The following is a 56,469-nucleotide window of genomic DNA, read 5'->3' as shown; positions in this document are numbered from 1 at the left end:
AGCCCATCGCGCCGAGCCGCCAGACGGTGGGGGTGCGGTGCGTGCCGGGCCGGCGGTAGAGGGTGAGGCGCAGCCGGTACGACGACAGGCGCAGCCCGGTGCTCGCGTCGTCGATGGAGAAGGTGTCGGTCCAGATGGTGCTCTTGCCGTCGGTCTGGTCGTCCACCGAGGTCCGCTTGATGTCCTGGTCGCCGGCCGCCCAGCGGCCCATCACGTACCAGGGGGTGTCGGTGCCGTCGGAGTACGTGCCCCCCAGCTCGACCTGGAGCCAGGTGCCGTCGGGGGTGTGCGCGTTCCAGGAGGCGACGACCTCGGTCGCGGGCACGGTGAGCCGGTGCTCCGGGGAGGTCCAGGTGGCGTACTCCCAGGTGGCGGTGGTGCCGGTGTGCGGGTCGGTGTAGTCGGTGCGGCCGGCGGGGGCGCCGATCACGACGCCGGGGCGCCGGCCGGAGACGGCCCGGGCGCCCTCGGCGGTGCCGCAGCGCCAGTCGCGGTACGTGGTCCAGGCGTGGTGGTCGATCGGGCGGGCCTGCGGCCGGCCGGGGTCGTCGGCGGCGGATTCCGGTGCGGCGGCGGCCGTGGCGGCCGAGGTGCCGGTCACCGCGGCGGCGACGGCCACGGCAAGGACGGTTCTGCGGGACGGCTGTTGGGCTCTGCTCATGGGCGCGATGACCCCCAGGGTGTCCGAGTCGGGCTGGTCCGGTGCGCCAACTATGGAGCAGGGGGGATCCGCCTGCCAGCACTTCGGGGCATGCCGCGGCACGAATATTGGTCTGGGCCACTGGCGGGGCGTGGCCGGGGGTGGGCGTCACTTGCCCGCGGCGGCGGGGCTGTGAAGCCGCCGCCACTGCGACGCCCTGGGGGCGCGGGGAACTGCGCGGCCAGCCCCCACACGCCCGCACCCGGACACGGTCAGACGAGATCCATCGCCGCGACCTCGTCGGGGCGGCCGTAGCTGACCGGACCCTGGAAGCGGCGGCGGGCCGTGGCGAACCACCACACCGTGGCCACCAGCAGGACGGCGGCGAGCGCGATCGGCGCGTAGTTGAAGGAGTCGACGGTGATCGGCGAGGCCTGCGGCAGCATGAACAGGACGCTGCTGAGCAGGATCCAGGTCACCGCGAGCCACCCGATCGGCCTGCCCCACCGGCCCAGGTGCCAGGGGCCGGGCTGGAACGCGTCACCGAGCCGCAGCCGCAGGAAGATCGGTACGGCGTAGGCGAGGAAGAGGCCGACCACGTTGACGCTGACGATGGCGGTGAACGCCGTGTGCGACCACCAGCCCGGCACCACCAGGGCCAGCGAGCAGGCGACCGCGAGCCACACCGCCTTCACCGGGGTACGGGTGCGCGGCGAGACCGAGTGCCACCAGCGGGAGCCGGGCATGGCGCCGTCCCGGGAGAAGGCGAAGATCTGCCGGGTGTTGCTGGTGAGGTTGGCGAGACCGCAGAAGAGCATCGCGCCGATGACGATGAGGAGCATCACCTTGGCGGTGCGCAGGCCGAGGCCGTCGATGAGGATCTGGACGGGCGGGGCGGCCGCGCCGGCCACCTCGGCGTAGTCGCCGATGCTGTAGACCAGTGCCAGCATCAGGATCAGGCCCGTGACCGCCGAATAGCCGATGGCACGCATGATGCCCTTCGGGGCGCTGACCGTCGCGCGGACCGTTTCCTCGGACATGTGGAAGCTGCCGTCGAACCCGGTGAAGGTCCAGCTGGTGACCAGCAGGCCGAGCATGCCGCCGTAAAGCCCGCTAGTGAAGCCGGTGTTGTTCTCGAAATGCGTGATGAAGGACGCCGACTGATGCTGGTCGGGCATCACTATGAGTGCACCCACGATCACGACGAGTCCGATCAGCAGCCACCACACGGAAATGCGGTTCAGTACGGCGACGAGCTGGACGGTGTACGTGTTCGCGAGGCCCTGCAGCACGATGATCAGAGCCGTGATCAGGACCGTCTGGTGCACGGTCGGCCGGTACGAGGGCCACTGCAGCTGCACGAACACCTGGATGAAGGTGGCGGCGGCGTATCCGGTGGCGGCGGTGCCGCCGATCTGGCCCACGAAGTTCAGCCAGCCCGTGAACCACGACCAGGCGCCCTTGTGCCGTTTGGCGAGTTTGCCGGCGGAGAAATAGAGGGCGCCGCTCGTCGGATAGGCGGAGGCGACTTCCGCCATGGCCGCGCCGATGAGGAGCACCATCACCGAGACACCGATCCAGCCGAACACGAGAATGCGGGGCCCGCCCGCGTTCATACCGAATCCGAAGGACGAGAAAATGCCCGAGAGGATATTGATGATGGTGAAGGAGATCGCGAAATTGTCGAACGCCTGGAAGCGTCGGGTGAGCTTGCGCGGATAACCCATCGCGTGCAGGGTGGCGTCGTCGTCGAGCACGACGGTGTCCGCCGCGCGGGCGCGCGCCCGGGGAGTCGACATCCGTTCCGACACAGATCGGCCTTTCTCTCGATGGGGGGATGAGGGGGGACGAGGGTGGTCAGCCGGGTCCGGGGACGGGCAGACCGCAGGCGCGCCGGGCCCGGGAGAGCTGCTCGGCGGGGTCGCCGAAGGCGCTCCAGGGCATGCGCGAGGCGTACGGGCCCATCGCCGTGAAGACCGCCCGGGCCTCGAACTCGCGCTGGGCCATGACCAGCGCGTGCGCGAGGTAGGCGAGATCGAGCACCGGGGTGAAGCGGTATCCGGCCACCGCGGGCAGCCAGTTCTGGTAGATCGCCAGCGCGGTGGACCGCCACTGGGGCTGCTCCCAGACCCGGTCGGCGAGCAACTGGGTGGGGTTGTAGCTCTCCACCAGGGCCACCAGGGGCAGCAGCCGGAGGGCGGAGTCGGCGGGCGCCCGCTGGCTGAGGAAGGCGGCCACGTCCCAGGCCGCGGTGACCGAGCCGCCGTACCGGGTGAAGAAGCAGGACAGGAAGCGGTGATGGGCCTCGCGGTGCCAGGGGTCCAGGGACAGGACGTGCGCGAACAGCCGCCAGGGGCCGGGCGGGGCGGTGAGCAGACCCTGCGGGGCGGGGTCGCGCAGCCGGTGCAGCCGGGCCATGGCGAGCCGGGCCACCCAGGGGGTGGGGTCGGCGGGGGCGGCCTCGGCGGCCCGGTCGCAGGCGGTCAGCGCGATCCGCTCCAGCGCCTCGGCCCGGTCGTCGCGCGCGTCGGCGGCGTGCAGGGCGCGCTGTACCGCGACCCGGGCCCACATCAGCGCGGCCTCGGGCGTCGGCTCCTCGGCGAGCCAGCGTTCCACCAGATCGGTGCCGGCCGCCTCGGAGGCGAGCACCAGCGAGCGGTGGGCGCGCAGGGCGAAGTCGGAACGGGTCTCGGCGAGCGCCTCGGAGGCGTATCGATAACGTCCGGCGCGCACATCGACGCATACGCTCGCCAGGACGCGGTCGTCGGCCGCCGGATGCCATACGTAGTGCCCTTCGAATAACTCCGCGGCCATGTCCCCCCTGCCGGTCCCCGCTCGACGCATCACGTTGCGCAGGAGGCACCTTACTCAGCGTCGGGCACACCGGAAACGCCGAATTCGACATATCGGTCAGGGATTCGGAATGTTTTATCGACGCCATTGACTGGCCGCCAGCCGGTGGTTCAACATGCGACTTTTGCCGCGCCCACCGACGCCCGCCCGACCCGTCGCCACGGGCCGCCACTAGACTGTTTCCCGGAAATCGCCCCACATCGCACCACACCTCGGGAATCGCCATTCACGACCTCGCCGCCCGGCTGCGCGGGCTCCCCCCTTCACTGGGACCGGTCCGGCTGATCGGCGTCGACGGGCACGCCGGCTCCGGGAAGTCCACCTTCGCCGGGCGGCTGGCGGACGCGCTGGGCGGGGCCCCGGTGCTCCATCTCGACGACATCGCCAGCCATGAGCAGCTCTTCGCCTGGACCGGCCGGCTCATCACCCAGGTGATCGAACCCCTGGCGCGCGGCGAGAGCGCGCACTACACCCCCTACGACTGGCGGGCCCGCGCCTTCGGCGCCCCCCGCCCGCTGCCCGCCGCGCCCGTCGTCCTGGTCGAGGGCGTCGGCGCCGGCCGCCGGGCGCTGCGACCGCATCTCGCCCGGCTGCTGTGGATGGAGGTGCCCAGGGCGGAGTCCTGGGCGTGCGGCCGGCTGCGGGACGGGGTGGAGCAACAGGAGTTCTGGGACGGCTGGGTCGCGGCGGAGCGCGCGCACTTCGCCGCCGATCCTTCGCGCCCCCATGCCGATCTCCTGGTGCTGCGGCGGCGTGAGGGGTACGAGGTACTGCCGGGACCGGGCGCGGCTCGTGAAGCCGGGCCGCATGTGACGCTGAGTGATGGACCGTCCGCGATGTGGTGAAGTTGTGAAGAGCCTTGCCGGACAACTTCTTCGAGTGCCCCAACTCCGCTTGACCCGGGGGCCGTACAGGACTTACGTTCTCAATGTGCGGCTTTCGGAGCCGCCCACCGACGCGAAGCCCCCGGTTGTTCCCCCGTGACCGGGGGCTTCGTTCTGCCCGCACGCCGGTTTTCCGGCGGCCCCGCGCACCGGTTCTCTCACCCTCGGTCACGAAACCCCGTGCGCCCCGTCTGCTCCCACCTCGTCGAACGCCCCGTGCGGCACCCTTCGGCAGGCACACGTACCGCGGGTACGATGCCCTCGGTGCGACCTTCGGGCGGCTGCCTCGCGCACCGGCAACTCCGGTCCGCGGCACAGCGGTTCGACCGCGGCGGCCGTCGGGCGACTGCCCGGTGGTGAACCACGGGGACACGGTCTGTGGGGGGACGTGATGGACTTCGGCACGCAGGGCCCCGAGGCCCCGGCCGACCTCGCCTGGCTGCGGGGGGTGGACGCCTACACGATGGGTGCCTATCCGCAGGCGGAGGAGGAGTTCCGCACCGCGGTGCGGATGGACCCGGGCATGGCGGACGCCTGGCTCGGGCTGCACGCGCTCCGGGTCGACACCACCACCGCGCTGCTGCGGATGTTCCGGCACCGCGAGCGCTTCGGCGAACAGCGCACCCGGCACCGCCGCCCCCTCAACTCCTGGTACTGGCTGGGCTGGTGGGTGCAGCCGGTGCTGGAGAGCCCGCGCGATCTGCTGCTGGCGCACGCCTCCCACTGGCTGGACGGCCGGCACGTGCCCGAGCTGGACCGCGCCCTCGCCGGGCTCCCCCCGGTGGACGCCGACGCCCAGGTCCGCTTCCTGCACTCCTGCCGCGCCTATCTGGTCAAGGACTGGGAGCAGCTGGTCCGGCACACCGACCCGCTGCTGGACGATCCCATGCTGGGCATCGAGGCCGGCCTGTTCGGCGGCATGGCCCGGGTCCGGCTGGAGATGTACGGCCAGGCCGAACCGCTGCTGTCGGCGGCGCTGATGCGGTGCCGCAGCGAGCAGCCGCAGCGCAAGGAGCTGCGGTACTGGCTGGCCCGGGCCCATGAGGGCACCGGCCGCAGCGCCGCCGCGCTCCCCCTGTACCGGGCGGTGCACCGGGTCGACCCGGCCTTCATGGACACCTCCGCCCGGCTCGCCGCGATCGCCGCGGGCGACGGGTACGACGACACGGCCGACCTCGCCTCGATCACGCTGACCGGCGCGGGGCAGGACACCGTGGACGGGCCGGACGGGTTCGATCCGCTGTTCGGGACGGAGGGCCGGGATCTGCGGCTGCCGGAGCCCGATCTGCCGACCGGGCCCCTGCCGTCGGTGACCGATCCCTCGGTGCGGACGAAGACCGGCGTGTCCGGGGTGTCCGCCTCGCCGATCCCGGCCGGGCCGACCGACCCCGCCCTGCTGGAGGAGGCGCTCGCCGAGCTGGAGCGCATGGTGGGGCTCGAACCGGTGAAGCGCCAGGTCAAGGCGTTGTCCGCGCAGTTGAACATGGCGCGGCTGCGGGCCGGGCAGGGCCTGCCGGTGCAGCCGCCCAAGCGGCACTTCGTCTTCTCCGGCCCGTCCGGCACGGGCAAGACCACGGTCGCGCGCATCCTGGGCCGGGTGTTCTACGCCCTGGGCCTGCTCGGCGGCGACCACCTCGTGGAGGCCCAGCGCGCCGACCTGGTCGGCGAGTACCTCGGGCAGACGGCCGTGAAGGCCAACGAGCTGATCGACTCCGCGATCGGCGGGGTGCTGTTCGTGGACGAGGCGTACTCGCTGTCCAACTCCGGGTACGGCAAGGGGGACGCGTACGGCGACGAGGCACTTCAGGTGCTGCTGAAGCGGGCCGAGGACAACCGGGACCACCTGGTGGTGATCCTGGCCGGCTACCCGGAGGGCATGGACCGGCTGCTCGCCGCGAACCCCGGCCTGTCGTCCCGGTTCACGACCCGGGTGGACTTCCCGTCCTACCGGCCGCTGGAACTCACCGAGATCGGCAAGGTCCTCGCGGCGGAGAACGGGGACCGGTGGGACGAGGAGGCGCTGGAGGAACTGCGGTCCATCGCCGGGCACGTGGTCGATCAGGGGTGGATCGACGAGCTGGGCAACGGGCGGTTCCTGCGGACGCTGTACGAGAAGAGCTGCGCGTACCGGGATCTGCGGTTGTCGACGTACGCGGGGGCCCTGTCCCGGGACGACCTGGCGACGCTGCGGTTGCCGGATCTGATGCAGGCGTACGGGGAAGTGCTGTCGGGCCGGGGTCCGCAGGATCCGTCGGCCATGTAGCGCCGCCGGCCGGGGCGGGGGTGGGGTCGGGCGCTGCGTCTGGATCAGCCCGGGTCCGAGCTGATCCAGACGAAACCCCCTACGCCATGGCCTCCTCCGGCTCCCCGCTCGCCCTCGGTTCGGCCAGCTTGACCTCGGGAGTCTGCCGGTGTGCCGGGTCCCGGACCTCGCCGACGAGGAGTTCCAGTACGTCCTCCAGCGCGACCAGGCCGAGCACCTTGCCGGAGGCGTCGGCCACCTGGGCCAGGTGGGTGGCGGCCCGGCGCATGACGGTGAGGGCGTCGTCGAGCGGCAGCTCGGCGCGGAGCGTGGCCATGGGGCGCCACACCTGCTGCGGGACGGCCCGGTCGGAGTCCTCCAGGTCGAGGACGTCCTTCACGTGGACGTAGCCCATGAAGGGCCCCTTCTCCGTGGCCGAGACGGGGAAGCGGGAGTAGCCGGTGCGGGCCGTCAGCTCCACGATCTCGCCCGGGGTGATGGACGGGGTCACCGTGACCAGGGACTCCCGGCGCAGCAGGACGTCCGTCACCGGGCGGGAGCCCAGCTCCAGGGCGTCCTCCAGGCGCTCCTGCTCCTCGGGGGCGAGGAGGCCCGCCTGACCGGAGTCCTCCAGCAGGCGGTTGAGCTGCTCGGTGGTGACGACCGCCTCCACCTCGTCCTTCGGCTCGACCCGGAACAGCCGCAGGATGCCCTGGGCGCAGGCGCCGAGGGCCACCGTGATCGGCCGGCAGAGGCGGGCGAACCAGACCAGTCCCGGGCTCAGCCAGAGGGCCGCCTTCTCGGGCGCCGCCATGGCGAGGTTCTTCGGCACCATCTCGCCGATGACCAGGTGGAAGAAGACCACGGCGGCCAGGGCGATGACATAGCCCAGCGGGTGGATCACGCCGTGCGGGAGGCGGATCCACTCGAACAGCGGCTCCAGCAGCCGCGCCACCGTCGGCTCGGCCACCGCGCCCAGCGTCAGGGAGCAGACGGTGATGCCGAACTGGGCGGCGGCCATCATCTGCGGCAGCCGCTCCAGGCCGTACAGGACCTGGCGGGCCCGGGCGGTGCCGAGCGGTTCGATCTGGCTGCGGCGGACGGAGACCAGCGCGAACTCGGCGCCGACGAAGAAGCCGTTGGCGAGCACGAGCAGCGCGGCGAAGACCAGTTGGAGGACGCTCATCGGGCGGCCTCCATCACGTTGACCGCCGGGGCCGTCCTGACCAGGCGGACCCGTTCGGCGCGGTAGTGGCCGACCTGACGGACCGAGAGCCGCCAGCCGGGCAGCTCGGCCTTGTCACCGGGGGCCGGGATCCGGCCGAGCAGATCGGCGACCAGGCCGGCGACGGTCTCGTAGGGCCCCTCGGGCACGTCGAGGCCTATGCGCAGCAGGATGTCGACGCGGCAGCTGCCGTCGGCGTCCCAGGCGGGCCTGCCGTCCTCGGGCGGGGCGGGGGCCAGCTCGGGCATGTCCTTGGCGTCGTGCTCGTCGCGGACCTCGCCGACCAGTTCCTCGACGATGTCCTCCAGGGTGACCACGCCGGCCGTGCCGCCGTACTCGTCCACGACGACCGCGATGGGCTGCTCGCTGCGCAGCCGCGCCAGCAGCGGCTGGACGGGCAGGGTCTCGGGGACCAGGAGCGCCTTGCGGGCGATACGGCCGACCGGGGTGCGCAGCCGGTCGTGGACCGGGACGGCCAGCGCGTCCTTGAGGTGGGCCATGCCGACGATCTCGTCGATCTTCTCCCGGTAGACGGGGAAGCGGGACAGGCCGGTGGCCCGGGTGAGGTTCACCACGTCCTCGGCGGTGGCCGAGGCCTGCAGGGCGCTCACCTTCACGCGCGGGGTCATGACGTGCTGTGCGGTCAGCTCGCCCAGGGACAGGGTGCGGACGAACAGATCGGCCGTGTCCTGCTCCAGGGCGCCGGCCTGGGCGGAGTGCCGAGCCAGGGAGACGAGTTCGCCCGGGGTGCGGGCGGAGGCCAGCTCCTCGGCGGGTTCGACGCCGAGGGCCCGGACCAGCCGGTTGGCGACCGTGTTCAGCGCGGAGATCACCGGGCGGAACAGGCGGGCGAAACGGTGCTGCGGGCCGGCTACGAAGCGCGCGACCTGCAAGGGCCGGGAGACCGCCCAGTTCTTGGGCACGAGTTCACCGATCACCATCTGGATCGCGGAGGCCAGCAGCATGCCGACGACCACGGCGACGCCGGAGGCGGCACCCTCGGGGATGCCGAGCGCGGCGAACGGGGCGTGCAGCAGCCCGGCCAGGGCCGGTTCGGCGAGCATGCCGACGACCAGGGAGGTGATGGTGATGCCGAGCTGGGTGCCGGAGAGCTGGAAGGACAGCTCCTTCAGCGACTCCACGACCGTGCGGGCGCGGGCGTCGCCGTCGGCGGCGGCCTTCTCGGCCTCGGGCCGCTCGACGGTCACCAGGCCGAACTCCGCCGCCACGAAGAATCCGTTGGCGAGAATCAGCAGGAACGCCGCTCCGAGGAGCAGCAGTGAGATGGTCACGCTGCCACCGCCTTCCCGTTATGTCGGGCAGGGGTGGCGCAGGTACTACAGGACGATCCGTCCATCGCCGGAGGGAGTCACTCCTCGGGTAGCAGGAACCCCTGTGCACCGGGCGGCACGCAGGGGCGGAGGCGCAGCGAAAGGCCTCCGCCCACCAGATTAATCAAGATCTGGGCTCGTGCGGCAGGGCTGACGTGCCGGAGTGGGCCTCGGCGAGTGCACGGAGGGCCTGTGCGTCGGCTATGGCCCGCCGCTTGGCGATGCCCGGCTGGATGCCGAGCGCGGGCAGGCTGGTGCCGTCGCTGAGGTTGAGGAACACCCAGGGGTCGCCCGGCCGGAGGTTCACCTGGACGATCTCCGCCCAGGCCAGGCGCCGCTTGCTGGCGATGTTGACCACGGTGACGCCGGAGTCGTCGGCGACCACCTTCACCCGGGCCAGCTGGGCGAGGACCCAGAAGATGAGCGCCCCGGTGATGACGAAGCTGAGCTTCGATCCCGGGCCGAGGTGCTCCAGCAGCATCGCGATCCCGGATATCACCAGGAATATCACGACACCGGCGGTGAGCAGGACGGCCCGGGTGTGGCCCGGCCGGAAGGTGACCGGGAGCTCGGGAAGGGGGGTCTGTTCGGTCATCGGTCGGCGTACCCCTCTACAGGCGGCAGGCGTGGATGGCCGTGGTCAGGATGGCGCGGGCGCCGATGGCGTAGAGGTCGTCCATGATCCGCTGGGCCTCCTTGGCGGGGACCATGGCACGGACCGCGACCCAGCCCTCGTTGTGCAGCGGGGAGACGGTCGGGGACTCCAGGCCGGGGGTGAGCGCGACGGCCTTCTCCAGCTGCTCGACCCGGCAGTCGTAGTCCATCATCACGTACGTCCGGGCGACCAGGACGCCCTGGAGGCGACGCAGGAACTGCTGGACCTTCGGCTCCTCGGCGTCGGCGCCGGTGCGGCGGATGACGATCGCCTCGGACTTCATGATCGGCTCGCCGAAGACCTCCAGGCCCGCGTTGCGCAGGCTGGTGCCGGTCTCCACGACGTCGGCGATGACCTCGGCGACGCCCAGCTCGATGGCGGTCTCGACGGCGCCGTCCAGGTGGACGACGGAGGCGTCGACGCCGCTGTCGGCCAGGTGCCCCGCGACGATCCCCTCGTACGAGGTGGCGACCGTCTTGCCCTTGAGGTCCTCGATGCCGTCCGCCGTGCCGGGCTTGGCGGCGAAGCGGAAGGTGGAGCGGGCGAAGCCGAGCGGCAGGATCTCCTCGGCGTCGGCGCCGGAGTCGATCAGCAGGTCGCGGCCGGTGATGCCGATGTCGAGCATGCCGGAGGAGACGTAGATCGCGATGTCGCGGGGGCGGAGGTAGAAGAACTCGACCTCGTTCTCCGGGTCGACGATGCGCAGCTCTTTGGACTCGCGGCGCTGCTGGTAGCCGGCCTCATGCAGCATCTCCGCCGCAGGGCCGGACAGTGAACCCTTGTTGGGGACGGCGATGCGCAGCATGAGGTCGGCTTCCTTTGCGTGAAGGGGTTTCTACGGCTGGTGCAGCAGGCGGGTTACAGGTGGGCGTAGACGTCGTCGAGGGAGATCCCGCGGGCGACCATCATCACCTGGACGTGGTACAGCAGCTGCGAGATCTCCTCGGCGGCCGCCTCCTTGCCCTCGTACTCGGCGGCCATCCAGACCTCGGCGGCCTCTTCGACGACCTTCTTGCCGATGGCATGGACGCCCTTGCCGACCAGCTCTGCGGTACGGGAGGTGGCGGGGTCGCCGGCTGCGGCCTTGTGCTGGAGCTCGGTGAAGAGCTCCTCGAACGTCTTCTTGGACATGGTGCTGCCCACCCTACGCGGTGTGCGCCACTCCTCAGTGCCAGGGTTCAGATACTGAGCGGAGCGTGGCCGCCGTCGCCACGGCGGCCGTCACGGCCTCGTGTCCCTTGTCCTCGTTGGAGCCCTCGATGCCGGCCCGGTCCAGGGCCTGCTCCTCGGTGTCACAGGTGAGCACGCCGAACCCGACGGGGACGCCGGTCTCGACGGCCACCTGGGTGAGGCCCTGGGTGACGCCCTGGCACACGTAGTCGAAGTGGGGCGTGCCGCCCCGGATGACGACACCGAGGGCGACGACCGCGTCGTAGCCGCGGCCCGCGAGGACCTTGGCGGCGACCGGCAGCTCGAACGTGCCGGGGACCCGGATCAGGGTCGGCTCGTCGATGCCCAGTTCGTGCAGGGCGCGCAGGGCGCCGTCGACCAGACCGTCCATCACCTTCTCGTGCCACTGCGCCGCGATGACGGCGACCCTGAGGTCGCTCACGTTGCGTACGGACAGTTCCGGTGCACCCTTGCCGCTCACGTCTCTCCTTCGTGCTCTGTTACTGGTTGCTGCAGGCCGACACGGCGGGGGTGTCGAGCCAGGGCAGGTCGTGCCCCATCCGGTCCCGCTTGGTGCGCAGGTAGCGGAGGTTGTGCTCGCCGGCCTGGACGGGCATCGGCTCGCGGCCGGTGACCTTCAGACCGTGACGCAGCAGGGCGTCGGTCTTGTCGGGATTGTTGGTCATGAGCCGGACGCCGCGCACGCCGAGGTCGGCGAGGATCTGCGCGCCCGCGCCGTAGTCGCGGGCGTCGGCGGGCAGGCCGAGTTCGAGGTTGGCGTCCAGGGTGTCGTGGCCCTGCTCCTGGAGTTCGTAGGCCCGGAGCTTGGACAGCAGACCGATGCCGCGTCCCTCGTGTCCGCGCAGGTAGACGACGACTCCCCGGCCCTCCTCCTGGATGCGCTCCAGGGCGGTGTCCAGCTGGGGGCCGCAGTCGCAGCGCAGGGAGCCGAAGACATCGCCGGTGAGGCATTCGGAGTGGACGCGGACCAGGACGTCCTCGCCGTCGCCGATCTCGCCGTGGACGAGGGCGACGTGCTCGACGCCGTCGACGGTGGACCGGTAGCCGTAGGCGGTGAAGGTGCCGTGCCGGGTGGGCAGGCGGGTCTCGGCCTCGCGGCGGACGGTGGGCTCGCTGTCGCGGCGGTAGGCGATCAGGTCCTCGATGGAGATGATCGTCAGGCCGTGCTTGCGGGCGAACGGGATCAGCTCGGGCAGCCGCAGCATGCGGCCGTCCTCGCCGGCGATCTCCACGATGGCGCCGGCCGGGCGCAGGCCCGCGAGCCGGGCGAGGTCGACGGCGGCCTCGGTGTGGCCGTTGCGGACCAGGACACCGCCGGGCCGGGCGCGCAGCGGGAAGATGTGACCGGGGCGTACGAAGTCCGCCGGCTCGGCCGTACCGCTCGCGAGCAGCTGAAGCGTCGTCGCACGGTCGGCGGCCGAGATGCCGGTGCTCACCCCGTGGGCGGCGGAGGCGTCCACGGAGACGGTGAACGCGGTCTTCATGGACTCGGTGTTGTCCTGGACCATCTGCGGGAGCTGGAGCCGGTCGAGCTCCTCGGGCTCCATGGGCGCGCAGATGAGTCCCCGGCACTCGCTCATCATGAACGCGACGATCTCGGGGGTCGCGTGTTCGGCGGCGATGACGAGGTCGCCCTCGTTCTCCCGGTCCTCGTCGTCGACGACGACCACCGGGCGGCCGGCGGCGATGTCGGCGATGGCCTGCTCGACCGGGTCGAGCGTGAGGTTCTCGATGTCTTCGGTGTCGTACAGCAGCGGTGCCGCGGTCATGCCGGCGCTCCTTCCAGTGCGGGCTGCGGGCTCCTGCGGGAGCGCAGCCACCAGTCGCGCATGCCCCACAGGACGAGTGCGCCGTAGATGACGTAGACGAAGCCGGAGAAGGCGTAGCCGTTGGCGAAGTTGAGGGGCACGCCGACGAGGTCGACGAGCAGCCAGGCGAACCAGAACTCGACCATGCCCTTGGCCTGGGCGTACATGGCGACGATGGTGCCGACGAAGATGTAGGCGTCGGGCCAGGGGTCCCAGGACAGCTTCGGGTAGGCGGTGAAGAGCAGGGCGACGGCGACGGTGCCGGCGGCTGCCGCGGCGAGCATGGCCAGGCGCTCGCGCCCGGTGGCGAAGCGTACGGTGATCCGGCCGTCGTCGGCCGTGCCCTTGCCGCGCTGCCACTGCCACCAGCCGTACAGCGCGACGGCCATGACGACGACCTGCTTGCCGGCGCTGCCGGTGAGGTGGCCGTAGAAGGCGGCGAAGAGGACGAGGCCGGACAGGAACTGCACGGGCCAGGTCCACAGGGAGCGGCGCCAGCCGAGGGCGAGGGTGATGAGGCCGAGGATGTTGCCGACCATGTCCGACCAGATGATGTGCTGGCCGAAGAGGGTGAACGCCTCGGAGTTCAGCCAGTTCACCGGCCGGCCTCCCGCCCGTTCGCGAGCAGCCGCTCGACGTACTTGGCGATGACGTCCACTTCGAGGTTGACCGGGTCGCCGGGCTGCTTCACGCCGAGCGTGGTGAGGGCGAGGGTGGTCGGGATGAGGCTGACGGTGAAGTGGTCGGTGCCCGCGTCCACGACGGTGAGGCTGATGCCGTCGACCGTGATGGAGCCCTTCTCCACGACGTAGCGGGAGAGTTCGGCGGGCAGGGAGATCTTCACGATCTCCCAGTTCTCGGAGGGCGTGCGCGCCAGGACCTCGCCGGTGCCGTCCACGTGCCCCTGCACGATGTGGCCGCCGAGGCGGGCGCCGACGGCGGTGGGGCGCTCCAGGTTGACGCGGGAGCCGACGGTGAGCGCGCCCAGGCTGGAGCGCTTCAGGGTCTCGGCCATGACGTCGGCGGTGAACTCGTCACCCTCGTGCTCGACGACGGTGAGACAGACCCCGTTCACGGCGATGGAGTCGCCGTGCTGCGCGCCCTCGGTCACGACGGGGCCACGGAGCCGGAAACGGGAGGCGTCGCCGAGGTTCTCGACGGCGGTGACCTCACCCAGCTCTTCGACGATTCCGGTGAACACTTCCCGGGTCCTCCTGCCTCTTCGGGCACGGACTCCGGGGCCTGTCGATGACGACAGCTGATACGGATGAGCACACACCGCAGGCGTCGCCGGAAACGGACCCGCCCGCATACGGACGAGCCCAGATACGGCGGCGCGCACACGGAACACGCATGCCCGCCCGCCGCGCACTGCCTCCCATCCGGACTTTAACCGTCGGTCCAGGAATTTCACCTGGTCAACCGGCCGCTGGAAGCGACCGGGTCGCGGACTGTAACCGCCGGTTCGGACTTTCACCGACCCCGGAGTGCGCTGCTTCTGGTACAGGGCCAGTGTGCCACGCCCGGCACTCGTCCATACGGGTGAAGGGTGTGGGCTCGCTCACAGTACGTGTCGTCGGTTTCGCGCCATGCGGTCACCTCGGCCAACCGGCCGGTTCCGGGGCCGGGTTGAGCTTGGTCCGGACCCATTGACCGCACTGGTCTAGTCCTTTTAGGGTGCGGGCGGGCCCGGTGGCGGTGACGACGGCCCTTGCCCGCCGCCGGGCCGCCAGGGCTCTGGCAGGGTGAGCGCATGGAGATCGCCCTGCCCGTCGACGCGTTCGAGGCCCATCGCCCCCGCCTGTTCGGCCTGGCCTACCGGCTGCTCGGCTCCGCCCAGGAGGCGGAGGACACGGTGCAGGACGCGTATCTGCGGTTCAGCGGCGCCGACCGGGAGGCGATCGAACATCTGGGGGCCTGGCTCGCCAGGACCGTCACCAACCTCTGTCTGAACCGGCTGGCCTCGGCCCGGGCGCGGCGCGAGAGGTACGTCGGGACCTGGCTGCCGGAGCCGGTCGTCACCTCCGACGGCACGCTCGGCCCGATGGAGTCGGCCGAGCGGCGCGACCAGGTCTCGATGGCTCTGCTGGTGCTGCTGGAGCGGCTGACGCCGGCCGAAAGGGCGGTGTACGTGCTGCGTGAGGCGTTCGGCTACGCCCACCGGGAGATCGCGGACGTCCTGGAGCTGAGCGAGGCCAACTGCCGGCAGCTGTACCGGCGGGCGGCGCGGCGGGTGGCCGAGCCGGAGGGCGGTCGCTTCGAGGCGGCTCCGGAGCGGCGCGAGGAACTGGTCGCGTCGTTCGTCACGGCCGCCCGGGAGGGTGACCTCGCCGGTCTGGAACGGCTCCTCGCCGCGGACGTGACCTGGTGGAGCGACGGGGGCGGCAAGGTCACGGCGGCGCTGCGGCCGATCGAGGGCCGGGAGAAGGTCATGCGCTTCCTGGCGGGCATCAGCCGGAAGTTCCTCACGGGCGTGGACTTCACGGCGGTCGAGGTCAACGGGGCGGGCGCGCTGGCGGCTTGGGCGGGCGGCACGCTGGTGGGGGTGGCCGTGTTCGAGCTGCGGGACGGGCTGATCGCACAGGTGCGAGGGGTGGTCAACCCGGACAAGCTGGAGTTCGCGCGCCGGCAGCTGGGCCGGCCGTGAGAGGGGTTCGCCGCCGCGAGAAGAACTCCGCCGGGGGTTGTCACATTTCCGGGTGGCTGTCCGGTCCAGGTTGACGAAGGGTGCTCCAGCGGGGAGCGCCCGGGTGTCCGAAGGGACGGAGAACGGCATGACCACGATCCTGGTGACCGGCGGAACCGGAACCCTCGGCCGGCTCGTGACGGAGCGGCTGCGGGCGGGCGGGCACGAGGTCCGGGTGCTCAGCCGGCGAACCCAGCCGTACGCCGTCGACCTGCGCGTCGGCGGGGCCGGCCTGGACGCGGCCCTGGCCGGCGTGGAGACGGTCGTGCACTGCGCGACCACGCCCAAGGGCGGGGACGAACAGGCGGCCCGGAACCTCGTCGAGGCGGCCCGCCGGGCCGGGGTGGGCCATCTGGTCTACATCTCCATCGTCGGCGTGGACCGGGTGCCGCTCGGCTACTACCGGACCAAGTTCGCGGTGGAGCGGCTGATCGAGGAGTCGGGGCTGGGCTGGACCGTGCTGCGGACGACACAGTTCCACGACCTGCTGCTCACCCTCTTCGAGGGCCTGGCCAAGTCACCGGTGCTGGCGGCCCCGGCGGGGGTACCGGACCAGCCGGTCGAGGTCGCCGAGGTGGCCGAGCGGCTGACGGAGCTGGCACTGGCGGCCCCGGCCGGGCGGGTACCGGACATGGGAGGCCCCGAGGTCCGTACGGTCGACTCGCTGGCCCGCGCCTATCTGCGGGCGACCGGCCGGCGCCGGCCGGTGGTGCGGGTGCCGCTGTTCGGCAAGACGTACCGCGCCTTCCGCGCGGGCGGCCATCTGACACCGGACCACGCGGAGGGCAGGGTGACCTTCGAGGAGCACCTGGCACGACGGTTCGCGGGGAACGGCGGACACTGAGCGTCCGCCGGCGGAGCCTAGCGCTCCGGCGGTGCGAACAGTTCGTCCTGGGCGCGTTCGCGGGCGGTGAGCAGGGCGCCGCGGAGCACGGCTGCGCCGCCCAGGTTGCTCGCCCGTACCTCGGTGGCCAGGGGCGACATCCGGCGCAGCCGTGCCTCGACCAGTCCGGCGAGCAGCGCGCCGCCGGCCTGGCCGACCTCCCCGCCGAGCACCACGCAGCCGGGGTCCAGGACGGCCACCACGGAGGCGGCGCCGACGGCGATCCGGTCGGCCAGGGTGTGGAGGAAGCGGGCGGCCGGGCCGTCACCGGCCCCCGCCGGCGCCGTCTCGGCCACAGCCCCCCGTACCGCTTCGGCCGCCCCCGGCCCGTCCGCCGTGGCCGGCGTCGGCAGGCCGCACTCCGCTGCCAGTGTCACGACCGCCGCCGCGCCGGTCAGTGAGTGGAAGCCCCCGTCGCAGTCGGTCGCCGAGGGCAGCGTGCCGGTGCCGGGGACCGGCAGGAAGCCGATCTCGCCGGTGCCGCCGGAGGCGCCGCGGCGCAGGGTGCCGTCCAGGACGACCGCGGCCCCGACGCCGTGGCCCAGCCAGAGCAGGACGAAGGTGTCCCGGTCCTGGGCGGCTCCCTCGCGCTGTTCGGCCAGGGCGGCCAGGTTGGTCTCGTTCTCGACGGTGACCCGGGCGCCGGGCAGCCGGTCCTGCAGGGCGGCGGCCAGGCTGCGGTGCCAGGCGGGCAGGCCGGCCGAGTCCCGCAGGTCGCCGGTGGCCGGGTCGATCAGGCCCGGCGCGCCGATGCCGACGGTGTGCAGCCGGTCGGCGCCGGCCTCCTTCACCGCGCTCTCCACCGCGGCCACCGCCTGCTCCACGGCGGGTTCGGTCCCGGTGTCCCCGCCGATCGGCGCGGACGCCTCGGCGAGCACCCGCCCGACCAGGTCGGAGACCAGGACGAGGACGCCTTCGGTGCGCACGTCGAGCGCGGCGAGGTGGGCGCGGTCGGCGACGATGCCGTAGACCCGGGCGTTGGGGCCCCGGCGCACCTCGCCGGACTCCCCCACCACGGTGATCAGGCCGGAGACGGTGAGCCGTTCGACGAGGTCCGCGACCGTCGGCCGGGACAGTCCGGTCAGCTGCTTCAACCGCCCTGCCGTGAGCGGGCCTTCCTGCTGCAACAGCCGCAGGGCGAGCCGGTCGTTGATGGCCCGGGCGGTGCTGGGTGATGCGGGCATGACGGAAATCCTCCCAGACGGGGGCGGCCGCGATATGCACTATCTATCAGGCAGGCTCCCTGATAGTTTACGGCGGTGCCGCGACGGCGCGGTCGGGAACTCCCGGGGAGGGGCTGGAACATGGGTGACGTGGGTGACGCACGGGATGAGGTCAGGCGCGCGCGGTACGCGGTCGCGGCCGTGTTCGCCGTGCACGGCGCCGTGACCGGCTCCTTCGCGACCCGCGTGCCGTGGATCCAGGAGCACACCTCGCTCGGCGCGGGCCGGCTGGGGTTCGCACTGGCCTTCACGGCGTTCGGGGCCTCGTGCGCGATGCCGCTGGCGGGCCGGATCAGCCACCGTTTCGGCAGCCGTACGGCCCTGCGCGGGCTGCTGGCGCTGTGGACACTGTCCCTGGTCCTGCCGTCCGTAGCGCCGAATCTCGTCACCCTGTGCCTGGCGATGTTCACCTACGGCGCGACCGCGGGCATGGCCGACGTCGCGATGAACGCGCTCGGCGTGGAGGTCGAGCGGCTGCTCGGAAAGTCGATCATGTCGGGGCTGCACGGCATGTGGAGCGCGGGCGCCCTGATCGGCTCGGCGGCGGGCACCCTCGCGGCGCATCTCGGCGCGGACGCGCGTCTGCACTTCGCCCTCGCGTCGGCCGTCCTCACCCTGCTCGGGTTCGTGGCCTGCGGCTGGGTGCTGGACCTCCAGCCCGCCGAGGACGAGGAACCGCCGCCGCGGTTCGCGCTGCCGCCGCGCTCCGCGCTGCTGATCGGCGCGGTCGGCTTCTGCGCGGTGTTCGCGGAGGGCGCCAGCCTGGACTGGTCGGCGGTGTTCCTGCGCGACCGGCTGGACAGCTCGGCCGGGCTCGCGGCGGCCTCCACGACCGGGTTCATGCTGACCATGGCCGTGGCCCGGATCGCCGGGGACGCGGTGGTGAACCGCTTCGGTGCGGTCCGCACCGTGCGGGCCGGCGGTGTCCTGGCCGTACTGGGCGGGCTCCTGATCGTGTCCGCCGGGCATCCGGCGGTGGCGATGACCGGGTTCGCGCTGATGGGGCTGGGCATCGCGGTGGTGGTGCCGCTGTGCTTCGCGGCGGCCGGGCACGCCGGACCCCACCCCAGCCAGGCCATCGCGGGCGTGGCGACGATCACCTACACCTCGGGGCTGATCGCGCCGAGCCTGATCGGCGGGGTGGCCCAGGCGACCAGCCTGGTGGTGTCGTTCTGTGTGGTGACGGCGCTCGCGTGCGGGCTCGCGGTGTTCGCGGGCGTACTGCGCACCGCCGGGCGCGGGGGCCGGGCGGAGGTCAGTCCGCGGGCCGCAGCAGTTCCCGGCCCGCGGCCCTGAAGGTCTCGCTCCAGGGCGCGGGGCGCATGGTCGTCGCGTCCAGCCGGACCAGTACCCGGGCGCCCCGGGCGTAGGTCTCGGTCCCGTCGGCCGAGCAGAACCGGAAGCCGTAGGTGAGGCCGGTGGTGCCGAGCCGTTCCAGCCAGAGGTGGACGGCGTAGGTGCCGGGGCGGGTGACCGGCGCCTCGTAGCCGATGCGCAGTTCGCGGACCGCGTTGCAGGCGTCGCCGGCCGCCACCCAGTCGCCGTCGAAGCGGACGCCGTACTCGTTCCACAGCTCGGTCCAGGCGCGCTCCACCATCAGCGGGTAGCGGGCGTTGTGCAGCAGCCCGAGCGCGTCGAGGTCGTCGAAGTGGACGGTGACGGGGATCAGGCGGCCGTAGGAGAGGGCGGGGGCGATCGGGGCTTCGGCGGTCACGGGACGGGCTCCTGGGCAGCGCTGGCGGGGTGGCGGCACCCCCGTACGCCACCATACTAAGCGACCGCTCAGCAGCCCGGCCGGGAAGCCCCCAGGTCAGCGCGGGTCAGCCCGCCCGCGCCGTACCCCTGACAATGGTCCGGACCGTCTTCATGTACGTGAGAAAGCGAAACCCCACCATGGACCTCGGCGTGCGCTGGAAGCTGCACGGTGACGGGCGCACGCCCGCGCCCGGAGCGGTGGTACGCCCCGACGAACGGCTCTCCTGGCCCCGTACCGTGGGCCTGGGCGCCCAGCACGTGGTCGCGATGTTCGGCGCCTCCTTCGTGGCGCCCGTACTCATGGGCCTGGACCCGAACCTGGCGATCATGATGTCGGGCGTGGCGACCGTGATCTTCCTGCTCGCCACCCGCGGCCGGGTGCCGAGCTACCTCGGCTGCTCCCTGTCGTTCGTGGGGGTGGCCGCCGTCATCCGCGCCCAGGGCGGTACGAGCGCCACCGTGACCGGCGCGGTCCTCGTCGTCGGCGCCGTGCTGTTCCTGGTGGGCCTCGCCGTGCAGCGCTTCGGCGCGCGGATCATCCATGCCACGATGCCGCCGATCGTCACCGGCGCCGTCGTCATGCTGATCGGCTTCAACCTGGCCCCGGTGACCGCCTCCACCTACTGGCCGCAGGACCAGTGGACGGCCCTGCTGGTGATGCTCTTCACCGGTCTCGCGGTCGTCTGTCTGCGTGGTTTCTGGTCCCGCATCGCGATCTTCCTGGGCCTGCTCTTCGGCTACGGCATCTCCTGGCTCCTCGACCGGGTCTTCGGCAAGATCCACTCCAACGACGGCAGCGGCAAGGTCGTCGACCACTGGCGCCTGGACTTCTCCGGCGTCGGCAAGGCCGACTGGATCGGGCTGCCCCACTTCCACGGGCCGTCCTTCCAGTGGTCGGCGATCCTGGTCGCGCTGCCGGTCGTCATCGCCCTGGTCGCCGAGAACGCGGGCCACGTCAAGGCGGTCGGCGAGATGACCGGGGACCCGCTGGACGACAAGCTCGGCACGGCGATCTCGGCGGACGGCGTCGGCTCCATGCTGTCGACGGCCGTCGGCGGCCCGCCGAACACCACCTACTCGGAGAACATCGGCGTGATGGCCGCGACCCGCGTCTACTCCACCGCCGCCTATTGGGCCGCCGCCGGCTTCGCCCTGCTCTTCGGCCTGTGCCCGAAGTTCGGCGCGGTCGTGGCCGCGATCCCGGGCGGCGTCCTCGGCGGCATCACCGTGATCCTCTACGGCATGATCGGCCTGCTCGGCGCCCAGATCTGGCTGCACGCCGAGGTGGACCTGCGCAACCCGCTGAACCTGGTGCCGGCCGCCGCCGGCATCATCATCGGCGTCGGCAACGTCAGCATGAAGTTCACCGACACCTTCTCGCTCAGCGGCATCGCCCTCGGCACCCTGGTCGTCATCACCGGCTACCACGCGCTGCGCGCCTTCGCCCCGACCCATCTGAAGCGGCAGGAGCCGCTGCTGGACGAGGGCACGTCCTCGTACGACGAGGAGGCGGGCCCCGAGGCACCGGGCGCCCAGCCGTAGGCGCACCCCGCCGGCGTATGCGGCCGGCGTCCCCCGTTCCGGCGAAGCACCGGGCCGGTCGGCGCGCCGGCCGGCCGCGGGCTGGGACCCTTCCCCCATGGCGCAGCCGGCATACTCCACCACCCCCGTCGACGTCGTCCTCGCGCGGATGCGCGCGCTCGACGCGGCCCTGCCCGCACGGGACGGCGTCGCCGTGTTCAACCGCGTCTATCTCGCCGTCACCGAGGAGGTCGACCGACGCCTGGACGCCGGGGAGTTCGCGAACCCACGCGCGGCGGCGACACTGGACGTGCGGTTCGCCGAGCGCTACCTGGCGGCGGTCGACGCGGCTGCCACGGACCGCCGCCCGCCCGCCTGCTGGCGGCCTCTCTTCCAGCTGCGCCGCCATCCCGGGGTCCGGCCGCTGCAGTTCGCGCTGGCCGGCATCAACGCGCACATCGGGCACGACCTGGCGCTGGCCGTGCTCGACACCTGCCGCACCCTCGGCTGCGAACCGGCCGATCTGGAGGACGAGTTCGACCGCGTCGGCGATCTCCTGGTGTCGCTGGAGGAGCGCATCCGCGAGGATCTGATGCCGGGCCCCGACCTGCTCCAGATCGCCGACCCGCTCACCCATCTGCTGGGCTCCTGGAGCCTGGAGCGGGCCCGGGACGCGACCTGGGCGGCGGCCCGGGCCCTGTGGGCGCTGCGGCACTGCGCCGATGTCGCCGAGGAGTTCACCGAACGGCTGGACGCGGCGGTGGGGTTCGCGGGCCGGATGCTGCTGACACCGCTCCCCGACTGACCGTGGCCGGATCCCGCCGCTGAGCGCGCCTCCCCAGGAACAACTGGTTGAACGTCGTACGTTTCCCTTGCCCGGCAAGCACCCGATCGCAGAGGAGCACCGTTATGGCGACCCGGCTCGGCCTGAGTCTTCCCCAGATGCGGCAGTACTCGATCGGCACGGACGTGCCCGCGGTGGCACGCGCCGCCGAACGGATCGGCTACGACAGCCTGTGGGTCTTCGAGCGGGCCCTGTTCCCCGAACCCGCCACCCAGGGGCTGTACGACATCGAGGGCCTGCCCTGGCCCGACGAGTACCGGAACGTGGCGGACCCGCTGGTCACGCTCACCCTGGCCGCGGCGGCCACCGAGCGGGCGGAGCTGGGCTCCAGTGTCCTGGTGGCGCCGCTGCACCAGCCGTTCCAGCTGGCCAAGGCGCTGGCCACGCTGGACGCGGTGAGCGGGGGCCGGGTGATCGCGGGCTTCGGCACCGGCTGGTCCCTGGACGAGTACGCCGCCTCGGGCGTCCTGCCGTTCGCGGAGCGCGGCGCGGCCCTGGACGAGATCATCGAGGTCTGCCGGGCCGTGTGGGGACCGGATCCGGTCGTCCACGACGGGCGGCTCACCAGGATCGCCTCGGCCGTGGTCGGGCCCAAGCCGGCCCGGCCGATCCCCGTCCTGCTGGCCGCGAGCAACAGGCGGGCCTTCCGTCGGCTGGTCGACCACGCCGACGGCTGGCTTCCGGCGGGCTTCAGCTTCAAGCAGGTCACCGCCCAGTGGCGGGAGCTGCGGGAGCTGGCCGAGGAGCGGGGCCGTACCGAGCCGATCCGGACCGTGCTGCGGGCGAACGCCACCCTGCGGGCCGAGCCGTACGACGGCGCCGGCCGCAGGCCCTTCCAGGGCAGCGTGGACCAGATCGTGGCGGACCTGGTGGAGTTCGACGGGATCGGCATGGCGGAGATCCTCATCGACCTCCAGGGCAGCGCGCGGGACGCGCGGGAGCTGGTGGACGTGGCTGCCGAGGTGTTCGAAAAGGCGCGGGCGGCCGGAGTCTGAGGCCGGCCGCCCACGCCTTCGTCCTTCGTTCCCGGGTCAGTCCTCGGGAAGCTCCACCGGCGCGATCTCGTCGTAGACGTCACCCGGGCCCGGGTTCGCCGCGTCGGTCTCGCCGCCGAGGTGGTGCATGACGCCCCAGACCGCGTTCAGCGCGGTCTGGATCGCGCCCTCGGCCCAGCCGGCCGTCCAGGAGATGTCGTCGCCGGCGAGGAAGATGCCCCGCTTGTCCTCGGGCAGCCGGTCCTGCATGAAGTGCGTGAACAGGCGCCGCTGGTAGCGGTAGTGGCCGGGCAGGTTGGCCTTGAACGCGCCCATGAAGTAGGGCTCGTTCTCCCAGGAGACGGTCACCGGGTTGCCGATGATGTGCTTGCGGATGTCGACCTTCGGGTAGATCTCGCCGAGCGACTTCAGCATGACCTCCATCCGCTCGTTCGCGGACAGCGGCAGCCACTTCAGGCTGTCGTCGCACCAGGTGTAGGACAGGCAGATCACGGCGGGCTTGTCCGGGCCGTCGTCCAGCAGGTAGGTGCCGCGGGTCATGCGGTCGGTGAGCGTCATCGACATGACGTCCCGGCCGGTCTCCTCGTCCTTGTCCAGCCAGAACGGCCGGTCCACGGGCACGAAGAGCTTGGAGCTCTCCATGTAGTGGGTGCGCTCGATCGCGGTCCAGTGGTCGATCGGGAAAAGCGAGTCGTCACAGGCGATCTTGGACAGCAGCATCCAGGACTGGGCGGTGAAGATCGCCGCCTTGTAGGTGCGGATGTCGCCGTTCGCGTCGGTCACGGTGATCTGGTTGCCCGCGGTGCGGTGCAGCCGGGTCACGGCCGGCTTCGGCTCGCCGTCCACGTGCAGCGACTTCAGCGAGGTGCCGTACGGCCAGTGGACGATCTTCTCCGGCTCGCGCTCCCACAGGCGCAGCGGCAGCTGCTGGGAGCCGCCGACGATGCCCCGGTGGTGGTCGTCGGCCTCGGTGTAGACGACGCGGAGGATCTCCAGGATGGAGTTCGGGAAGTCGGTGTCCCAGCCGCCGGTGCCGAAGCCGACCTGGCCGAAGATCTCGCGGTGCCGGAAGGACTTGAAGGCCTCGGAGTCGCAGAGGAAGCCGTAGAAGGTCTGGTTGTCGAGCTTATCGACCAGCTTCGCCCAGATCTCGCGGATGCGCGGGACGTCCCGCTCACGCATCGCACGGTTCATGTCGGAGAAGTCGGCGCCCTCGTCCAGGCACTTGTTCCAGGCCTCGGCGACGTCCCGGTACACCTGGGGCAGGTCGGCGATCGTCTCGGCGTAGTGCGACTCGCCCTTGAGGTCCACGACGGTCGAGGGGGTCGCCTCGGCCAGCGGGTTCGGGAACGGCCTGGTCTCCAGGCCCACCATGTCGATGTAGTGCTGCAGGGCCGTGGAGGACGGCGGGAAGCGCATCGCGCCCATCTCGGCGGTCAGCGACTCGTCACAGCCCTCGAAGCCGACGGTGCGCAGTCGGCCGCCGATCTGGTCGGCCTCGTAGACGACGGGCTTGAGGCCCATCTTCATCAGCTCGTAGGCGGCGACGATGCCGGACAGACCGCCGCCGATGATCGCGATCTCGGTGCCGTGCTCGGTCGCCGGGATCTGGCCGAGGCCCGCCGGGTGGGCGAGGAAGTCGTCGTAGGCGTAGGGGAAGTCCGGGCCGAACATGGTGATCGGCGGCTGCTGCTCGTCGTTGTGCTCGACGGCGTTGGGCACCGTGGACGTCATGGGGGTACGGACTCCTTGCGCGTGGTGAAACAGGGGGGAGGCTTCGGGGGCGGCTCAGACCAGGGAGCCGTACAGACCGGGGCGGCGGTCCTTCAGGTACGGGTTGCTCTCCCGGGAGGCGGCCAGGAAGGCCGGGTCGGCGTCGGCGAGCACCAGCTGCTCGGTGCGGCCGGCGCGGGTGCGGGCGACGCCGTCGGGACCGGCGAGGACGGAGAGGCCGACGAACTCGAACTCCCCCTCCTGACCGACGCGGTTGACGTACGCGACGTACATCTGGTTCTCGAAGGCGCGCACCGGGATCATCGACTCGGCGACGAACTGGAAGGGGTGCATCTGCGCGGTCGGCACGACGAGGAGGTCGGTGCCGGCCAGGGCGTGGGCGCGGACGTTCTCCGGGAACTCGACGTCGTAGCAGATCAGCAGGCCCACGGTGAGGCCGTTCAGCTCGGCCTGGACGACCTGCTGCTCGCCCGGTGTGAAGTGGTCGCGCTCGTAGCAGCCGAAGAGGTGGGTCTTGCGGTAGTTCGCGATCCGGGTGCCGTCGGCCGAGATCAGCTGGACGGAGTTGTAGACGGTCTCGCCGTCGCGCTCCGGGTAGCCGTAGGCGAGGGCGAGGCCGTGCCGGGTGGCGATCTCGGCGACCGCGTCGGCGGAGTCGCCGTCGGCGGGCTCGGCGAGGCGGGCGATGTCCTCGCCGATCGCGTACCCGGTGAGGAACATCTCCGGCGTGGCCAGCAGCCCGGCACCAGCGGCGGCGGCCCGGCCCGCGGCCTCGTCGAGGACCTTGAGGTTCTCGGCGATCGAGCCGGGGCGGCCGGAGCTCTGGAGCAGGGCGGTGCGCATGCGGGATCCTCACCGGTACGGGTTTTTGGGGGCCAGAAAGAAGGTACGGTCGGCGCGCTCGGCCGGACAAGAAGGAGCCGTTGCGCGCCGGTGCGCGGTTCGTTGCGTGCGGTGGGGGTCGGGCGGCGATTCGTTGCGCGGCCGGGTGCGGAGCGCCCGTCCCCCCTGGGCGGCCGTCCTGCCTGCGGCGCAGGTCACGGCCGGTGCCGGCGGAGCCGGACGGGGGTCCGGCGGGTTTCGTCCGGATCAGCCCGGGTCCGACCTGATCCGGGCGAAACCCCCTAGATCTCACGGAGCCGGGCCACGATCTCCTTCAGCAGCGCCGGGTCGGCGGCCGGCCCGGAGGACAGCACCCGGCGGGGCGGGTCCACGCGGATCAGGCCGGCCTCGGCCAGATCGCCGAGGAGCACGCGGACGACGGTCAGCGGCAGATCGGCGTCCGCGGCCAGCTCGACCACGGGACGCGGGCCCCGCCGGATCAGGTCGAGCAGCGAGGTCCGGGCGTGGTCCAGGGCGGCGGCCGGGCCGTCGGCCTCCAGCGCGGTGACCCGGGACATCAGGTCGATGCTGTGCCGGCCGTCGGGCCGGGTACGGCCCCGGGTCACCGTGTAGGGGCGCACCATCGGCCCGGTCTCGTCCTCGTACCAGTGCTCGTCGCTCACGCTGGGATCAGGGGGTGGTACGGGCGGCGGCGTCCAGATGGCGGCCGAGGCGGCGGACGAGCAGGGCCATCTCGTGGGCGAGCTGGCCGATGTCGGTGCGGGCCTCGCTGAGCACGGCCAGCCGGCTGCCGTGCCCGGCCGGGGTGATGAAGAGGTAGGCGTCGTCCAGCATCACCATGGTCTGCCGCACCTCCCCGGCGGCGAACCGCTCCCCCGCCGACCGGGCCAGGCCGTGGAAGCCGGAGCAGACGGCGGCCAGATGCTCGATGTCCCTGCGGCGCATGCCGTCCGAGCTGCTGAGCGGGAGGCCGTCGGCGGTGAGCAGCACGGCGTGGCGGACGTGCTCGGTGCGCTCCACGAGGTCGTCCAGCAGCCAGCCGAGATCCGTGCCGGGCGCGGCGTGCTGCTCCGGTGTCTGCTCGTCACCCTGCATCGTCGGTGTCCGTCCCTTCGTCGGCGGGGGTGGTCGCGGTCTCGTCGTCGACGCCGGACACGGCGTGGACGTCACGGGGCGCGGGCAGGCCCTGGCGGCCACGCTCCAGGCCACGCTGGAAGGCCCCGAAGATCGCCCGCATCTCCTCGGGATCGACCTCCCGCCCACCGCCGCCGCCCCGCGAAACCGGTTCCTCCCTCAGCTCGGGCACGAGGGATGCCTGCCGGGTGCGGGTGGGGAGCGCGGGGGCGGTGCTGGTGGGGAGCGCGGGGGCGCCGTCGCGGGAGGCGCCGGGCGTGGGCCGGGGCTCGGGGTGGGTGGGGGCGGGCGCGGGACCGGCACCGACGGGGGCGGGCTCGGGCTTGAGCTCGGGACCGATGGGCGCGGGCATGGAATCCGCACCAGCAGACGCGGGCGCGGGATCGACGGGCGCCGGCACAGGGTCGGCACCGGCAGACGCCGGCAGGGGTTCGACACCAGCGGACGCGAGCACGGGCTCGGCATCGGCTGACGCGGGCACCGGATCGGCACCAGCCGGCCCCTGCCCGGAATCCGCGCCGGCAGACGCGCGTACGGGTTCCACGGCCACAGGCACAGCGTCGGCACCGGCAGGCCCGGGCACCGGATCGGCAGGCGCCGGCACGGGATCGACACCAGCCGACGCGGACACGGGCTCGACACCAGCCGACCCCTGCACGCGATCCACGCCGGCAGACGCAGGCACAGGGTCAGCACCGGCAGACGCGGGCACCGGATCGACAGGCGCCGGCACGGGATCGGCAGGCGCCGACACGGGATCGACACCAGCCGGCCCGTGCACGAGCTCGGCGCTGGCCGACGCAGACATGAGCTCGACACCAGCCGGCCCCTGCACGCGATCCGCGCCGGCGGACGCGGTCCCGGGCTCGGCCCCGGCCGGCTCCGTCCTCCGTCGCTTGCGTGACGGCAGTTCCCGTACATTGGCCGGCATCCCGCGCGGCGCTTCGGTCGGCCTCTCGGCCGGGGCCTCGCCCGGCACGTGCCCCGGTTCTTCGCGTCCTTGCCGAGCCCCGTCAGCCGGCTGCGTCGGCTCCACCTCCGCCAGCACCGGCGACGGCAACCGCACCACCGCCGTCGTCCCGCCGTACGGGGAGTCCCGGAGGGTGACCTCGATGCCGTGGCGGGCGGCGAGGCGGCCGACGACGTAGAGGCCGAGGCGGTCGTGGCGGGTGGGGTCGAAGGCGTCGGGGTCGGTGAGGGTGCGCTGGGCGGCGGCGCGGGCCTCGGCGTCGAGGCCAAGCCCGCGGTCGTCGATCTCCACCACGAACCCGCTGCCGACCCGCCCCGTGCGCAGCGTGACCTGGGTGTGCGGCGGCGAGAACACCGTGGCGTTCTCCAGGAGTTCGGCGATCAGATGGACGACGTCGGCGACCGCGTCCGCCGCCACGCCCACCTCGGGCCTCGGCGGCACGACCACGCGCGCGTAGTCCTCGATCTCGCCGACGGCCGAGGCGACGACGTCCGCGACCGGCACGGGCCGGCGCCAGCGGCGGCCGGGCGCGGCACCGGAGAGGATGATCAGGCTCTCGGCGTGCCGGCGCATGCGCGTGGTCAGATGGTCGATGCGGAACAGCTCGCGCAGCACGTCCGGGTCGTCGGTGCGCCGCTCCAGCGTGTCGACGAGCTTCAACTGCCGGTGCACCAGCGCCTGGTTGCGGCGGGCGATGGTGAGCAGCACCGCGAACTGCCCCCGGCGCAGGCCGGCCTGCTGGACCGCGGCCTCCACGGCGGCCAGCCGCGCGGTGTTGAAGGACCGGCCGACCTGCCCGATCTCGTCGTCGCGGACCTCGTCGGCGGCGAGCGGCGGAGCCTCGGTCACCGCGTCCACGTCCTCGCCGGCGCCGAGCCGCCGCATGACGTCGGGCAGCTGTCGCTGCGTCAGCAGGTCGGCGGCGTCCCGCAGCGTCTCCAGGCGGCGCGAGATGCGCCGGGCGCCACGGACGGCGGACCACAGGGAGAGTCCTACGGCGGCCAGCCCGACGGCGCCCACGACGGCCGCCTTGGTCAGCTCCCGGTAGGCGAAGGCCCGGCCGCGGGCCGCGGAGTTCTCCGCCGAGCGTGTGCACAGCAGCATGTAGCGCTTGACGGCCCGGTCGGTGGTCGAGCGCCAGGTGTCCGCCGCGACGGCCTCGCCGGCCCCGGCGGCACCGGACCGCAGCAGCGCGTCCTCGCCCCGCACCAGGGAGCGGTGCAGGTCGTCGCGCTGGAACGTGTCGAACAGGGCGCGCGAGTCGGCGGGCAGGTCGGGCACATAGGTCCGCTCGAAGACGCGCCGGTCCTCGATGGTCGCGGTGAGCGTGTCGTACTGCCGGTCGGTCAGGCTGCCGGCCGCCCGCGCCCCGGCGACCAGGGCGTCCTCCCGGGAGACGAACTCGCGTACCCGGACGAGTTCGATGACGACCTGTGCCTCGCGGGCGAGCTGCCCGGCCTGGAGGGCGGTGAGCGTGGACTGCACGTCGAAGCCGGGCTCCACGAGCGCGCTGTACTCGTCCACGGCCCGGTCCCAGGAGATGTGCCGGGACAGCACGCGCGAGCGCAGCTTCTCCAGCCCGCCGGTCGCGGCGACCATGGTGTCCAGAGCCTGCCGCTGCCGCCGCGTGAGCCGGTCCCGGTCGCCGCCCCGGATCGCCTCCCGCATGGCGTCGACGGCCCGGTCGGTGCGGCGCTGCTGGCCGAGCAGGTCCCCGGCGGCGGCCGGGTCGAGGCGGGCGCCTAGGTAGGCGGCGGACATCCGGCGCTCGATCTGGATCTGCCCGATCGCGGTGTCCACGGGGGTGCCGAAGTCCTCGTACACCCCCTGGAGCCGGACCAGCGCGCGCAGTTCTGCGGTGACGGACACCATGGCGAAGCTCCACAGGGCCATCAGGGCGACCGCGGGGGCGAGCGCGAGCGCCACGATCCGCGCGCGGACGGTGGTGGGACGGCCGAGGGACCAGCGCATGGGGTACCTGCCGGTGTTACCAGTCAGTAGAGAGCGCGGCACAACCTACGGGACGGTTACCCCGTACCGCAATGGTGACCTGCGGTAACCCCGGGTCACGCGGGAGGCAGCGCGAAGGTGGTGAGCACCGCCGCGTGGTCGGAGGGCCAGTCGTTGCCCGCCACGTCCGGCCACGGCCGCGGGCTGCCGGTGACGACGGTCCGCGCGTCGAGCACGGTCAGGCCCCGGTGCAGCACGTAGTCGATCCGGTCCTGCGGCTCGGGCCGCCCGCTGCCGTCCTCGTGCACGGGGTGGATCGGCGACCAGGTGTGGCCGGGCGCGGCCGCCGGGTCGGGGTGGGCCTCCCGGTAGGAGTCGCGCAGGCCCGCCTCCTCGGCCGCCTTCGTGACCGGCCACGGGACGTCCGGCCGATCCAGGTGCGAGGGGCAGTTGAAGTCCCCGACGAGGACGACCGGCACGCCGTCGCGCGACGCCCGGGCGACGCGGTCCAGCGCGTCCCGCAGCTGCGCGAGCCGTACCTCCTCGTGGGCGACCAGCTCTTCGGCCGGCAGCCCGTCGAAGGCGGCTTCGTAGGGACCGTACGGCGTGTAGTGCAGATGCGCGGTCCACACGTCGACCTCGCGGCCGGGGGCCACCGCGATCCGGACGCCCGCGGCGCCGTAGAAGCCGACGTCCGGGTCGCCGAACCGGGCGGTGATCGGGTGGCGGCTGAGGACACCGAGGTTCTCGCCGGCCCGGTGATGGTGCCAGCCGAGGGCCTCGGCGAGTTCCTGGGCGGCGGTGCCGGCGGTCTCCTGGAGTCCGACGACGTCGGCGCCGCTCTCCAGGATCACCTTCAGCTGCTTGGCCCGGTGGTCGTCGACCTCGCTGCCGCCGAGCCACAGGTTCCAGCTCATGACCCGCAGTTCGGGCGCGACCATCCGGCCCAGCTCCGCCAGAGTGACCCCGGCCAGGCTGTCGCGTACGGTCCGGCCGGGTCCCGCGCCGATCGGGGCGAGGGACGGTACGGCGAGCACGGCGCACCCGGCGGCCTCGGCGGAGGCCACGCCGGTCTCGGTGTCCTCGACGGCCACACAGGCGGCCGGCTCGACGCCGAGGGCGCGGCAGGCGGCCAGGTAGGGATCGGGGGCCGGCTTGGTGCGGGCGGTGTCGTCGGCGGTGACGGAGGCCGCGAACCGTCCGGCGCCGAGCGCGTCCAGGACGACGTCGGCGACCGCGCGCGGGGACGCGGTGACCAGGGCGGTGGGGATGCCGGCGGCGGCCAGCGCGTCCAGCAGGTCCAGGGCGCCGGGGCGGGGCACGGTCCCGGTGCGGACCCGCTCGGCGAACGCGTGGTGCAGGCCGGCCGCGAGGTCCGCGACCGGGCGGCCGGTGGCCGCGCCGAGCCAGGCGGCGGTGTGCTCGACCGGGCGGCCGAGCACCTCCGGCTGGTCGGCCTCGGTCAGCGGGCGCCCGGCGATCTCCTCGACGGCCTCCCACCACAGGCGCTCGGTGTCCACGAGCGTGCCGTCCATGTCGAACAGGACGGCCTTCGGGGCGGTGTGGGGGGTCATGTCCGGGGGTTCCTCACTTCTGGATACGTTCGGCCACCAGTACCGGCCGCTCGGGCAGCGACACGCCGACGGCCGCCCCGGCGCCGAGCCCGGCGGCCTCGTGCGCGGGCAGGTCGGACTTGGCCTCGGTGCCGTCGGCGAGCCGTACGGTGACCCGGACGACCGCGCCGAGGAAGGCGGTGGCCACGACCCGGGCAGCGCCCTGCTCGTCGGCGCGCACCCGGACGGCCTCGGGCCGTACCAGCACGTCCACGGCACCGTCCGGCACCTCGCCGTCGGCCGGCAGCCGCTGCCCGAGCACCTCGACGGTGCCGTCCTTCAGCTCGCCCGGGATCCGGCTCATGGTGCCGACGAACTCGGCGACGAAGGCGGTGGCCGGGCGGCCGTACAGCTCGGCGGGTTCGGCGCACTGTTCGAGGCGGCCGGCGCGCATCACGGCGACCCGGTCGGCGACCGACAGCGCCTCCTCCTGGTCGTGCGTCACGAACAGGGTGGTGATGCCCAGTTCCTGCTGGAGCCGGCGGATCTCCTCGCGCAGGCTGAGCCGGACCTTGGCGTCCAGCGCGGACAGCGGCTCGTCGAGCAGCAGCACGCGCGGGCGCAGGGCGAGGGCGCGGGCCAGCGCGATGCGCTGCTGCTGCCCGCCGGAGAGCTGGTGCGGGTACCGCTCGCGCTTGTCGCCGAGGCCGACCAGTTCCAGCAACTCGGCTGCGCGGCTCCGGCGTTCGGCGGTGCGGACACCGCGCATGCGCAGCCCGAAGGCGACGTTGTCGACGGCGTTCAGATGCGGGAAGAGGCTGTACGACTGGAAGACCATCCCGGCGTCGCGGCGGTGGGCCGGGACATGGGTGACGTCCTCGCCGTCCACCAGCACGGCGCCGGAGTCGGGGTGTTCGAACCCGGCGAGCATGCGCAGCGCGGTGGTCTTGCCGCAGCCCGAGGGGCCGAGCAGGGCGAGGAACTCGCCCGGGCGGACGGTCAGGTCGAGCCCGTCGAGGGCGACGGTGGCCCCGAACTCGCGCCGCAGTCCGCGGAATTCGACGGTGGCGGCCTTTTCGGCGGTCGCCTTCTCAAGCGTGGTGACGGTCATGGTTCATCCCCGGGAGGAAGCGGTTCGAGTGCGTCCGCCGGCGCCGGCGAGCGCGAGCAGCAGGGCCCAGGTGACGAGCAGGCTGAGCACGGAGACGGCGACGGACATCTGGGCCTGCGAGCCGCCGATGGTGTAGATCCACACGGCGAAGGGCCGGAAGCCGAGCAGCTGGGCGACGGTGAACTCGCCGAGGACCAGCGCCAGCGTGAGGAAGGCCGCGTTCAGCAGCGCCCCGCGCAGGTTCGGCAGCACGGCCCTCACGAGGGCCTGCGGCCAGGAGGCGCCGCAGCTGCGGGCGGCCTCGACAAGGGTGCGCACGTCGATGGCGCGCAGGCCCGCGTCCAGCGCGCGGTGGACGAAGGGCAGGGCCATCACGACGTACGCCAGGACGAGCACTACGGGGAAGTTCTCGTTCTGGATCACCACGAACGTCTGGAACAGCGGCGTCCGGGACAGATGCTCCGGGCCCCACTTCAGCACGGTGACGATGCCGGCGACGAAGGCGATCGGCGGCACCACCAGCGGCAGCGAGCACACCACCTCCACCACCGGCCGCAGCCGGGGCGCGCCGAGTCGCAGCGCGACCACGGCGGGCACCATCAGCACCAGCACGACCGCGATGGTGGCCACGGCCAGCTCCAGCGAGAGCAGCAGGCTGGGGACGAAGCCCTCGGTGGACAGGATCTCGGTGTAGGCGTCGAAGGTGATGCCCCGGCCGGGCACGTCGACGGTGAAGATCACGGACGCGGCGAGCGGCACCAGGAAGTACAGCGCGGCCAGGCCGAGGACGGCCCACCGCCAGGGGGTCAGGCGTCGAGCCATCGGGCGCTCCGGCGTTGCAGGGGCAGGTACACGGCCATGACCAGGCCCGCGACCAGGACCATGTCGAGGCTGAGGGCGAGGGCGACGTTCTCCTGGCCGACCAGCACGTTGCCGGACAGGGCGTCGGCGATCTGCAGGGTGACCAGCGGAACGGCGCTGCCGACCATGGCGGCGGCGGTGGCGTAGGCGGCGAAGGCGCTGCCGAAGAGCAGGACCAGGCCGCCGAGCAGCGAGGGCGCGAGCACGGGCAGGGCCACGTGGCGCCAGTACTGCGCACCGGTGGCGCCGTTGTTCAGCGCGGCCTCCCGCCACTGGGTGCGCAGGCCGTCCAGCGCGGGGGTGATGGTGAGCACCATGAGCGGGATCAGGAAGTACAGGTAGACGAGGACCAGACCCCAGAAGCTGTAGAGGTCCCAGCCGCTGTCCTTGAGGCCGAGGTGCGCCGTGAGGACGCCCGCGTTGCCGAGAGTGGCGACGAAGGCGAAGGCCAGCGGTACCCCGCCGAAGTTGGCGAGCACGCCGGAGGCGGTCAGTACGGCCTCGCGCAGCGCGCGGGAGCGGGAGCTGACCACGGCCTGCGCGAGCGGCAGCCCGAGCAGGGCACCGAGGGCGGCGGAGATCGCGGACAGCTTGACGCTGCCGAGGAGCGCGGTGAGGTACGGCCCCTGGAGCGAGGCGGTCAGATTGGCGCCGGTGTAGGAGGCGGCGCCCGTGGTGGCGTCCTTGACCGTGAAGGCGCCGTCCACGATGGCCACGGCGGGCAGCCCGAAGGCGATCGCCGTGAACACCAGCAGCGGCACCACGGCCAGCCAGCCGGGGGCGCGGCGCCGCCGCTTCGCCGAAGCGACGGGCGCCACGTCCGCGCGGGTGAGGGCGGTGGTCATCCGGAGACGGCCTTCCCCCAGCCCTGCGCGATGACCGTCTTGGCCTTGCTCTGCTGGGCCTCGGTCGGGAAGCTCGGGGTGCCGCTGACCTGCGGGAGCTTGGCGGCGGCCGTCTTGTCGAGCGTGCCGGCCCGCTCCATGGCCGCCATCAGGGCCGGGCGGGCGTAGCCCTTGAGCCACAGGTTCTGGCCCTCGGTGCTGTACAGGTACTCCTGCCACAGGCGGGCGGCGGCCGGGTGCGGGGCGTCCTTGTTGACGGCCTGGGAGTAGTACTGGGCGTACTGGCCGTCGCTGGGGATCGCGACCTTCCAGTCGACGCCCTTGGACGTGAACTCGTCGGCGTACCCGGCGTTCAGGTAGTCCCAGTCGATCGAGATCGGCGTCTCGCCCTTCTCGACGGTGGCCGGGGTGGACTCGACCGGCGTGTAGTTGCCGTTCTTCTTCAGCTTGGCAAAGAAGTCCAGGCCGGGCTGGATGTCGTCGAAGGAGCCGCCGTTCGCGAGGGCGGCCGCGTAGACGCCGCCGAAGGCGGAGCCGGACTTGGTGGGGTTGCCGTTGAGCGCGACCTGGCCCTTGTACTCGGGCTTGAGCAGGTCCTTGAAGCTCGTCGGACAGGTCTTGACCCGCTTGGCGTCGCAGCCGATGGAGAGGTAGCCGCCGTAGTCGTTGAACCAGCGGGCCTGCGGGTCCTTCTGGCCCTCGGGGATGTCGGCGTAGGAAGCGACCTTGTACGGCGCGAGGAGCCCCTGCTGGGCGGCGCTGAGCGCGAACGAGGAACCGAGGTCGAGGACGTCCGGCGCCCGGTCCTGCCCCTTCCGCGAGGTCACGGCGTTGATCTCGTCCTGGCTGGTGCCGTCGGGGTTCTCCACCTGGATCTTGATGCCGTACTTCTTCTGGAAGCCGTCGATGAGGGCGCCGTAGTTGGCCCAGTCGCGCGGCAGCGCGACGGCGTGCAGCGTGCCCTCCTTCTTGGCCGCCGCGACCAGGGCGTCCATGCCGCCGAAGTCGGCCGCGGAGGTGGCGGTGGCGGCGCTCTTGCCGGTCTTGGTGGTGGACGCGTTGTCGGGGGCGGCGCCGCAGGCGCTCAGCGCGAGGGCGGCGACGGCGGCGAGGGAGCCGCCGAGGACGGCGTTTCTCGGCAGGGACACGGTCACGGTCTCTCCAGGGGGACACATGATGCGGGAGCGGAAACTTGTCTGAACAAGTTGGCCCCAGTACGCCCGCCGCCGGTGTCGCGTACATGAACACGAACGAAACACCGACCCCCGATTCCCTGCACACTTCCGGCCGACACGGATCACCTGGCGACGTCGATTAGGCTGGTCACGCTGTGCACAGCGGCCTACGCAGAGGGGAAGCATGACGGCGCGACACGAGGAGATCGCCGGCGAACTGAGGCGCGCGATCGACCGCGAGGAGTACACGGTCGGCAGCCGGCTGCCCTCTGAGTCGGAACTGGCCGCGCAGTACGGCGTCTCGCGCGGCACGGTCCGCCAGGCCGTCGCGACCCTGACCGCCGAGGGCCTGATCGGCTCCCGTCAGGGTGCCCGGCGTGTCGTGCTCGCCAGCCGCCGCAGCCAGAGCTTCGCCGAACTGCGCAGCTTCGCCCAGTGGGCCCGCGCGATGGGCCGCGAGGCCACCGGCCACGTGGTCGCGCAGGAGTACCGCCCGGCGACCTCCGAGGACGCGGTGCGCCTCCAACTGGCCGTCGGCACCCCGGTGCTGCACGTCCTGCGGGTCCGCGGCTTGGACGGCGAGCCGGTGCTCCTGGAACGCACCGTGTACGCCGACTGGATCTCCCCGGCGGTGGAGTCCATCGAGCCCGACTGCGCGTCCGTCACCCAGCGCCTGTACGACGAGACGGGCCTGGTCTTCGCGTACGGCGAGCACGTCATCGACGCGGTCGCCTGCGGCGCGCAGGACGCCGAGCTGCTGGGGATCCGCCGCACGAGTCCGCTGCTGCGGGTGCGGCGGGTGACCACGACTCCCGAGGGCCGCCCGGTGGAGTGGTCGGACGACCGCTACCGCTCGGACGCGGTGAGCTTCAGCGTGCACAACTCGATCGGCAACAACCCGCTCGCGCGGAAGACGGCGGAGTAGAACTCGGGGCGCATTGTCTGTGCCGGGTGCGGGTCCGTCGTGGTTTCTCGCGCAGTTCCCCGCGCCCCTTCAGGGCGCGCCGAGCTGTGATCCGCCCTACCCCGGCGCCCCGGAGGAAAAGCGCCGCAGCAACGGCGACAGCACCAGCACGGACTTCGTGCGCTCCACGAACGGCTCGCCGGCGATCCGCTCCAGCACCCGCTCGAAATGCCGCATGTCGGAGGCGAAGACCTGGACGACCGCGTCCGCCTCGCCGGTGACGGTGGACGCGGCCACGACCTCTTGGTAGCGCTCCAGACCCCGCTGGATGGTCTCCGGCGAGGTGTTGCGCCGGCAGTAGATCTCGACGAACCCCTCGGTCTCCCAGCCGAGCGCCGCGGGATCGACCCGCACGGTGAACCCGGTGATGGCTCCGGTGGCCCGCAGCCTGTCCACGCGCCGTTTGACGGCGGGCGCGGACAGGCCGACCAGTTGCCCGATGTCCGCGTAGGAGCGGCGGGCGTCCTCGGCGAGGGCGTGCACGATGCGTTCGTCGAGATCGTTCAGCACGTTGGGTTGATCAGCTCTCAGGTGTTGCGAGTCGGGACCGGCGATAGCCGTACAGGAAGTAGAACACGAGCCCGGCGGCCATCCAGCACCCGAAGACGACCCAGGTGACGGTGTCGAGGCTGAACATGTTGTACGCGCAGAACAGGAAGCCCAGCACCGGCAGGACCGGGCCGAACGGCACCCGGAACGTGCGCTCCAGCTCCGGCCGCTTGTACCGCAGCACGATGACCGCGATGTTGACCAGGGCGAAGGCGAACAGCGTGCCGATGCTGGTGGCGTCGACGAGCTTGCCCAGCGGGATGAGGGCGGCGAGCACACCGCAGAAGAGGGAGACGAGCACCGTGTTGAGACGGGGAGCGCCGGTCTTCGGGTGGATCTTGCCGAGCGCCTTCGGCACCAGGCCGTCGCGGGACATCGCGAAGAGGATGCGGGTCTGGCCGTAGAGCACGGTGAGCACCACGCTCGCGATGGAGATGACCGCGCCCAGCGCCAGCAGGGTGCCCCAGAAGGTCTGGCCGCTGACGTCGTTCATGATCGCGGCGAGGGTGGCCTCGGAGCCGTCGAACTTCTTCCAGTTCCAGGCGCCCACGGCGACGCCCGCGACGAGCACGTACAGCGCGGTCACGATGATCAGCGACAGCATGATCGCCCGCGGCAGGTCCCGCTTGGGGTTCTTCGCCTCCTCACCGGCGGTGGAGGCGGCGTCGAAGCCGATGTACGAGAAGAACAGCGTGGCACCGGCGGCGCTGACCCCGGACATGCCGAGCGGCATGAAGTCGGCGTAGTTGCCGGACTTGAAGCCCATGAAGCCGATCGTGCAGAACAGCACGAGGGCGGCGATCTTCACGCAGACCATGATCGTGTTGGCGCGGGCGGACTCACGCGCGCCGCCGAGCAGGAACACCATCGCGAGGAGGACGACGATCAGGGCGGGCAGGTTGATGATGCCGCTCCCCTCGCCCGGGGCCGAGGACAGGGCGGCGGGAATGGTGACGCCGATGGTCCCGTCGAGCAGCTCGTTCAGGTACTCGCCCCAGCCGACGGCGACGGCGGCCACCGACACGCCGTACTCCAGCACCAGGCACCAGCCGCAGACCCAGGCGACCAGCTCACCCAGCGTTGCGTACGCATACGAGTAGGAGGAGCCGGCGACCGGGATGCTGCCCGCCAGCTCGGCGTACGACAGGGCCGAGAACAGCGCCGTGAGGCCGGCGATCACGAAGGCCAGGGTGACCGCGGGGCCGGCCTCCGGAACGGCGTCGCCGAGGACGACGAAGATGCCGGTGCCGAGGGTGGCACCGATGCTGATCATGGTCAGCTGCCACAGCCCGAGGGAGCGCTTCAGCGACCCTCCCTCGCCCTGGCCGCCCTCCGCGACCAGGCGTTCCACGGGCTTGCGACGCATGAGGCGCGCGGCGACGCCCGGGGACGCGGGGGCGGCCGATGTCTGGTTCTGCGGGGGTGCGCCTTGATCGAGCACGCGTGGGCTCCTTATCACTGCCGGTCGGTTGTGGGATGTGGACCGGCATGACCGCCGGCCCTCGCGGAGGGGGACCGGTGGGCCTGCGAGCGCAGGAACCCACCGAGCGGGGTCCCCGCCACACCACGTACTAGCGCAGCACCCTATGAGGCGGGCCTTCACGGGCGTAATGCAGCAACCTTGCGCATCCCCGCATGATCATTGCGTTCATCGGCCCGGAATGACAAATCGTTGCACGCGGGCTGTCGACCGTTGCACAGCCACCTCACCGGCCCCTTTCACAACCCCTTGGTGAGGAAGGTGCAGGGGTCCACGCACTCGCGCTCGCGGCCGTCCGTGTCGACGTACGAGTAGCGGTCCAGGTAGTCGGCCAGCGGCCGGTAGCCGAGCCGGGCGTACAGGGCCGCCGCGCGCGGGTTGTCGCGGGCGACGCCGATGCCCACGAGCGGCAGGCCGCGTTCGCGGGCCAGGTCCTCGCAGGCGCGGATCAGGGCGCTCCCGAGCCCGCGTGAGCGCAGCTCGGCGCCGATCTCCAGCCCGCCGATCTCCGGGCAGTCGGCGGTGATCTCCGGCGCCCTGCAGCCCGTCCAGCGCATCTCGGCGTGGCCGACGGGCCGCCCGTCCAGCCGGCCGATGAGATAGGTGCTCTCACCGGCCTGCTGGCGCGCGAAGCGCCGGGCGTGGAAGGAGGTCAGGCCGGGCGAGCCCAGGTACTGGTCGAGGAGGGCCACATCACAGGCCCGGCACACGGTGATGTCCATGCGGCCGACCGTAGGACAGCGGGCACGCCGACGGCCCCCGAATTTCCCGGGCGCGGGATCAACGGGGGCCGTACGGAAGGCAGTTGAGGATCAGCTCCAGCTGGCGTGCAGCGGCTTGCCCTCGGCGTAGCCGGCCGCGCTCTGGATGCCGACGATGGCCTTCTCGGCGAACTCCTCGAGGGAGCCGGCGCCGGCGTAGGTGCAGGAGGAGCGGACGCCCGCGATGACCGAGTCGATCAGGTCCTCGACGCCCGGGCGGGCCGGGTCGAGGAACATGCGGGAGGTGGAGATGCCCTCCTCGAACAGCCCCTTGCGGGCCCGGTCGTACGCCGACTCCTCGGACGTGCGGTTGGCCACCGCGCGCGCGGACGCCATGCCGAAGGACTCCTTGTAGGCGCGCCCGTCGGCGTCGTGCTGGAGGTCGCCCGGCGACTCGTACGTACCGGCGAACCACGAGCCGACCATCACGTTGGACGCACCGGCGGCGAGGGCCATCGCCACGTCACGCGGGTGCCGGACACCGCCGTCGGCCCACACGTGCTTGCCGTACTTCTTGGCCTCGGCGGCGCACTCCAGCACCGCGGAGAACTGCGGGCGGCCCACGCCGGTCATCATGCGGGTGGTGCACATGGCGCCCGGGCCGACACCGACCTTGATGATGTCCGCACCGGCGTCGATGAGGTCCTTGACGCCCTCGGCGGAGACGATGTTGCCCGCGACGATCGGCACCTGCGGGTCGAGGGCGCGCACCAGCCTGATGGCGCTGATCATCGACTCCTGGTGGCCGTGCGCGGTGTCGATGACGAGCGTGTCCACGCCCGCGTCGAGCAGCTGCTTGGCCTTGCCCGCCACGTCGCCGTTGATGCCGACGGCCGCGGCGATGCGCAGCTTGCCGTTCGCGTCGACGGCCGGGGTGTACAGCGTGGCGCGCAGGGCGCCCTTGCGGGTGAGGATGCCGGCGAGCTTGCCGTCCTTGTCGACGGCGGGCGCGTAGCGGCGGTTGTGCGCGTCGAGGGTGTTGAAGGCCTCGCGCGGGTCTATGTCGGCGTCCAGCAGGAGCAGGTCCTTGGACATGACCACTTCGAGCTGGGTGAAGCGGTCGACACCGGTCAGGTCCTGGTCGGTGACGACACCGACGGGCCGGTGGTTCTCGTCGACGACCACGCCCGCGTTGTGGGCCCGCTTGGGCAGCAGGGCCAGGGCGTCGGCGACGGTCTGGTGCGGGGCCAGCACGATCGGGGTGTCCAGCACCAGGTGGCGGCTCTTCACCCAGGAGATCACGTCGGTGACGACGTCGATCGGGATGTCCTGCGGGATCACCACGAGGCCGCCGCGGCGGGCCATCGTCTCGGCCATACGGCGGCCGGCGATGGCGGTCATGTTGGCGACGACGAGCGGGATGGTGGTGCCCGTGCCGTCCGGCGAGGAGAGGTCCACGCCCTGGCGCGAGCCCACCGCGGAGCGGCTCGGCACCATGAACACGTCGTCGTACGTCAGGTCGTACGCGGGCTGGATGTCATTGAGGAAACGCACGTGCTGCACATCCCAGTCGATCAGAGGTGACCCCCGGACAGGTGTGCCAGGGGGAAAGAGCACGTACTTCATTGTCCCATGGCGGGATGGCTGTCATGCCCCCACAAAACATCCAGGCTGGTCGGAGGGCCCTTAGGACGATCCTCCAAGGGCGAGGGCGACGGTGAGGGCGGGCGTGCGGTCCGCCGCCTCCGCGAAGACCTCCTCGGCGATCCGCCACTCGTCCGGCTCCGCCTCGGCGTACGCCCGCCAGCCCCGTACGACGATCAGCAGCCCCTGCCGCACGGCGGCCTCGGGCCAGACCGTGTGATCCGAGAGGGAGTCGGCCAGCGCGTCCCAGTTCCGGCCGAACCAGTCGGGCAGGGCCAGGGCCCGGGCGGCCCGGTCCATCAGATCCGCCTTGCCCGTGACACCGTCCAGGTCCAGGGTGACCGTGTACCGGCCGCCCGGGTCTTCCGTCATCTCAGCACCGCCCGGAACGATTCGTAGTGATCATCGGTGTAGTAGATCTCCCCGCCCTGACCGGTGACGATGCGCCGGGCCCCGCGGTCGCGTGATCCGGGCGTCCGCACGGTGTACTCGTGGTAGTAGCCGCGCCGGTGCTTCGGCAGGTGCCCCTCGAAGTTCCCGAACACGACGCCGTCCCTGGCGTACGGGAAGGGGCCGCCCCGGTCGATGAGCGCGAGCGTCCGCCGCGCCTCGGCGGGGAGCCGGGCCTCCCGGACGGTGGCCGTGCCGCGGGCCCACGCCGGGGTGGACGCGCCGACAGCGGCCGGACTCGACCGCGAAGCCGAACCCGTGCCCGCCCCGGGGCCGGTACCCGTGCTCGTCGAGCATCCGGTGAGCAGGACGGCGAGGACGACGAGCAGTCCCGCGAGCGCACGGCACACGGACCCACCGGGCGCACGGGGGACGAACCGCAGCAGCATGCCGCCGATGCTGCCACGGCCGCCCCGTCACGACGGCGCCACGACCCGCGGTCAGGCCCCGTCCGGGTCCGCACGGCTGAGCGCCGGCTTCGGCGTCGGGCCCGCCGTCATCAGGTAGTCGGCGGCCGAGGTGTCGGTCACCAGGCTGGTGACCAGGCCGGAGCGCAGCACCGCGTCGATCGCGGCGGCCTTGCGCTGCCCGCCCGCGATCGCCACGACCTCCGGGATACGGCGCAGCTGGTCGGCCTTGACCGTGATGCACCGCTCCCCCAGGTCCCGCCCGATCCGGCGCCCTTCGGCGTCGAAGAGGTGTGCCGACATCTCGGCGGCGACACCGAGCGAGGCGTAGTGCGCCCGCTCCTCGTCGCTGAGCATGTCGTGCACGGTCGAGATACCCGGTTCCCAGGAACCGATGGAGACACAGGCGACCGTGACCTTGTCGAAGTACTCGAAGGCCCGGGCGATCCCGGTCTGGTGGCGCAGCGCCACCGCGGTGGCCGCGTCCGGCAGCAGCATCGGCGCGTAGATCGGGTGCGCGTCGCCGCCCGACACCTGGGCGGCCCGGCGCACGGCCTCCACCGAGCCCCGCTCGGCGGTCCCGGCGTCGTACACGCCCGTCAGCTGCACGACCGTGCACGGCGGCAGCTTGCCGAGCGCGGCGGCCATGTGGATGGTGGACCGGCCCCAGGCCAGCCCGAGCACGTCCCCCTCGTTGACGAGTTCGCCGAGCAGGTCGGCGGCGACCTCCCCGAGGTTCTCGGGGTCCGGGGTCTCCTCGGCCTCGGCCGGGGACTCGACCACGACGGCGTGCCTCAGGCCGTACCGGGCGCGGAGCGCGTCGGAGCGCTCTGCGTCCAGTTCGGCCGGCACGCGGATCTCGATGCGCACGAGATCCCGTTCGAGGGCCGTCTCCAGGACCCGGGCCACCTTGAAGCGGCTGACGCCGAACTCCTCCGCGATCTGGATCTTGGACTTGCCCTCGAGGTAGAAGCGGCGGGCCATGGCCGCCGCCTGCACCAGCTCAGCGGGTCCCATCCGCATGGCTGACCGGCCCGCCGACATACCCGACACGGCGATCTCCTCACTGCTGTTCACACTCTGGATTCGCCGTTCATCCTTGCAGATTCGGCGCGACTGATCTGCCCTGATGGGCGGCGTTCACTCAAGCGTTCACTTGGCCGTGGCTCAGTGGTCGCATGCCCAGGACGCCTTGGCGGTGGCCGTCTCCGCCTGTGTGCGCAGGGCACGTACCGCTTCCGCCGGGTCCTGCGCACCGTAGACGGCCGACCCGGCTACGAACACGTCCGCTCCCGCGTCCGCGCACCGCTCGATCGTCGAGGCCGAGACACCGCCGTCCACCTGCAGCCACAGCTGCAGACCGTGCTTGCCGATCAGCTCACGGGTGCGGCGGATCTTCGGCAGCATGATGTCGAGGAACGCCTGACCGCCGAAACCGGGCTCGACCGTCATGATCAGCAGCATGTCGAGTTCCGGCAGGAGATCCTCGAACGGCTCGATCGGCGTGGCGGGCTTGAGCGCCATGGAGGCGCGGGCGCCCTTGGCGCGGATCTCCCGGGCGAGCCGCACGGGGGCGGCGGCGGCCTCCACGTGGAAGGTGACGGACGAAGCCCCCGCCTCGACGTACTGCGGGGCCCACCGGTCGGGGTCCTCGATCATCAGGTGGCAGTCCAGCGGGGTGTCCGTCGCACGGGCCAGGGACTCCACGACCGGCACGCCGAGCGTGAGGTTCGGGACGAAATGGTTGTCCATGACGTCGACATGGAGCCAGTCGGCGCCTTGAACCGCCTTGGCCTCCTCCGCGAGGCGGGCGAAGTCGGCGGACAGGATGCTGGGGTTGATCTGCACGGCCATGACCCAAGCCTGCCATGCCCGGGGCACTGATGTTCGCAACCGTCCACAGGCTGGGTCGTTCATCGTACTGGTACGACGACAGGTGACCGCCTGTGGACAGCGCCGGGCGCGGCCGTCCCGTCAGCCGGTACGACGGATCAGGGCCAGGTACATCGCGTCCGTGCCGTGCAGATGCGGCCACAGCTGGACGTCGGGTCCCTCGCCCAGGGCCGGGACGCCCGGGAGGAGGGGGCGGGCGTCGAGAAGCTCCGTGTCCGGGCGTTGCTTGAGCACGTCCTGGACCACCGCGCGGGTCTCGGCGAGGTGCGGGGAGCAGGTGGCGTACCCGACGACCCCGCCCACGCGCACGGCGTCGAGGGCGGTGCGCAGCAGGGCGCGCTGGAGCGGGGCGAAGCTCTCCAGGTCGTCCGGGCGGCGGCGCCAGCGGGCCTCGGGGCGGCGGCGGAGGGCGCCGAGGCCGGTGCAGGGCACGTCCATCAGGACCCGGTCGAAGGTGCCGGGCCGCCACGGCGGACGGGTGCCGTCGGCGGCGATGACCTGGTACGGCCCGGGGTTGCCGTGCAGGGCCTTGGCCACCAGACCGGCCCGGTGCGGCTGCTTCTCGGAGGCGAGCAGCGCGGCCCCGCGCTCGGCGGCGAGCGCGGCCAGTAGCGCGGCCTTGCCGCCCGGACCGGCGCATCCGTCGAGCCACTTCTCGTCGGGCCCGTCGAGCGGGGCGTTCGCCAGGGCGAGGGCGACCAGCTGGCTGCCCTCGTCCTGGACGCCGGCCCGCCCCTCGCGCACGGCCTCGACCGCGCCCGGCTCGCCGCCCTCGGCGAGCCGCACGGCGTACGGCGACCAGCGGCCGGGTACGGCGGCTTCCTCGCGGAGCAGCTCCTCGGTGGTGGCCCGCCCGGGCCGGGCGACCAGCGTCACCTCGGGCCGTTCGTTGTCCGCCGCCAGCAGCTCCTCGATGCCGGCCCGGCCGCCGCCGAGGGAGTCCCAGAGCGCGGAGACGACCCAGCGGGGGTGCGAGTGCACGACCGCGAGGTGGTCCTCGGGATCCTCGTCGTACGGCGGCGCGACCTTCTCGATCCAGCCCTGGAGGTCGTCCTGCGCGATCTTGCGGAGCACGGCGTTGACGAACTTGGCCCGCCCGTCGCCGAGCACCACCCGGGCCAGCTCCACCGAGGCGGACACGGCGGCGTGCGTCGGGATGCGCGTGCCGAGCAACTGGTGCGCGCCCAGGCTGAGCACGTCGAGCACCGGCGGGTCGACCTCGCGCAGCGGCCGGTCGACACAGGCGGCGATGACGGCGTCGTACGTACCCTGCCGGCGCAGCGTGCCGTACACCAGCTCGGTGGCGAGCGCGGCGTCCCGGGCGTCGAAGTCGCCCTTCTCGCGGGCCTTCCGCAGCAGCGGGGGCAGCACGAGGTTGGCGTACGCGTCCCGCTCGTCCACCGCCCGCAGCGCCTCGAAGGCCAGGATGCGGACGGGGTCCTTCTGGGGACGGCGGTAGGGCTTGGCGGGCTTGCGGGGCCGCCGGGACTGCTCGCTCACGAAAAATGTGCTCCGGGTGTGAAGAAGAGGATGCGCCTCCAGCCTACGTCGGCACGCCCGGGCCCCTGCCGTCCGGGGCGTCAGCCGCCGAGTGTCTCGCCCTCCGTGATGCGCACCCCGCGGGCCCAGTCGGCCGCCCGCATCGGCTTCTTGCCCTGGGCCTGCACCCAGAGCAGCTCGACGGCGTAGGAACCGGTGCCCACGTGGACGCTGTTCTTGCCGACGGCGAGCTGCCGCGGCGCCAGGTCCGTCCGCTCGGGCACCGGCGTGACCTGGATGAGCTTGAGCCGCTCGCCGCGGAAGGTGGTCCAGGCACCGGGCGCCGGAGTGCAGCCGCGCACGACCCGGTCGACGCGCAGCGCGGGCGCCGCCCAGTCCACCTCGGCGTCCTCGACGGTGATCTTCGGCGCGACGGTGATGCCCTCGGCGGGCTGCGGTACGGCCTTCAGGCTGCCGTCCGCGATGCCGTCCATGGTCGCCGCGAGCAGTCCGGCGCCCGCGAAGGCGAGCCGGGTGAGCAGGTCACCGCTGGTGTCGGTGGGCCGGATCTCCTCGGTCACGGTGCCGTACACGGGCCCGGAGTCCAGGCCCTCCTCGATGAGGAAGGTGGACGCCCCGGTGATCTCGTCGCCCGCCATGATGGCGTGCTGCACGGGCGCGGCACCGCGCCAGGCGGGCAGCAGCGAGAAGTGGAGGTTGACCCAGCCGTGGGCCGGGATGTCCAGGGCGGCTTTCGGCAGCAGTGCGCCGTAGGCGACGACCGGGCAGCAGTCGGGCGCGATCTCCTTCAGCCGCTCCAGGAACGCCGGGTCCCGGGGCTTCAGCGGCTTCAGCACCTCGATCCCGGCCTCCTCCGCCCGCTCGGCCACGGGCGACGCGACCAGCCTGCGCCCGCGCCCGGCCGGCGCGTCGGGCCGCGTGACGACGGCGGCCACCTCGTGCCGCCCGGAGGCGAGCAGAGCGTCCAGAGCGGGAACGGCGACCTCGGGGGTGCCGGCGAAGACGAGCTTCATGGGCGGGATCGGGCCTCTCGGGCGGGGGTCGGCGGGCAGCGCACCAGTCTATGACCATGGACGCGGGGACGCCGACGGCGAGCACCCCCACGGCTCGTCCGGCCTCCCGGCCGACGGGAATCGGGCGGCGCGCGGGTGACCGCGCGGCGTACGCATATGCCCGTACGCCCCCACCCCGTGACCAGCGGAGCGCAGACGCGTTGGTCAAGAAAGAGTTGACCACATCGGGCCGCTTTCGCGGCCCAATTCCTTTCAACGCCGGTTCGAGAGGCTTGTTCATGGCCGACCACGCAACCCACGACGCCCAGGCCCGGGCCAGCCTGCACTTGCTGGTGCGGGACATCGAGCGGGTCCGCCGCCAGGTGGACGCGCTGCGCACGCTCACCGCCCAGCTGGGCAATGTCTACCGCCCGCGCCGCTCCGGCCCGTCCACGGGGTTCGTCGTCTACGGACGCGCCCCCGCCCCGACGGTGCGCCTCGCCCAGGAGCTCCGGGACAGTGTCGAAACCCTGGTGACGGCCGCCGTGGACTTCGACCGCTCACTCGGCTTCTCGTGGGACGCGGTGGGCTCGGCGCTCGGGGTCACCAAGCAGGCGGTGCACCGCCGGTACGGCGCCCGCCGCGCCGCGGCCCAGGCGGCGGCCGAGGCGGAGCGTACGCCGGAGCCGTCCGGCACCCGCACGATCAACGTGAACACGGGTCTGCCCACGGTGCCGACGGTCCCCGCGGCCCGCTCCATGCCCACCCAGCCCACCGCGGGCAGCCCGACGCTGCGCGACGACGCCCGGCCGACGGCCTTCCCCGGCCCGCGCAACGGCTGACGCCATCGTCGTCCCCACCCTGCCCTCCCGGGCCGCCTCCGGGAGGGCAGCCGTGTGCCGGGGCATCCCGGAGGCGAGAACGCCGGACCTCCCTGGCAGCAGAGGCGCGGGCACGGCAGCGAAAGCGCCGGGCGCCCTCGACAGCAGAAGCGCGGGCACGACAGCGACAGCGCCAGGCGTCTCTGGCAGCAGAAGCGCGGGCACGGCAGAGCAAGCGCCAGGCGCCCCCGCCTCCGGAAGCCCGGACACGGCAGCGAAAGCGCGGCGCGCCCCCGGCAACAGAAGCCCGGACACGGCAGCGAAAGCACCCCGCGTCCCCGGCAGCAGAAGCCCAGGCAGGGCAGCGGATACGCGGGGCGCCGGGCAGCAAGAGCACCGGGCGCCCCTGGCCGCAACAGCGCGGGCGCGACAGCGAAAGTGCCGGGCGCCCCCGACTGCGGAAGCCCGGGCACAGCAAAGAAAGCGCCCGGCGTCCCCGGCAGCAGAAGCCCAGGCATGACAGCGAATACGCGGGGCGCCCGGTGGCGAGACGGGCCGGCGCCCGAAGTGGTGGCGGCTCAGCCGATGTCCGGTGGGTCGATCCGGACCCGGACCGCCTCCCCGCTCCCCCGTGCCATGCGCGCCGCCTGCGCGGTCTTCAGCGCGGCGGCCAGCGCGGCCCCGCTGCCGGGCGGCACGCGGACGAGCGCCCGCTCCCAGTGCTCACCGGGCGGCGGTGCGCCGGGTCTGCGCGGTCGGCCGGGCGGCGGGGGCGGCAGCGGCACCGGCCCCAGCAGCTCGGCGTCCGACGGCAGTTCGACCGCCGCCAGGAACTCGGCGACGGCGGCGGGCGGCCCGGACACGGCCGCCATCCGGGACACCGGCGGGAAGCCCAGCTCGGCCCGCTCGGCCAGCTCCCGCACGGCATGCCCGACGGGGTCCCAGCGCACCAGTGCCTGTACGGGCCGCAGGGTCGGCTCGGCCACCACGACCACGGTGCCGCCCTCGCCCTGCGGTCGCACCAGCGCGCCGGCCGCGATCCACCGGCGCAGCGCGTCCTCACCGGCCCGCAGATCGGGTCGTACGAGCATGGCCCAGCCGTCCAGCAGCAGGGCCGCCGCGTAGCCGCCCTCGGCGACGGGTTCGGCGCCCGGCGTGCTGACGACCAGCGCGGGCGCGTCCGGGACGGTGTCCAGCACATGCTCGCGCCCCGAGGTGCGCACCGGTACGGCGGGGAAGGCCCGCCCCAGTTCCTCGGCGGTCCGGCGCGCGCCGACGACCTGGGCGCGGAGCCGGAAGCCGCCGCACTCCGGGCAGTGCCAGGCGCTCTCCTCACGTCCGCACCACCCGCATCTCAGGACGCCGCCGTCCTGCCCTTCGAGCGGTCCGGAGCAGTGCCGGCAGCGGGCGGGCGCCCGGCACCGGTCGCAGGCCATGCGGGGCGCGTATCCGCGCCGGGGCACCTGCACCAGCACCGGCCCGTGCCGCAGCCCCTCGCGGGCCGCCTGCCAGGCGAGGGTGGGCAGCCGGGCGGCGCGGGCGGCCTCGTCGCGCGCGAGGTCGCCGTCCCCGACCGTCCGGACGAGAGGCGCGGTCCGGCGCACCTGCTCCCGCCCGGCGACCAGGGGCCGGGCCCAGCCGCTCTCGACCAGCTGGGCGGCCTCCACGGTGCAGCTCCAACCGCCCAGCAGAAAGGCGCACTTGTCCAGCGCGGCGCGCAGCAGGAGGACATCGCGGGCGTGCGGCTGCGGGGCGTGCTGCTCGCTGTGGCTGTCGTCCCCGTCGTCCCAGATGGCGACGAGCCCCAGGTCCTGCACGGGCGCGAACATCGCCGCCCGCGTCCCGACGACGGCACGCACGGAACCGCGGCGCACCGCCAGCCACTGCGCGTACCGCTTCTCGGGCCCGGCGTCGGCGGTGAGCAGCGCGTGCCGGCCGGTACCGAGCAGGGCGGTCAGCGCGGCGTCCACGCGCGCGGCGGCCCGCCCGTCCGGTACGACGACGAGGGCGCCGCGTCCGGAGGCGAGGGTGGCGGCGACGGCCCGGGCCAGCTCCTCGCTCCACAGCGGCCCCGGCAGCGCGTTCCACACGGCCCTGGGCGCCCCTTGGGAGGCCAGCGCGTCCAGGAAGGCGGCCCCGTGCTCGTAGCGCGCCCAGGAGCCGGTGTCCGGCGCCTTCGGCGGGGGCAGCGGCGCCGGGGACCGCCGCTGCTCGGCGCGGGCGCTGCGCGGCGGCACGGCCAGCTGCAGCACGTCGGCGAGGCTGCCCGCGTACCGGTCGGCGACGGCCCGGGCGAGGCCCAGCAGTTCCTCGCTCAGCACCGGCTCCGGGGAGACGACCTGGGCGAGCGCGGCCAGCGGCCCGGAGTAGTCGGACTCGGCCCGCCGCTCCACGAGGAAGCCGTCGATGAGCCCGCCGCCCTCCCGGCGCCCCTCGCGCACCCGGTGCCGGCCGGCCCCGAACCGCACCCGCACCCGCACTCCGGGCTGCGCCTGCTCGTCCAGCTCCTCGGGCACGGCGTAGTCGAAGTACCGGTCCAGGTGCAGTACGCCCTTGTCGACCAGCACCCGGGCGACGGGCAGCTCCTTGGCGAGCGCGGCCCCCCGCCAGGTCCGCGGTTTCGCCCGGGGCACCTTGGCCCCCCGCACGCTCTCCCGGATGAGCGCGAGCTGCTCCGGCGGCGCCGCTTCGGCCCCGCCGTCCCCGTCCGCCCGGGGCGCCCCGTTCTCGCTGCTCACGCCTGCATTCTTACCAAACGCCACTGACAACGCCCGGCCGGCCGGCACAGCCCGGGTTCATGACGGCGGCGGCACCACGGACCTAGGCTCGCGGCCATGACCGAATCGGCATCGACCCCGCTGGAAGACCTGCGAGCCCGCCTGGCGGCCCGCTCCGGGCAGGTGAGGTCCGGCACCGTGACCGGGTTCGACGGCGACGACGTGCTCGTGCGGCTGGACGACGGCCCGGACGCCGCGCCCGGCCGGGTCGCCGGGTACGAGCTGTCCTGGCGCCGGGCCGGCCATCCGTCGGAGGTCTGCGCGGTGGGGCAGCGGATCACGGGCGAGGTGACCGGCACCGACGGGCAGGGCCGGGTCATGCTCTCCGCGAAGGCCTGTGAGGACACAGCACTGCGCCGCTTCCTGCTCGGCGTCGAGCGCGGAAGCGTCGTCACGGGAACGGTGTCCTCGGTGCACACCTTCGGTGTCTTCGTGCGGATCGACGGCGAGCCCCCGCATCCGGTCTACGCGGGGACCGGTTTCCTGCGCGTCCCGGAGCTGTCGTGGTCCCGCTTCGAGCATCCGGCAGAGGTGGTGGGGCCCGGGGAGCGGATCACCGCGGAGGTGCTGGTCGCGGACACCCTGCAGGGGCAGGTCGCGCTGTCGCTCAAGGCCCTGCAGGAGGACCCCTGGGAGCGGCTGCACGGGTGCGAGGGCGAGATGGTGTCCGGTCCGGTCACCGAGGTGGTCCCCTTCGGCGTCTTCGTCCGGATCGGCGTGGACGCGGAAGGACTCGTGCACGTCGACGACCTGGCCGGGAGGACCGTCACGGAAGGGCAGGAGTTGCGGGTCAGGATCCTGGAGATCGACCGGCCACGGCGCCGGATCCGGCTGGCACCCGCCGAGTGACCCGGAACACGCCGGGGCCCGGCCTCCGCGCAGGGAGAGCCGGGCCTCGGTGAGAGGGGTGGGGCCGGGTTACAGGCCCGCGGCGGCGCGCAGGGCCTCGACGCGGTCCGTGCGCTCCCAGGTGAAGTCGGGCAGCTCGCGGCCGAAGTGGCCGTAGGCCGCCGTCTGGGAGTAGATCGGGCGGAGCAGGTCGAGGTCACGGATGATCGCGGCCGGACGGAGGTCGAAGACCTCGTCGATCGCCTTCTCGATCTTCTCGTGGTCGACCTTGGCGGTGCCGAAGGTCTCCACGAAGAGACCGACCGGCTCGGCCTTGCCGATCGCGTAGGCGACCTGGACCTCGCAGCGGGAGGCCAGGCCGGCCGCCACGACGTTCTTGGCGACCCAGCGCATCGCGTAGGCGGCCGAGCGGTCCACCTTGGACGGGTCCTTGCCGGAGAAGGCGCCGCCACCGTGGCGGGCCATGCCGCCGTAGGTGTCGATGATGATCTTGCGGCCGGTCAGGCCGGCGTCGCCCATCGGACCGCCGATCTCGAAACGGCCGGTCGGGTTGACCAGCAGGCGGTAGCCCTCGGTGTCCAGCTTGATGCCCTCGTCCAGGAGCGCCTTCAGCTCCGGCTCCACGACGAACTCGCGGATGTCGGGGGCGAGCAGCGACTCCAGGTCGATGTCGGAGGCGTGCTGGGAGGAGACGACCACCGTGTCGAGGCGGACGGCCTTGTCGCCGTCGTACTCGATGGTGACCTGCGTCTTGCCGTCCGGGCGCAGGTAGGGGATGGTGCCGTTCTTGCGGACCTCGGAGAGGCGCTTGGACAGGCGGTGGGCCAGGAAGATCGGCAGCGGCATCAGGGTGGGCGTCTCGTCGGACGCGTAGCCGAACATCAGGCCCTGGTCGCCCGCGCCCTGCCGGTCCAGCTCGTCCTCGTCGCCCTCGACCCGGGACTCGTACGCCGTGTCGACACCCTGCGCGATGTCCGGGGACTGCGCGCCGATGGACACCGAGACGCCGCAGGAGGCGCCGTCGAAGCCCTTCTTGGAGGAGTCGTAGCCGATCTCGAGGATCTTGTTGCGGACGAGGGTCGCGATGTCCGCGTAGGCCTTGGTCGTGACCTCGCCGGCCACGTGGACCAGGCCGGTGGTGATCAGGGTCTCGACCGCGACCCGGGAGGTCGGGTCCTCGCGCAGAAGCGCGTCGAGAATGGTGTCGCTGATCTGGTCAGCGATCTTGTCGGGGTGACCCTCGGTCACGGACTCCGAGGTGAACAGGCGACGGGACACAACGCTCCCTGTGGTTGCAGCGGCTGCTGGCTGATCATTTCCGGACGACACGGGGCTGCGCCCGGCGTCGTCCGCGAACAGTTTATCGGTCGCACTCGGCCGGTGGGCCACCGTCTCGCCTCTCGGGAGCGCTGTGACCTGCGGCACGGGCATTCTGCACAATGTCGAGCGGCCTTGACCAGGGCCGCCACGCCCGATTTGAGCGTGGCGTGAACCTGACGCCGTGTTCGCCCGAACGACTGCCGGCGTTAGTCCAGCCGTGGTACGACGAGGTCCCAGACCGTGTCGGCCAGGCCCTCCTTGGGGCCGTACGGCACCGGGGTCTCGCTGCCGTCGGCGCCCAGCACGACGGCCTCGTTCTCCTCGGAGCCGAAGGTCTTGCGCTCCCCCACCTCGTTGACCACGAGCAGGTCGCAGCCCTTGCGGGCGAGCTTGGCGCGGCCGTTGGCGAGGACGTCGTCGGTCTCGGCGGCGAAGCCGACGATCACCTGTCCGGGGCGGGCGCGGTCGGCGGAGATCTCCGCGAGGATGTCCGGATTTCGCACCAGGACGATGGGATCGGGCTCCTGGCCGTCCTTCTTCTTGATCTTCCCGGCGGCGTAGGCGGCCGGGCGGAAGTCGGCGACGGCGGCGGCCATGACCACGGCGTCGGCGTCCGCGGCGGCCTTGAGGACGGCCTCGCGCAGCTGCACGGCGGTGCCGACCCGGACGACGTCCACGCCCGCCGGGTCGGGCAGTCCGGCGTTGGCCGAGACCAGCGTCACCCGGGCGCCGCGGGCCGCGGCGGTGCGGGCGAGGGCGTAGCCCTGCTTGCCGGAGGAGCGGTTGCCGAGGAAGCGGACCGGGTCGAGGGGCTCGCGGGTGCCGCCCGCGGAGACGACGACGTGCCGGCCCTTGAGGTCGGGCTCGCCGACTCCGCGGGCCAGCACCCGGCGGCACACCTCGAAGATCTCCGCCGGGTCGGGCAGCCGGCCCTTGCCGGTGTCGACGCCGGTGAGGCGGCCGACGGCGGGCTCGATGACGACGGCGCCACGGCGGCGCAGCGTGGCCACGTTCTCCTGGGTGGCCGGGTGCTCCCACATCTCCGTGTGCATCGCGGGGGCGAAGACCACCGGGCAGCGGGCGGTGAGCAGGGTGTTGGTCAGCAGGTCGTCGGCGAGGCCGTGGGCGGCCTTGGCGAGCATGTCGGCGGTGGCCGGGGCCACCACCACCAGGTCGGCCCGCTGGCCGATGCGGACGTGCGGGACCTCGTGCACGTCGTCCCAGACCTCGGTGGCGACCGGGTTGCCGGACAGCGCGGACCAGGTGGCGGCGCCGACGAAGTGCAGCGCGGAGGCGGTGGGCACCACGCGGACGTCGTGACCCGACTCCGTGAACCTTCTCAGCAGCTCGCAGGCCTTGTAGGCGGCGATGCCACCGCTGACCCCCAGCACGACCCTCGGCTTGTCCACCGTGTCTCCCCGGACTCGAAAACGTACGACGGAACCGTACGACTCCATGACACACCACAGGCCCGGCAGCTCGACTGCCAGGCCTGTGGATAAGTCACACGCAATGTGAAAGTACTACTGCGCGGGGCCCTCGATGGCCTCGGACGTCAGCAGACCGGCGTTGATCTCGCGCAGCGCGATCGAGAGCGGCTTCTCGTGGACGTGGGTGTCGACGAGCGGACCGACGTACTCAAGGAGACCCTCACCGAGCTGCGAGTAGTACGCGTTGATCTGGCGGGCACGCTTGGCCGCGTAGATCACGAGGCTGTACTTCGAGTCGGTCGCCTCAAGAAGCTCGTCGATCGGCGGGTTGATGATGCCCTCGGGCGCGGTGATGGAAGAGGACACGCTCTACCTTCCGATGGATGGGAAAGAATCAGACATCGTGATCACAGTCACGATCACACAACGTCCATCAAGGCTAGCAGCTCGCGAGCCACGTCCTCGACGGAGGTGTTGACCAAGGTCACGTCGAACTCCGGCTCGGCCGCCAGCTCGGTCTTCGCGGCGTCCAGGCGGCGCTCGATGACCTCGGGCAGCTCGGTCCCCCGGCCGGTCAGCCTGCGCACCAGCTCCTCCCAGGAGGGCGGAGCCAGGAACACCAGCTGGGCGTCGGACATGGACTCGCGGACCTGCCGGGCGCCCTGGAGATCGATCTCCAGCAGGACCGGCTCGCCGTTCTCCAGCCGCTCCAGCACGGCCGCGCGGGGCGTGCCGTAGCGGTTGCCGGCGAACTCGGCCCATTCCAGCAGTTCGCCGTTGGCGATCAGCTTGTCCATCTCCTCGTCGGTGACGAAGAAGTAGTGGACTCCGTGCTGCTCGCCGGGGCGCGGCTTGCGGGTGGTCGCCGACACCGAGAGCCAGACCTCGGGGTGTTCCTTGCGCATATGGGCGACGACCGTGCTCTTGCCGACCCCCGAGGGGCCGGAGAGCACGGTCAGCCGCGGACGTTCACTCATGCAGCGATTATTCCAGCAATCCCGGAGTGCCCGGGACTCCCGGTCCGACTCCCCGTGGCCGGGGAGGCGGACTCAGGAGCCGGTGCTGCCGAACTCACGCTCCAGGGAGGCGATCTGGTTGGAACCGAGACCCCGCACGCGGCGGCTCTCGGAGATACCCAGACGCTCCATGATCTGCTTGGCGCGGACCTTGCCGACGCCCGGCAGCGACTCAAGGAGGGCGGAGACCTTCATCTTGCCGATGACGTCGTTTTCCTGGCCCTGCTTGATGACCTCGTGCAGGGAGGCGCCGGAGTGCTTGAGTCGATTCTTGACCTCGGCCCGCTCCCGGCGAGCCGCGGCGGCCTTTTCGAGCGCGGCTGCGCGCTGTTCAGGGGTAAGGGGCGGAAGAGCCACGCCTACGTCACCTCGGATGTCGAACTGTCGGATACGGACCGGTGAGGAACCTAGTCGCCCCACACCTGGGGGGCTACGAGCAACACGCTGCCCGTTCTCCCCCACTGCCTTAACGGCGTGGGAGGTGTCCCCACTGCTCGGAGACTAGCGGGCAAGTCCGCCAGAGTCAGCGAGAACAGCGGAAAAGTCCTGGTCAGCCTCCGTCAGGACGGACATTTCAGACATAATGCCCTCGATTTGAGGATGTATTCACACTCAAGTCGGCGCGATCCCGCTCCCCCGGGCACGCGGCGCGGGGCTCAGGCCGCGCCGACGGCCGCCTGGATCTCCGTCGCGAACCGCTCGGCCGCACCCCGCAGCGCGCTGACGTCGGGACCGTGCCGCAGGACACCCCGGCTGACGTTCGGCACGACGTTGCGGACGGCCGTCCCGAAGACCCCGGGAAGGTCGGCGGGGGTCGCGCCCTGGGCACCGATGCCGGGCGCGAGGAGCGGGCCGTTGATGTCCAGGTCGTACGAGGACAGGTCGCCGAGCGTGGCGCCGACGACCGCGCCGAAGGAGCCCAGCGGCTCCTCTCCCGCGTTCTCGGCGGCCAGGTGGGCCAGCATGGTCGCCCCGACGGTCCGGCCGTCGGCGCGGACCGCGTGCTGCACCTCGCCGCCCTCCGGGTTCGAGGTCAGGGCCAGCACGAACAGGCCGGCGCCGCTCTCCCGGGCCAGGGCGACGGCCGGGCTCAGCGAGCCGTAGCCGAGGTACGGCGAGACGGTCAGGGCGTCGGAGAACAGCGGGGCGTCAGGGTGCAGGAACGCCTCGGCGTAGGCGGCCATGGTCGAGCCGATGTCGCCGCGCTTGGCGTCCATCACGACCAGGGCACCGGCCGCCCGCGCCTCCTGGACCGACTTCTCCAGGACGGCGAGGCCGCGCGAGCCGAACCGCTCGAAGAAGGCGCTCTGCGGCTTCAGGACGGCCACCCGGTCGGCCATGGCCTCGACGACCGTGCGGCTGAACCGCTCCAGGCCGGTGACGTCGTCGTCCAGGCCCCACTCGGCGAGCAGGGAGGCGTGCGGGTCGATGCCGACGCACAGCGGGCCGCGCTCGTCCATGGCGCGGCGCAGCCGGGCGCCGAAGGGCTCCAACGGGTTCATGCGAGCTTCCTCACATCGGCGCCGATCGCGTCGGCGAGGGTGGCGTACGGGCTGGTGCGCAGGCGGGCGGCGAGGCCCTTGTGGATGGCGCGGCTCCAGAAGGGGCCCTCGTAGATGAAGGCGCTGTACCCCTGGACCAGCGTGGCGCCGGCCAGGATGCGCTGCCAGGCGTCCTCGGCGGTCTCGATGCCGCCGACGCCCACCAGGGTGATCCGGTCGCCCACGCGCGCGTACAGGCGGCGCAGGACCTCCAGGGAGCGCTGCTTGAGCGGGGCCCCGGACAGGCCGCCGGTCTCCTGCACCAGCGCGGGCGCCGACCGCAGGCCGAGGCCCTCGCGCGCGATGGTGGTGTTGGTGGCGATGATGCCGTCCAGGCCCAGCTCCACGGCCAGGTCGGCGACGGCGTCGATGTCCTCGTCGGCGAGGTCGGGGGCGATCTTCACCAGCAGCGGGACCCGCCGGTTCGCGACCGTGCGGTCCGCGGCCTCGCGCACGGCGGTGAGCAGCGGGCGCAGCGCCTCGGTGGCCTGGAGGTTGCGCAGGCCGGGCGTGTTGGGCGAGGAGACGTTGACGACCAGGTAGTCCGCGTACGGCGCGAGCCGCTCGGCGGACTTCACGTAGTCGGCGACGGCTTCCGCCTCCGGGACGACCTTGGTCTTGCCGATGTTGACGCCGACGACCGTCCTGAAGACCGGTTCACGGGTCGCCAGGCGGGCCGCCACGGCCAGCGAGCCGTCGTTGTTGAAGCCCATGCGGTTGATCAGCGCGCGGTCCGCGACGAGCCGGAACAGCCGCTTCTTGGGGTTGCCGGGCTGCGGCTCGCCGGTGACCGTGCCGATCTCGACATGGTCGAAGCCCAGCATCGACATCCCGTCGATCGCGACGGCGTTCTTGTCGAAGCCGGCGGCGAGCCCGAACGGGCCGTGCATCCGCAGCCCGAAGGCCTCGGTGCGCAGCTCCTTGTAGCGGGGCGCGAGGGCGGCAGCGACGAAGGTGCGCAGCACGGGGATCCGGACGGCCAGACGGATCCAGCGGAAGGCCAGGTGGTGGGCCTTCTCCGGGTCCATCCGTTTGAAAACCAGACGGAAGAAAAGTTCGTACATGTCTCTTTGTCCTCATGAAGAGGGGGACACCGTTTCCGGTGTCCCCCTCAGGGCCTGCTGCTAGTCGCGGGCCGCGGTCAGGTGTTCCGCGTGTTCCTGGAGCGAGCGGACGCCCACGTCTCCGTGGTTGAGGGCGTCGATGCCCTGGACGGCCGCGGC

Annotated in this window: 52 protein-coding genes, 1 pseudogene and 1 riboswitch (1 of these 54 only partly in view); of the genes and pseudogenes, 11 read left to right on the top strand and 42 right to left on the bottom strand. The window is 72.5% G+C overall.

The genetic code is table 11. The features are described from left to right. The 3 genes from ABZ937_RS29195 to ABZ937_RS29185 all read right to left on the bottom strand — a co-directional run. A protein-coding gene (locus ABZ937_RS29195; RefSeq protein WP_361696316.1) for a peptidase C39 family protein crosses the window boundary here: on the bottom strand, window positions 1-661 show its beginning. 704 nt of this gene lie to the left of the window's left edge; the window shows 661 of its 1,365 coding nt (coding positions 1-661); the start codon lies at window positions 659-661; the stop codon falls past the left edge of the window. Between the two features lie 251 nt (window positions 662-912). Beyond that, window positions 913-2,451, bottom strand: coding sequence for an amino acid permease (locus tag ABZ937_RS29190; protein WP_361696315.1), 1,539 nt, complete (start codon window positions 2,449-2,451; stop codon window positions 913-915). 46 nt (window positions 2,452-2,497) lie between these two features. Continuing rightward, window positions 2,498-3,454, bottom strand: a complete 957-nt coding sequence (locus ABZ937_RS29185) for a hypothetical protein (RefSeq protein ID WP_361696314.1) — start codon at window positions 3,452-3,454, stop codon at window positions 2,498-2,500. A 215-nt stretch (window positions 3,455-3,669) separates the two neighbouring features. Here ABZ937_RS29185 and ABZ937_RS29180 point away from each other — a divergent pair, with 215 nt between their 5' ends. Beyond that, window positions 3,670-4,338 (top strand): hypothetical protein, encoded by a 669-nt coding sequence (locus ABZ937_RS29180; protein WP_361696374.1) that lies wholly within the window; start codon window positions 3,670-3,672, stop codon window positions 4,336-4,338. A 430-nt stretch (window positions 4,339-4,768) separates the two neighbouring features. Beyond that, window positions 4,769-6,640: an AAA family ATPase gene (locus ABZ937_RS29175; RefSeq protein WP_361696313.1), complete on the top strand. Its 1,872-nt coding sequence runs from the start codon at window positions 4,769-4,771 to the stop codon at window positions 6,638-6,640. Between the two features lie 79 nt (window positions 6,641-6,719). On the opposite strand, the gene ABZ937_RS29170 is transcribed toward ABZ937_RS29175, so the two are convergent. The 9 genes from ABZ937_RS29170 to ABZ937_RS29130 all read right to left on the bottom strand — a co-directional run bounded on the left by ABZ937_RS29170 (window position 6,720) and on the right by ABZ937_RS29130 (window position 14,030). Next, window positions 6,720-7,805, bottom strand: a complete 1,086-nt coding sequence (locus ABZ937_RS29170; protein ID WP_361696312.1) for a hemolysin family protein — start codon at window positions 7,803-7,805, stop codon at window positions 6,720-6,722. Then, window positions 7,802-9,136, bottom strand: a complete 1,335-nt coding sequence (locus ABZ937_RS29165) for a hemolysin family protein (protein WP_361696311.1) — start codon at window positions 9,134-9,136, stop codon at window positions 7,802-7,804. Before ABZ937_RS29165 ends, ABZ937_RS29170 begins: the two co-directional genes overlap by 4 nt. 163 nt (window positions 9,137-9,299) lie before the next feature. Beyond that, a complete protein-coding gene (locus ABZ937_RS29160) occupies window positions 9,300-9,770 on the bottom strand; it encodes a PH domain-containing protein (RefSeq protein ID WP_361696310.1) in 471 nt (156 codons plus the stop codon). 16 nt (window positions 9,771-9,786) lie between these two features. Continuing rightward, window positions 9,787-10,635, bottom strand: a complete 849-nt coding sequence (gene hisG, locus ABZ937_RS29155) for an ATP phosphoribosyltransferase (protein ID WP_361696309.1) — start codon at window positions 10,633-10,635, stop codon at window positions 9,787-9,789. Between the two features lie 53 nt (window positions 10,636-10,688). After that, window positions 10,689-10,961 carry a phosphoribosyl-ATP diphosphatase gene (locus ABZ937_RS29150; protein WP_361696308.1) on the bottom strand — a complete coding sequence of 91 codons (273 nt, stop codon included), beginning with the start codon at window positions 10,959-10,961 and terminating at the stop codon, window positions 10,689-10,691. A gap of 34 nt (window positions 10,962-10,995) precedes the next feature. Continuing rightward, a complete protein-coding gene (ribH, locus tag ABZ937_RS29145) occupies window positions 10,996-11,481 on the bottom strand; it encodes a 6,7-dimethyl-8-ribityllumazine synthase (RefSeq protein WP_094221666.1) in 486 nt (161 codons plus the stop codon). Between the two features lie 19 nt (window positions 11,482-11,500). After that, on the bottom strand, window positions 11,501-12,790 hold the full coding sequence (locus tag ABZ937_RS29140; RefSeq protein ID WP_361696307.1) for a bifunctional 3,4-dihydroxy-2-butanone-4-phosphate synthase/GTP cyclohydrolase II: 1,290 nt from the start codon (window positions 12,788-12,790) through the stop codon (window positions 11,501-11,503). Then, the gene (locus tag ABZ937_RS29135) at window positions 12,787-13,428 is read right to left on the bottom strand and encodes a nicotinamide mononucleotide transporter family protein (protein WP_361696306.1); all 642 of its coding nucleotides are present in this window, start codon (window positions 13,426-13,428) and stop codon (window positions 12,787-12,789) included. The genes ABZ937_RS29140 and ABZ937_RS29135 overlap by 4 nt, the downstream gene beginning before the upstream one ends. After that, window positions 13,425-14,030, bottom strand: a complete 606-nt coding sequence (locus ABZ937_RS29130) for a riboflavin synthase (RefSeq protein ID WP_361696305.1) — start codon at window positions 14,028-14,030, stop codon at window positions 13,425-13,427. The genes ABZ937_RS29135 and ABZ937_RS29130 overlap by 4 nt, the downstream gene beginning before the upstream one ends. 163 nt (window positions 14,031-14,193) lie before the next feature. Beyond that, window positions 14,194-14,324, bottom strand: a riboswitch (FMN riboswitch). A 258-nt stretch (window positions 14,325-14,582) separates the two neighbouring features. On the opposite strand from ABZ937_RS29130, the gene ABZ937_RS29125 reads away from it, so the two are divergent. Both ABZ937_RS29125 and ABZ937_RS29120 read left to right on the top strand, forming a co-directional pair. After that, window positions 14,583-15,476, top strand: a complete 894-nt coding sequence (locus ABZ937_RS29125) for an RNA polymerase sigma-70 factor (protein ID WP_361696304.1) — start codon at window positions 14,583-14,585, stop codon at window positions 15,474-15,476. Between the two features lie 127 nt (window positions 15,477-15,603). Continuing rightward, on the top strand, window positions 15,604-16,359 hold the full coding sequence (locus ABZ937_RS29120) for an NAD(P)H-binding protein (RefSeq protein WP_361696303.1): 756 nt from the start codon (window positions 15,604-15,606) through the stop codon (window positions 16,357-16,359). 17 nt (window positions 16,360-16,376) lie between these two features. Here ABZ937_RS29120 and ABZ937_RS29115 read toward each other — a convergent pair whose 3' ends face one another. Next, a complete protein-coding gene (locus tag ABZ937_RS29115) occupies window positions 16,377-17,582 on the bottom strand; it encodes an ROK family transcriptional regulator (RefSeq protein WP_361696302.1) in 1,206 nt (401 codons plus the stop codon). A 120-nt stretch (window positions 17,583-17,702) separates the two neighbouring features. Here ABZ937_RS29115 and ABZ937_RS29110 point away from each other — a divergent pair, with 120 nt between their 5' ends. After that, window positions 17,703-18,917 (top strand): MFS transporter, encoded by a 1,215-nt coding sequence (locus tag ABZ937_RS29110; RefSeq protein ID WP_361696301.1) that lies wholly within the window; start codon window positions 17,703-17,705, stop codon window positions 18,915-18,917. Here ABZ937_RS29110 and ABZ937_RS29105 read toward each other — a convergent pair. After that, window positions 18,877-19,335, bottom strand: coding sequence for a thioesterase family protein (locus ABZ937_RS29105; protein ID WP_361696300.1), 459 nt, complete (start codon window positions 19,333-19,335; stop codon window positions 18,877-18,879). The genes ABZ937_RS29110 and ABZ937_RS29105 overlap by 41 nt on opposite strands. Before the next feature lie 179 nt (window positions 19,336-19,514). On the opposite strand from ABZ937_RS29105, the gene ABZ937_RS29100 reads away from it, so the two are divergent. The 3 genes from ABZ937_RS29100 (at window position 19,515) to ABZ937_RS29090 (ending at window position 22,736) form a co-directional block, all read left to right on the top strand. After that, window positions 19,515-20,918 carry a solute carrier family 23 protein gene (locus ABZ937_RS29100; protein WP_361696373.1) on the top strand — a complete coding sequence of 468 codons (1,404 nt, stop codon included), beginning with the start codon at window positions 19,515-19,517 and terminating at the stop codon, window positions 20,916-20,918. A 97-nt stretch (window positions 20,919-21,015) separates the two neighbouring features. Then, complete coding sequence (locus tag ABZ937_RS29095) at window positions 21,016-21,702, top strand: DUF5995 family protein (RefSeq protein ID WP_361696299.1); 687 nt, start codon at window positions 21,016-21,018, stop codon at window positions 21,700-21,702. 104 nt (window positions 21,703-21,806) lie between these two features. Next, entirely contained in the window at window positions 21,807-22,736 is a 930-nt protein-coding gene (locus ABZ937_RS29090) for an LLM class F420-dependent oxidoreductase (RefSeq protein ID WP_361696298.1), read from the top strand. 36 nt (window positions 22,737-22,772) lie between these two features. On the opposite strand, the gene ABZ937_RS29085 is transcribed toward ABZ937_RS29090, so the two are convergent. The 10 genes from ABZ937_RS29085 to ABZ937_RS29040 all read right to left on the bottom strand — a co-directional run bounded on the left by ABZ937_RS29085 (window position 22,773) and on the right by ABZ937_RS29040 (window position 34,891). Next, window positions 22,773-24,470, bottom strand: coding sequence for an NAD(P)/FAD-dependent oxidoreductase (locus ABZ937_RS29085; RefSeq protein ID WP_361696297.1), 1,698 nt, complete (start codon window positions 24,468-24,470; stop codon window positions 22,773-22,775). A gap of 54 nt (window positions 24,471-24,524) precedes the next feature. Then, complete coding sequence (locus tag ABZ937_RS29080) at window positions 24,525-25,313, bottom strand: carbon-nitrogen hydrolase family protein (RefSeq protein ID WP_361696296.1); 789 nt, start codon at window positions 25,311-25,313, stop codon at window positions 24,525-24,527. Between the two features lie 281 nt (window positions 25,314-25,594). After that, on the bottom strand, window positions 25,595-25,975 hold the full coding sequence (locus ABZ937_RS29075) for a DUF742 domain-containing protein (protein ID WP_361696295.1): 381 nt from the start codon (window positions 25,973-25,975) through the stop codon (window positions 25,595-25,597). Between the two features lie 7 nt (window positions 25,976-25,982). Next, window positions 25,983-26,408 (bottom strand): roadblock/LC7 domain-containing protein, encoded by a 426-nt coding sequence (locus tag ABZ937_RS29070; RefSeq protein ID WP_361696294.1) that lies wholly within the window; start codon window positions 26,406-26,408, stop codon window positions 25,983-25,985. Continuing rightward, window positions 26,398-29,388, bottom strand: a complete 2,991-nt coding sequence (locus ABZ937_RS29065; protein WP_361696293.1) for a nitrate- and nitrite sensing domain-containing protein — start codon at window positions 29,386-29,388, stop codon at window positions 26,398-26,400. The genes ABZ937_RS29070 and ABZ937_RS29065 overlap by 11 nt, the downstream gene beginning before the upstream one ends. Window positions 29,389-29,483: 95 nt before the next feature. Next, entirely contained in the window at window positions 29,484-30,941 is a 1,458-nt protein-coding gene (locus ABZ937_RS29060; RefSeq protein ID WP_361696292.1) for an HAD-IA family hydrolase, read from the bottom strand. Window positions 30,942-30,954: 13 nt separating this feature from the next. Further along, window positions 30,955-32,031: an ABC transporter ATP-binding protein gene (locus tag ABZ937_RS29055; protein WP_361696291.1), complete on the bottom strand. Its 1,077-nt coding sequence runs from the start codon at window positions 32,029-32,031 to the stop codon at window positions 30,955-30,957. Window positions 32,032-32,034: 3 nt separating this feature from the next. Beyond that, window positions 32,035-32,853, bottom strand: a complete 819-nt coding sequence (locus ABZ937_RS29050; RefSeq protein ID WP_361696290.1) for an ABC transporter permease subunit — start codon at window positions 32,851-32,853, stop codon at window positions 32,035-32,037. Beyond that, complete coding sequence (locus ABZ937_RS29045; RefSeq protein WP_361696289.1) at window positions 32,838-33,737, bottom strand: ABC transporter permease subunit; 900 nt, start codon at window positions 33,735-33,737, stop codon at window positions 32,838-32,840. The genes ABZ937_RS29050 and ABZ937_RS29045 overlap by 16 nt, the downstream gene beginning before the upstream one ends. Further along, entirely contained in the window at window positions 33,734-34,891 is a 1,158-nt protein-coding gene (locus tag ABZ937_RS29040; RefSeq protein ID WP_361696288.1) for an extracellular solute-binding protein, read from the bottom strand. The genes ABZ937_RS29045 and ABZ937_RS29040 overlap by 4 nt, the downstream gene beginning before the upstream one ends. Before the next feature lie 205 nt (window positions 34,892-35,096). Here ABZ937_RS29040 and ABZ937_RS29035 point away from each other — a divergent pair, with 205 nt between their 5' ends. Further along, on the top strand, window positions 35,097-35,837 hold the full coding sequence (locus ABZ937_RS29035) for a GntR family transcriptional regulator (protein ID WP_361696287.1): 741 nt from the start codon (window positions 35,097-35,099) through the stop codon (window positions 35,835-35,837). Window positions 35,838-35,933: 96 nt separating this feature from the next. Here the strand turns inward: ABZ937_RS29035 and ABZ937_RS29030 are convergent, their stop codons facing one another. The 10 genes from ABZ937_RS29030 to fmt form a co-directional block, all read right to left on the bottom strand. After that, window positions 35,934-36,386 carry an Lrp/AsnC family transcriptional regulator gene (locus ABZ937_RS29030; RefSeq protein ID WP_046726552.1) on the bottom strand — a complete coding sequence of 151 codons (453 nt, stop codon included), beginning with the start codon at window positions 36,384-36,386 and terminating at the stop codon, window positions 35,934-35,936. Between the two features lie 10 nt (window positions 36,387-36,396). Then, entirely contained in the window at window positions 36,397-37,866 is a 1,470-nt protein-coding gene (locus ABZ937_RS29025) for an amino acid permease (protein WP_361696286.1), read from the bottom strand. A 278-nt stretch (window positions 37,867-38,144) separates the two neighbouring features. Continuing rightward, window positions 38,145-38,627 (bottom strand): GNAT family N-acetyltransferase, encoded by a 483-nt coding sequence (locus ABZ937_RS29020; RefSeq protein WP_361696285.1) that lies wholly within the window; start codon window positions 38,625-38,627, stop codon window positions 38,145-38,147. A gap of 90 nt (window positions 38,628-38,717) precedes the next feature. After that, entirely contained in the window at window positions 38,718-40,160 is a 1,443-nt protein-coding gene (locus ABZ937_RS29015; RefSeq protein WP_361696284.1) for a GuaB1 family IMP dehydrogenase-related protein, read from the bottom strand. Between the two features lie 132 nt (window positions 40,161-40,292). Beyond that, on the bottom strand, window positions 40,293-40,622 hold the full coding sequence (locus ABZ937_RS29010) for a barstar family protein (protein ID WP_361696283.1): 330 nt from the start codon (window positions 40,620-40,622) through the stop codon (window positions 40,293-40,295). Further along, entirely contained in the window at window positions 40,619-41,089 is a 471-nt protein-coding gene (locus ABZ937_RS29005; protein ID WP_361696282.1) for a ribonuclease domain-containing protein, read from the bottom strand. Before ABZ937_RS29005 ends, ABZ937_RS29010 begins: the two co-directional genes overlap by 4 nt. A 51-nt stretch (window positions 41,090-41,140) precedes the next feature. After that, complete coding sequence (locus ABZ937_RS29000) at window positions 41,141-42,184, bottom strand: sugar-binding domain-containing protein (protein ID WP_361696281.1); 1,044 nt, start codon at window positions 42,182-42,184, stop codon at window positions 41,141-41,143. 90 nt (window positions 42,185-42,274) lie between these two features. After that, a complete protein-coding gene (gene rpe / locus ABZ937_RS28995) occupies window positions 42,275-42,961 on the bottom strand; it encodes a ribulose-phosphate 3-epimerase (protein ID WP_361696280.1) in 687 nt (228 codons plus the stop codon). Between the two features lie 120 nt (window positions 42,962-43,081). Continuing rightward, complete coding sequence (locus tag ABZ937_RS28990) at window positions 43,082-44,500, bottom strand: transcription antitermination factor NusB (RefSeq protein WP_361696279.1); 1,419 nt, start codon at window positions 44,498-44,500, stop codon at window positions 43,082-43,084. Window positions 44,501-44,580: 80 nt separating this feature from the next. Then, a complete protein-coding gene (gene fmt, locus ABZ937_RS28985; RefSeq protein ID WP_361696278.1) occupies window positions 44,581-45,513 on the bottom strand; it encodes a methionyl-tRNA formyltransferase in 933 nt (310 codons plus the stop codon). A gap of 278 nt (window positions 45,514-45,791) precedes the next feature. Between fmt and ABZ937_RS28980 the strand changes: the two genes are divergently transcribed. Beyond that, complete coding sequence (locus ABZ937_RS28980) at window positions 45,792-46,334, top strand: hypothetical protein (protein ID WP_361696277.1); 543 nt, start codon at window positions 45,792-45,794, stop codon at window positions 46,332-46,334. 557 nt (window positions 46,335-46,891) lie between these two features. Here the strand turns inward: ABZ937_RS28980 and ABZ937_RS28975 are convergent. Then, complete coding sequence (locus ABZ937_RS28975) at window positions 46,892-49,051, bottom strand: primosomal protein N' (protein ID WP_361696276.1); 2,160 nt, start codon at window positions 49,049-49,051, stop codon at window positions 46,892-46,894. A 96-nt stretch (window positions 49,052-49,147) separates the two neighbouring features. On the opposite strand from ABZ937_RS28975, the gene ABZ937_RS28970 reads away from it, so the two are divergent. Beyond that, window positions 49,148-49,939, top strand: coding sequence for a S1 RNA-binding domain-containing protein (locus ABZ937_RS28970; protein ID WP_361696275.1), 792 nt, complete (start codon window positions 49,148-49,150; stop codon window positions 49,937-49,939). A gap of 69 nt (window positions 49,940-50,008) precedes the next feature. Here ABZ937_RS28970 and metK read toward each other — a convergent pair whose 3' ends face one another. The 7 genes and pseudogenes from metK to ABZ937_RS28935 all read right to left on the bottom strand — a co-directional run bounded on the left by metK (window position 50,009) and on the right by ABZ937_RS28935 (window position 56,310). Next, the gene (gene metK / locus ABZ937_RS28965) at window positions 50,009-51,217 is read right to left on the bottom strand and encodes a methionine adenosyltransferase (protein ID WP_361696274.1); all 1,209 of its coding nucleotides are present in this window, start codon (window positions 51,215-51,217) and stop codon (window positions 50,009-50,011) included. Between the two features lie 248 nt (window positions 51,218-51,465). Next, window positions 51,466-52,668, bottom strand: coding sequence for a bifunctional phosphopantothenoylcysteine decarboxylase/phosphopantothenate--cysteine ligase CoaBC (gene coaBC, locus ABZ937_RS28960; RefSeq protein WP_361696273.1), 1,203 nt, complete (start codon window positions 52,666-52,668; stop codon window positions 51,466-51,468). A 114-nt stretch (window positions 52,669-52,782) separates the two neighbouring features. Further along, window positions 52,783-53,055, bottom strand: a complete 273-nt coding sequence (rpoZ, locus tag ABZ937_RS28955; RefSeq protein WP_005319902.1) for a DNA-directed RNA polymerase subunit omega — start codon at window positions 53,053-53,055, stop codon at window positions 52,783-52,785. A 53-nt stretch (window positions 53,056-53,108) separates the two neighbouring features. After that, window positions 53,109-53,699 (bottom strand): annotated as a pseudogene (gene gmk / locus ABZ937_RS28950) (guanylate kinase); the annotation flags it as partial. A 39-nt stretch (window positions 53,700-53,738) separates the two neighbouring features. Next, entirely contained in the window at window positions 53,739-54,062 is a 324-nt protein-coding gene (locus ABZ937_RS28945; RefSeq protein ID WP_003977346.1) for an integration host factor, read from the bottom strand. Between the two features lie 299 nt (window positions 54,063-54,361). Continuing rightward, a complete protein-coding gene (gene pyrF / locus ABZ937_RS28940; protein WP_361696272.1) occupies window positions 54,362-55,207 on the bottom strand; it encodes an orotidine-5'-phosphate decarboxylase in 846 nt (281 codons plus the stop codon). After that, window positions 55,204-56,310: a quinone-dependent dihydroorotate dehydrogenase gene (locus tag ABZ937_RS28935; RefSeq protein WP_361696271.1), complete on the bottom strand. Its 1,107-nt coding sequence runs from the start codon at window positions 56,308-56,310 to the stop codon at window positions 55,204-55,206. The genes pyrF and ABZ937_RS28935 overlap by 4 nt, the downstream gene beginning before the upstream one ends. Between the last annotated feature and the right edge of the window lie 159 nt (window positions 56,311-56,469).

The organism is Streptomyces sp. NPDC046727 (assembly GCF_040645635.1).
Classification (GTDB): Bacteria; Actinomycetota; Actinomycetes; order Streptomycetales; family Streptomycetaceae; genus Streptomyces.
Note: the sequence above shows the minus strand (reverse complement) of the source record. Positions and strands in the feature narration are given on the sequence as shown.

Bases quoted from the DNA above. Each gene is read 5' to 3' on its own strand.
- ABZ937_RS29160 (WP_361696310.1), bottom strand. From the start codon at position 9,770: ATGACCGAACAGACCCCCCTTCCCGAGCTCCCGGTCACCTTCCGGCCG.
- ABZ937_RS29115 (WP_361696302.1), bottom strand. From the start codon at position 17,582: ATGCCCGCATCACCCAGCACCGCCCGGGCCATCAACGACCGGCTCGCC.
- ABZ937_RS29170 (WP_361696312.1), bottom strand. From the start codon at position 7,805: ATGAGCGTCCTCCAACTGGTCTTCGCCGCGCTGCTCGTGCTCGCCAAC.
- ABZ937_RS29090 (WP_361696298.1), top strand. From the start codon at position 21,807: ATGGCGACCCGGCTCGGCCTGAGTCTTCCCCAGATGCGGCAGTACTCG.
- ABZ937_RS29010 (WP_361696283.1), bottom strand. From the start codon at position 40,622: ATGACGGAAGACCCGGGCGGCCGGTACACGGTCACCCTGGACCTGGAC.
- ABZ937_RS28935 (WP_361696271.1), bottom strand. From the start codon at position 56,310: ATGTACGAACTTTTCTTCCGTCTGGTTTTCAAACGGATGGACCCGGAG.
- ABZ937_RS29055 (WP_361696291.1), bottom strand. From the start codon at position 32,031: ATGACCGTCACCACGCTTGAGAAGGCGACCGCCGAAAAGGCCGCCACC.
- ABZ937_RS29065 (WP_361696293.1), bottom strand. From the start codon at position 29,388: ATGCGCTGGTCCCTCGGCCGTCCCACCACCGTCCGCGCGCGGATCGTG.
- ABZ937_RS29095 (WP_361696299.1), top strand. From the start codon at position 21,016: ATGGCGCAGCCGGCATACTCCACCACCCCCGTCGACGTCGTCCTCGCG.
- ABZ937_RS29085 (WP_361696297.1), bottom strand. From the start codon at position 24,470: ATGACGTCCACGGTGCCCAACGCCGTCGAGCACAACGACGAGCAGCAG.
- fmt (WP_361696278.1), bottom strand. From the start codon at position 45,513: ATGAAGCTCGTCTTCGCCGGCACCCCCGAGGTCGCCGTTCCCGCTCTG.
- hisG (WP_361696309.1), bottom strand. From the start codon at position 10,635: ATGCTGCGCATCGCCGTCCCCAACAAGGGTTCACTGTCCGGCCCTGCG.
- ABZ937_RS29060 (WP_361696292.1), bottom strand. From the start codon at position 30,941: ATGACCCCCCACACCGCCCCGAAGGCCGTCCTGTTCGACATGGACGGC.
- ABZ937_RS29045 (WP_361696289.1), bottom strand. From the start codon at position 33,737: ATGACCACCGCCCTCACCCGCGCGGACGTGGCGCCCGTCGCTTCGGCG.
- ABZ937_RS29150 (WP_361696308.1), bottom strand. From the start codon at position 10,961: ATGTCCAAGAAGACGTTCGAGGAGCTCTTCACCGAGCTCCAGCACAAG.
- ABZ937_RS29050 (WP_361696290.1), bottom strand. From the start codon at position 32,853: ATGGCTCGACGCCTGACCCCCTGGCGGTGGGCCGTCCTCGGCCTGGCC.
- ABZ937_RS29125 (WP_361696304.1), top strand. From the start codon at position 14,583: ATGGAGATCGCCCTGCCCGTCGACGCGTTCGAGGCCCATCGCCCCCGC.
- ABZ937_RS29070 (WP_361696294.1), bottom strand. From the start codon at position 26,408: ATGCAGGGTGACGAGCAGACACCGGAGCAGCACGCCGCGCCCGGCACG.
- ABZ937_RS28980 (WP_361696277.1), top strand. From the start codon at position 45,792: ATGGCCGACCACGCAACCCACGACGCCCAGGCCCGGGCCAGCCTGCAC.
- ABZ937_RS29100 (WP_361696373.1), top strand. From the start codon at position 19,515: ATGGACCTCGGCGTGCGCTGGAAGCTGCACGGTGACGGGCGCACGCCC.
- ABZ937_RS29120 (WP_361696303.1), top strand. From the start codon at position 15,604: ATGACCACGATCCTGGTGACCGGCGGAACCGGAACCCTCGGCCGGCTC.
- ABZ937_RS29175 (WP_361696313.1), top strand. From the start codon at position 4,769: ATGGACTTCGGCACGCAGGGCCCCGAGGCCCCGGCCGACCTCGCCTGG.
- ABZ937_RS29185 (WP_361696314.1), bottom strand. From the start codon at position 3,454: ATGGCCGCGGAGTTATTCGAAGGGCACTACGTATGGCATCCGGCGGCC.
- ABZ937_RS29080 (WP_361696296.1), bottom strand. From the start codon at position 25,313: ATGCGCACCGCCCTGCTCCAGAGCTCCGGCCGCCCCGGCTCGATCGCC.
- rpe (WP_361696280.1), bottom strand. From the start codon at position 42,961: ATGGCCGTGCAGATCAACCCCAGCATCCTGTCCGCCGACTTCGCCCGC.
- ABZ937_RS28970 (WP_361696275.1), top strand. From the start codon at position 49,148: ATGACCGAATCGGCATCGACCCCGCTGGAAGACCTGCGAGCCCGCCTG.
- pyrF (WP_361696272.1), bottom strand. From the start codon at position 55,207: ATGAACCCGTTGGAGCCCTTCGGCGCCCGGCTGCGCCGCGCCATGGAC.
- ABZ937_RS29110 (WP_361696301.1), top strand. From the start codon at position 17,703: ATGGGTGACGTGGGTGACGCACGGGATGAGGTCAGGCGCGCGCGGTAC.
- ABZ937_RS29005 (WP_361696282.1), bottom strand. From the start codon at position 41,089: ATGCTGCTGCGGTTCGTCCCCCGTGCGCCCGGTGGGTCCGTGTGCCGT.
- ABZ937_RS29140 (WP_361696307.1), bottom strand. From the start codon at position 12,790: ATGACCGCGGCACCGCTGCTGTACGACACCGAAGACATCGAGAACCTC.
- ABZ937_RS29035 (WP_361696287.1), top strand. From the start codon at position 35,097: ATGACGGCGCGACACGAGGAGATCGCCGGCGAACTGAGGCGCGCGATC.
- ABZ937_RS29020 (WP_361696285.1), bottom strand. From the start codon at position 38,627: ATGGACATCACCGTGTGCCGGGCCTGTGATGTGGCCCTCCTCGACCAG.